General features: G+C 67.5%; 40 protein-coding genes, 1 tRNA gene and 1 pseudogene. 20 read left to right on the top strand and 22 right to left on the bottom strand.

Annotated features, from left to right (window positions below; all coding sequences use genetic code 11):
* Nucleotide 1: 1 nt before the first annotated feature.
* Both ACUXVE_RS09530 and ACUXVE_RS09525 read left to right on the top strand, forming a co-directional pair.
* Nucleotides 2-78: transfer RNA gene (locus ACUXVE_RS09530), tRNA-Asp, on the top strand.
* 184 nt (nucleotides 79-262) lie between these two features.
* A complete protein-coding gene (locus tag ACUXVE_RS09525; protein WP_222390548.1) occupies nucleotides 263-2,218 on the top strand; it encodes a peptidyl-prolyl cis-trans isomerase in 1,956 nt (651 codons plus the stop codon).
* Nucleotides 2,219-2,732: 514 nt separating this feature from the next.
* On the opposite strand, the gene msrA is transcribed toward ACUXVE_RS09525, so the two are convergent.
* Entirely contained in the window at nucleotides 2,733-3,398 is a 666-nt protein-coding gene (gene msrA / locus ACUXVE_RS09520) for a peptide-methionine (S)-S-oxide reductase MsrA (protein WP_177177029.1), read from the bottom strand.
* A gap of 30 nt (nucleotides 3,399-3,428) precedes the next feature.
* On the bottom strand, nucleotides 3,429-3,692 hold the full coding sequence (locus ACUXVE_RS09515; protein ID WP_093818957.1) for a putative signal transducing protein: 264 nt from the start codon (nucleotides 3,690-3,692) through the stop codon (nucleotides 3,429-3,431).
* Between the two features lie 126 nt (nucleotides 3,693-3,818).
* Here ACUXVE_RS09515 and ACUXVE_RS09510 point away from each other — a divergent pair, with 126 nt between their 5' ends.
* From ACUXVE_RS09510 to ACUXVE_RS09490, 5 genes are all read left to right on the top strand, one after another.
* Nucleotides 3,819-5,567, top strand: coding sequence for a glutamine--tRNA ligase/YqeY domain fusion protein (locus ACUXVE_RS09510; protein WP_025877940.1), 1,749 nt, complete (start codon nucleotides 3,819-3,821; stop codon nucleotides 5,565-5,567).
* 177 nt (nucleotides 5,568-5,744) lie between these two features.
* Nucleotides 5,745-6,476 carry a DUF6348 family protein gene (locus ACUXVE_RS09505; RefSeq protein ID WP_445514299.1) on the top strand — a complete coding sequence of 244 codons (732 nt, stop codon included), beginning with the start codon at nucleotides 5,745-5,747 and terminating at the stop codon, nucleotides 6,474-6,476.
* A gap of 96 nt (nucleotides 6,477-6,572) precedes the next feature.
* Complete coding sequence (locus ACUXVE_RS09500; RefSeq protein WP_222390643.1) at nucleotides 6,573-7,133, top strand: nucleoside deaminase; 561 nt, start codon at nucleotides 6,573-6,575, stop codon at nucleotides 7,131-7,133.
* On the top strand, nucleotides 7,117-8,184 hold the full coding sequence (rlmM, locus tag ACUXVE_RS09495) for a 23S rRNA (cytidine(2498)-2'-O)-methyltransferase RlmM (RefSeq protein ID WP_093819004.1): 1,068 nt from the start codon (nucleotides 7,117-7,119) through the stop codon (nucleotides 8,182-8,184). Before ACUXVE_RS09500 ends, rlmM begins: the two co-directional genes overlap by 17 nt.
* Nucleotides 8,184-8,582, top strand: coding sequence for an EF-hand domain-containing protein (locus ACUXVE_RS09490; protein ID WP_222390653.1), 399 nt, complete (start codon nucleotides 8,184-8,186; stop codon nucleotides 8,580-8,582). The genes rlmM and ACUXVE_RS09490 overlap by 1 nt, the downstream gene beginning before the upstream one ends.
* A 108-nt stretch (nucleotides 8,583-8,690) precedes the next feature.
* Here ACUXVE_RS09490 and ACUXVE_RS09485 read toward each other — a convergent pair whose 3' ends face one another.
* Nucleotides 8,691-9,872, bottom strand: a complete 1,182-nt coding sequence (locus ACUXVE_RS09485; RefSeq protein ID WP_445514298.1) for a UbiH/UbiF family hydroxylase — start codon at nucleotides 9,870-9,872, stop codon at nucleotides 8,691-8,693.
* Nucleotides 9,869-11,074, bottom strand: coding sequence for a 2-octaprenyl-6-methoxyphenyl hydroxylase (ubiH, locus tag ACUXVE_RS09480; RefSeq protein ID WP_222390658.1), 1,206 nt, complete (start codon nucleotides 11,072-11,074; stop codon nucleotides 9,869-9,871). Before ubiH ends, ACUXVE_RS09485 begins: the two co-directional genes overlap by 4 nt.
* A 107-nt stretch (nucleotides 11,075-11,181) precedes the next feature.
* Here ubiH and ACUXVE_RS09475 point away from each other — a divergent pair, with 107 nt between their 5' ends.
* The 10 genes from ACUXVE_RS09475 to ACUXVE_RS09430 all read left to right on the top strand — a co-directional run bounded on the left by ACUXVE_RS09475 (nucleotide 11,182) and on the right by ACUXVE_RS09430 (nucleotide 21,052).
* Nucleotides 11,182-11,766, top strand: a complete 585-nt coding sequence (locus ACUXVE_RS09475) for a hypothetical protein (protein WP_140226242.1) — start codon at nucleotides 11,182-11,184, stop codon at nucleotides 11,764-11,766.
* 8 nt (nucleotides 11,767-11,774) lie between these two features.
* On the top strand, nucleotides 11,775-12,329 hold the full coding sequence (locus ACUXVE_RS09470; RefSeq protein ID WP_025877925.1) for a cob(I)yrinic acid a,c-diamide adenosyltransferase: 555 nt from the start codon (nucleotides 11,775-11,777) through the stop codon (nucleotides 12,327-12,329).
* A 5-nt stretch (nucleotides 12,330-12,334) separates the two neighbouring features.
* Nucleotides 12,335-13,273, top strand: a complete 939-nt coding sequence (locus ACUXVE_RS09465) for a histone deacetylase family protein (RefSeq protein WP_445514300.1) — start codon at nucleotides 12,335-12,337, stop codon at nucleotides 13,271-13,273.
* A gap of 89 nt (nucleotides 13,274-13,362) precedes the next feature.
* Nucleotides 13,363-15,864: an LPS-assembly protein LptD gene (gene lptD / locus ACUXVE_RS09460; RefSeq protein ID WP_258954320.1), complete on the top strand. Its 2,502-nt coding sequence runs from the start codon at nucleotides 13,363-13,365 to the stop codon at nucleotides 15,862-15,864.
* Complete coding sequence (locus ACUXVE_RS09455) at nucleotides 15,861-17,204, top strand: peptidylprolyl isomerase (RefSeq protein ID WP_032974943.1); 1,344 nt, start codon at nucleotides 15,861-15,863, stop codon at nucleotides 17,202-17,204. The genes lptD and ACUXVE_RS09455 overlap by 4 nt, the downstream gene beginning before the upstream one ends.
* Nucleotides 17,205-17,207: 3 nt before the next feature.
* Complete coding sequence (pdxA, locus tag ACUXVE_RS09450) at nucleotides 17,208-18,188, top strand: 4-hydroxythreonine-4-phosphate dehydrogenase PdxA (RefSeq protein WP_093818948.1); 981 nt, start codon at nucleotides 17,208-17,210, stop codon at nucleotides 18,186-18,188.
* On the top strand, nucleotides 18,185-18,988 hold the full coding sequence (gene rsmA / locus ACUXVE_RS09445; protein WP_445514297.1) for a 16S rRNA (adenine(1518)-N(6)/adenine(1519)-N(6))-dimethyltransferase RsmA: 804 nt from the start codon (nucleotides 18,185-18,187) through the stop codon (nucleotides 18,986-18,988). Before pdxA ends, rsmA begins: the two co-directional genes overlap by 4 nt.
* 13 nt (nucleotides 18,989-19,001) lie before the next feature.
* Nucleotides 19,002-19,385, top strand: a complete 384-nt coding sequence (gene apaG, locus ACUXVE_RS09440; RefSeq protein WP_025877914.1) for a Co2+/Mg2+ efflux protein ApaG — start codon at nucleotides 19,002-19,004, stop codon at nucleotides 19,383-19,385.
* A gap of 15 nt (nucleotides 19,386-19,400) precedes the next feature.
* Complete coding sequence (locus ACUXVE_RS09435) at nucleotides 19,401-20,411, top strand: symmetrical bis(5'-nucleosyl)-tetraphosphatase (protein ID WP_033830390.1); 1,011 nt, start codon at nucleotides 19,401-19,403, stop codon at nucleotides 20,409-20,411.
* Entirely contained in the window at nucleotides 20,408-21,052 is a 645-nt protein-coding gene (locus tag ACUXVE_RS09430; protein ID WP_301910158.1) for a DUF1287 domain-containing protein, read from the top strand. Before ACUXVE_RS09435 ends, ACUXVE_RS09430 begins: the two co-directional genes overlap by 4 nt.
* A gap of 41 nt (nucleotides 21,053-21,093) precedes the next feature.
* On the opposite strand, the gene ACUXVE_RS09425 is transcribed toward ACUXVE_RS09430, so the two are convergent.
* The 10 genes and pseudogenes from ACUXVE_RS09425 to ACUXVE_RS09380 all read right to left on the bottom strand — a co-directional run bounded on the left by ACUXVE_RS09425 (nucleotide 21,094) and on the right by ACUXVE_RS09380 (nucleotide 28,928).
* Nucleotides 21,094-21,585, bottom strand: coding sequence for a dihydrofolate reductase (locus ACUXVE_RS09425; protein WP_093818945.1), 492 nt, complete (start codon nucleotides 21,583-21,585; stop codon nucleotides 21,094-21,096).
* 12 nt (nucleotides 21,586-21,597) lie between these two features.
* A complete protein-coding gene (locus ACUXVE_RS09420; RefSeq protein WP_093818944.1) occupies nucleotides 21,598-22,161 on the bottom strand; it encodes a hypothetical protein in 564 nt (187 codons plus the stop codon).
* The gene (locus tag ACUXVE_RS09415; RefSeq protein WP_222390672.1) at nucleotides 22,158-22,952 is read right to left on the bottom strand and encodes a thymidylate synthase; all 795 of its coding nucleotides are present in this window, start codon (nucleotides 22,950-22,952) and stop codon (nucleotides 22,158-22,160) included. The genes ACUXVE_RS09420 and ACUXVE_RS09415 overlap by 4 nt, the downstream gene beginning before the upstream one ends.
* Complete coding sequence (lgt, locus tag ACUXVE_RS09410) at nucleotides 22,949-23,836, bottom strand: prolipoprotein diacylglyceryl transferase (RefSeq protein WP_445514296.1); 888 nt, start codon at nucleotides 23,834-23,836, stop codon at nucleotides 22,949-22,951. The genes ACUXVE_RS09415 and lgt overlap by 4 nt, the downstream gene beginning before the upstream one ends.
* Before the next feature lie 84 nt (nucleotides 23,837-23,920).
* A complete protein-coding gene (locus ACUXVE_RS09405) occupies nucleotides 23,921-24,415 on the bottom strand; it encodes a TPM domain-containing protein (RefSeq protein ID WP_222390675.1) in 495 nt (164 codons plus the stop codon).
* Nucleotides 24,416-24,437: 22 nt separating this feature from the next.
* A pseudogene (locus tag ACUXVE_RS09400) lies at nucleotides 24,438-25,160 on the bottom strand (TPM domain-containing protein); the annotation flags it as partial.
* A gap of 3 nt (nucleotides 25,161-25,163) precedes the next feature.
* Entirely contained in the window at nucleotides 25,164-25,784 is a 621-nt protein-coding gene (locus ACUXVE_RS09395) for a LemA family protein (protein WP_025877902.1), read from the bottom strand.
* A gap of 550 nt (nucleotides 25,785-26,334) precedes the next feature.
* Nucleotides 26,335-27,495, bottom strand: coding sequence for an MFS transporter (locus ACUXVE_RS09390; RefSeq protein WP_445514295.1), 1,161 nt, complete (start codon nucleotides 27,493-27,495; stop codon nucleotides 26,335-26,337).
* Nucleotides 27,496-27,750: 255 nt separating this feature from the next.
* Nucleotides 27,751-28,500: a TerC family protein gene (locus ACUXVE_RS09385; RefSeq protein ID WP_059066043.1), complete on the bottom strand. Its 750-nt coding sequence runs from the start codon at nucleotides 28,498-28,500 to the stop codon at nucleotides 27,751-27,753.
* A 32-nt stretch (nucleotides 28,501-28,532) separates the two neighbouring features.
* Nucleotides 28,533-28,928, bottom strand: coding sequence for a diacylglycerol kinase (locus tag ACUXVE_RS09380; protein WP_025877898.1), 396 nt, complete (start codon nucleotides 28,926-28,928; stop codon nucleotides 28,533-28,535).
* 235 nt (nucleotides 28,929-29,163) lie between these two features.
* On the opposite strand from ACUXVE_RS09380, the gene ACUXVE_RS09375 reads away from it, so the two are divergent.
* Nucleotides 29,164-29,862 carry an SGNH/GDSL hydrolase family protein gene (locus ACUXVE_RS09375; RefSeq protein ID WP_445514294.1) on the top strand — a complete coding sequence of 233 codons (699 nt, stop codon included), beginning with the start codon at nucleotides 29,164-29,166 and terminating at the stop codon, nucleotides 29,860-29,862.
* Nucleotides 29,863-30,013: 151 nt separating this feature from the next.
* Here ACUXVE_RS09375 and ACUXVE_RS09370 read toward each other — a convergent pair whose 3' ends face one another.
* The 3 genes from ACUXVE_RS09370 to ACUXVE_RS09360 all read right to left on the bottom strand — a co-directional run bounded on the left by ACUXVE_RS09370 (nucleotide 30,014) and on the right by ACUXVE_RS09360 (nucleotide 32,887).
* A complete protein-coding gene (locus ACUXVE_RS09370; protein WP_032974932.1) occupies nucleotides 30,014-31,285 on the bottom strand; it encodes a sensor histidine kinase in 1,272 nt (423 codons plus the stop codon).
* 150 nt (nucleotides 31,286-31,435) lie between these two features.
* Nucleotides 31,436-32,149, bottom strand: coding sequence for a response regulator transcription factor (locus ACUXVE_RS09365; RefSeq protein ID WP_002811889.1), 714 nt, complete (start codon nucleotides 32,147-32,149; stop codon nucleotides 31,436-31,438).
* Nucleotides 32,150-32,239: 90 nt separating this feature from the next.
* The gene (locus ACUXVE_RS09360; protein ID WP_445514293.1) at nucleotides 32,240-32,887 is read right to left on the bottom strand and encodes an arylesterase; all 648 of its coding nucleotides are present in this window, start codon (nucleotides 32,885-32,887) and stop codon (nucleotides 32,240-32,242) included.
* A gap of 75 nt (nucleotides 32,888-32,962) precedes the next feature.
* Between ACUXVE_RS09360 and ACUXVE_RS09355 the strand changes: the two genes are divergently transcribed.
* Together ACUXVE_RS09355 and ACUXVE_RS09350 are read left to right on the top strand one after the other, a co-directional pair.
* Complete coding sequence (locus tag ACUXVE_RS09355) at nucleotides 32,963-33,610, top strand: ABC transporter ATP-binding protein (protein ID WP_059066070.1); 648 nt, start codon at nucleotides 32,963-32,965, stop codon at nucleotides 33,608-33,610.
* The gene (locus ACUXVE_RS09350; RefSeq protein WP_445514292.1) at nucleotides 33,607-36,120 is read left to right on the top strand and encodes an ABC transporter permease; all 2,514 of its coding nucleotides are present in this window, start codon (nucleotides 33,607-33,609) and stop codon (nucleotides 36,118-36,120) included. The genes ACUXVE_RS09355 and ACUXVE_RS09350 overlap by 4 nt, the downstream gene beginning before the upstream one ends.
* A 260-nt stretch (nucleotides 36,121-36,380) precedes the next feature.
* Here the strand turns inward: ACUXVE_RS09350 and ACUXVE_RS09345 are convergent, their stop codons facing one another.
* The 5 genes from ACUXVE_RS09345 to ACUXVE_RS09325 all read right to left on the bottom strand — a co-directional run bounded on the left by ACUXVE_RS09345 (nucleotide 36,381) and on the right by ACUXVE_RS09325 (nucleotide 41,698).
* Entirely contained in the window at nucleotides 36,381-37,316 is a 936-nt protein-coding gene (locus ACUXVE_RS09345; RefSeq protein ID WP_445514291.1) for a DUF6607 family protein, read from the bottom strand.
* 72 nt (nucleotides 37,317-37,388) lie between these two features.
* The gene (locus ACUXVE_RS09340) at nucleotides 37,389-37,991 is read right to left on the bottom strand and encodes a Hemin transport protein (protein WP_445514290.1); all 603 of its coding nucleotides are present in this window, start codon (nucleotides 37,989-37,991) and stop codon (nucleotides 37,389-37,391) included.
* A 4-nt stretch (nucleotides 37,992-37,995) separates the two neighbouring features.
* On the bottom strand, nucleotides 37,996-40,182 hold the full coding sequence (locus ACUXVE_RS09335; RefSeq protein WP_445514289.1) for a TonB-dependent hemoglobin/transferrin/lactoferrin family receptor: 2,187 nt from the start codon (nucleotides 40,180-40,182) through the stop codon (nucleotides 37,996-37,998).
* 152 nt (nucleotides 40,183-40,334) lie between these two features.
* Nucleotides 40,335-40,529, bottom strand: coding sequence for a hemin uptake protein HemP (hemP, locus tag ACUXVE_RS09330; protein WP_005412278.1), 195 nt, complete (start codon nucleotides 40,527-40,529; stop codon nucleotides 40,335-40,337).
* A 197-nt stretch (nucleotides 40,530-40,726) separates the two neighbouring features.
* Nucleotides 40,727-41,698 carry an aldo/keto reductase gene (locus tag ACUXVE_RS09325; protein ID WP_140226230.1) on the bottom strand — a complete coding sequence of 324 codons (972 nt, stop codon included), beginning with the start codon at nucleotides 41,696-41,698 and terminating at the stop codon, nucleotides 40,727-40,729.
* Nucleotides 41,699-41,777 lie beyond the last annotated feature (79 nt).

Genomic DNA, 41,777 nt, shown 5'->3' with positions numbered 1-41,777 from the left:
CGGAGCGGTAGTTCAGCTGGTTAGAATGCTGGCCTGTCACGCCGGAGGTCGCGGGTTCGAGTCCCGTCCGCTCCGCCAACTCTAAGAGCCCTCGACGCAAGTCGGGGGCTTTTTCTTTGTGCCGTTTCCATCATTCGATGCGCGCGAACCTGTAGATCGCCTGGGCGGGATGGCGCCAGGCCCTGCTGCCACTGCTTTTGGTCCACGCCGCGAAGCGGGTTACACTGCCGGGCTCGCCAATCAAGCCTTGTGATTCCTCACCATGCTGCAGAAACTCCGCGACAAGACCTCAGGCTGGATCGTCACCGTGATCCTGGGGCTGCTGATGATTCCGTTCCTGTTCGTGATCGACAACAGCTACCTCGGTGGCGTCGGCGCACAGAACGTCGCCAAGGTTTCGGCACCGCCGACCTGGTGGCGCTCGGCACCGTCCTGGTGGCCGGTGCGCATGATGTGGCAGCACCATGAGATCAGTGCACAGGACTTCCGCACCCGTTTCGAGCAGGAACGCATGCGCGAACGCCAGCAGCAGGGCGAGAACTTCGACCCGCGCGCGTTCGAAAGCACCGAGAACAAGCTGGCCGTGCTCGACCAGTTGATCGACGAGCAGGTCGTGCGCCTGGTTGGTGAGCAGGCCGGTGTCGTGATTGGCGACGGCGCTGTACGTGAATACATCACCACCATCCCGGGCTTCCTGGGCGCCGACGGCAAGTTCAGTGAAAGCAATTACCGTCTGGCCCTGGCCGGTGGCAATCCGCCGCGCACGCCGACCCAGTTCCAGGAACTGGTGCGTGAGAGCCTGCAGCAGTCGGTGATCCCGTCGGGCCTGCAGAATTCCGGCTTTGTCACCCAGGCCGAGACCGAGCGTCTGTTGAAGCTGCTGGGCGAAACCCGCGATGTGGAACTGGCCGCACTGCCGGAAGTTCCGGTGGATACCGCGCCGGTGACCGACGCGCAGATCAAGCAGTGGTACGACAGCCATGGCAAGGATTTCCGCCAGGCCGAATCGGTGTCGCTGGAATATGTCGAGCTCAATGGTGCCAACCTGCCGGCGCCGACCGCAGCTGACGAAGCGACGCTGCGCAAGCGCTATGAAGACGAGAAGGCCAAGTTCACCACGCCGGAACAGCGCCAGGCGGCGCACATCCTGATCACCGGCGACGGTGCGGAAGCCAAGGCCGCCAAGCTGGCTGTCGAAGCCAAGGCGGCAGGCGCCGACTTTGCCGCGCTGGCCAAGGCGAACTCGGAAGATCCCGGCTCCAAGGCACAGGGCGGTGACCTGGGCTGGGTGGAACGGGGTGCGATGGTCAAGCCGTTCGAAGACGCACTGTTTGGTGCCAAGGCGGGTGAGGTGATCGGCCCGGTCAAGACCGACTTCGGCTACCACATCATCAAGGTAGCTGCGGTTCGTGGCGGCGAGGGCAAGTCGTTTGAAGAAGTACGCGACACCTTGGCTGCCGAGCAGCTGAAGGCCGATGGCGAGCGCGGCTTCAACGATCTGGCAGGCCGCCTGGTCGATGCCATCAACAAGAGCCCGAGCGACCTGGCTGCAGCCGCCAAGGCGGTCGGCCTGTCGATGCAGACGCTGGGCCCGATCACGCGCACGACCGCCACCGGTATTGCCGCTGATCCGGCCGTGCTGCGTGCCGCCTTCTCCGACGTCCTGGTGCAGGACGGTACCGCCAGCGATCCGATCGCCCTGGGTGGCAGCAGCAACCACAGCGTGGTGATCCGTGTTGCCGCGCATACCCCGGAGCAGGCGCTGCCGCTGGACAAGGCGCGTGAGCAGGTGATCGCCGCGATCCGTGCCGACCGTCAGCGCCAGGCCGGTGACAAGGCCGCCGATGCCCTGCTGGCCAAGCTGAAGGCAGGCGCGACCCTGCAGTCGCTGGCTGCCAGCGAGAAGCTGCAGCTGAGCCCGATGCCGGGTCTGCCGCGCAGCCAGCCGGTGCCGACCCCGGAGATCAACCGTGCGATCTTCAGTGCGCCGCTGCCTGCCGAAGGCAAGCCGAGCTACGGCAAGGTCGACGTCAACGGCCATGCGCTGGTCTTCGCGGTGAACAAGGTCAACCCGGGCGACATCAAGGAAGTGACCGCCGAGCAGCAGAAGCAGCTGAAGGACCAGCTGAGCCAGATCGACGGCATGGCCGCTGCCAAGGCCTACATCGAGGCGATGCGCAAGAAGTTCTTGATCCAGACCACCGAAGCGAACCTGTAAGCCCTCTGGCGAGCAGGAACGAAAAGGCCCGGCATTGCCGGGCCTTTTTTGTTGTCGCAACCTGATCGATCCGTGACCTGCGCGATGAGTACCGACCAAGGTCGGCCCCTACCAGAAGCGAAACGACCTGCTCCTGCTCTTCATCCTTCAATCGGTGGGTGCCACCCGAATTTGCCCGCGGCCGGGCAGATGGGCTGTGCAGGGGCGTGAGCCGCATGGGCCCGAGGCATGCCTCGGGCGGGTTGGGCAGGACGCCCAACCCCGGTCTTGCCGTGTGCGCAGGACAGCGCACACGAGCAAGGCGCCATCGAGCCCCCAGGGGTGAGGGCGCTTTGCTTGCGAAGCACTGCTTCGCAAGCGCCCGAACGCACAGCCGCCAGCGGCTGGGCCGGACCCCGGAGGGGGGTTCACGGCGTGTCCTGCCAACCCACACCGCCCCGCCCAACCCACAGAAACCCAGAGCCGCTTTGGCTTTGGCTTTGGCTTCTGCCCGCCGCAGGCGGACCACCGCGCGTCAGCGCGGCACCTCCACATCCAACCCGATCGGGCAGCTCACGCCGGTACCGCCAATGCCGCAGTAGCCGTTCGGGTTCTTGGCCAGGTACTGCTGGTGATAGTCCTCGGCGTAGTAGTACGCAGGTGCCGGATACACGATCTCGGTGGTGATCGGGCCATAACCCGCTGCAGCCAGCTGCGCCTGGTAGGCCTCGCCACTGGCCAGCGCCGCGGCGTACTGGGCCTCGTCGGTGGCGTGGATCGCCGAACGGTACTGGGTGCCGGTGTCGTTGCCCTGGCGCATGCCCTGGGTCGGGTCATGGCTTTCCCAGAACAGCTGCAGCAGCCGCTCCAGGCTGACAACCGCCGGGTCGAACACCACCTGCACCACTTCGGTGTGGCCGGTCAGGCCCGAGCAGACCTCTTCATAGGTGGGGTTCGGGGTGATTCCACCGGCATAGCCCACCGAGGTGCTGTACACCCCCGGCTCGCTCCAGAACTTGCGCTCGGCACCCCAGAAGCAGCCCAGCGCGAAGCGGATCTGCTGCAGGCCGGCGAAACGGTCCTTCAGCGGATGGCTGTTCACGAAGTGCTGGTTGCTGTGCAGCGGCAGTGGCTGGTCGCGGCCCGGCAAAGCCTCTTCCGGGCGCGGCAGGCGCTGCTTGAAGGCCCCGATGCCGAGGATGCCCTGTCCGATTCCCAACATGATGCGCTCCTACGCCGGAAGCCCGGCAATGTCGTCGGCGTCTGAAATGGGGGCGTCCGCGGCGTGGCCCAAGTCCAGCGCCGCCACGATGTCTTCGGCCTGTGGCCGCGCGGCGTCGGGGATACCGACCCGCAGCACGCCGAACAGCGGCAGCTCGCCCATGCCGCCCAGCAGCGACTCGCCGAACACGAACGCCGGGATGCCGGCGTCTTCCAGCGCGTGCTTGACCAGGTGGGCGTCGAACAGATTGTCGGCCTTGTACACGATGTGCATGCGGCAGCTCCGTGGGACAGGATTCCAGCATACGCCCGGGGGCTGAATGGTGCCGCTGCGCTCGCCGGGCAGCCCTTCCCGGTAAGCGGTAGACTGGCAATCTTTCTGCCTTTCTTTCGCCGACTCATGTCAGAGCACACCCCCGCCAGCCCCGAGACCCCCGCCGACAGCCACGAGAAGCGCGATTTCATCCGCCAGATCGTGCGCGAGGACCTGGCCAGCGGTAAGCACCAGGCGATCAAGACCCGCTTCCCGCCCGAGCCGAACGGCTACCTGCACATCGGTCACGCCAAGTCGATCTGCCTGAACTTCGGCGTCGCCGGCGAGTTCGGCGGCGTCTGCAACCTGCGTTTCGACGACACCAACCCGGCCAAGGAAGACCCCGAGTACGTGGCCGCGATCCAGGACGACGTGCGCTGGCTGGGCTTTGAGTGGAACGAGCTGCGCCATGCGTCGGATTACTTCGACGCCTATTACCTGGCCGCCGAGAAGCTGATCGCCGACGGCAAGGCCTACGTCTGTGACCTGTCGGCCGAGGAAGTGCGCGCCTACCGCGGCACCCTGACCGAACCGGGCCGGCCCTCGCCGTGGCGCGACCGCAGCGTCGAGGAAAACCTGGACCTGTTCCGCCGCATGCGCGCCGGTGAATTCCCCGATGGCGCGCGCACCGTGCGCGCCAAGATCGACATGGCCAGCGGCAACATCAACCTGCGTGATCCGGCCCTGTACCGCATCAAGCACGTCGAACACCAGAACACCGGCAACGCCTGGCCGATCTACCCGATGTACGACTTCGCCCATGCACTGGGCGATTCGATCGAAGGCATCACCCACTCGCTGTGCACGCTGGAGTTCGAAGACCACCGCCCGCTGTACGACTGGTGCGTGGACAACGTCGACTTCGCCCACGATGACGCGCTGACCCAGCCGCTGGTCGACGCCGGCCTGCCGCGCGAAGCGGCCAAGCCGCGCCAGATCGAGTTCTCGCGCTTGAACATCAACTACACGGTGATGAGCAAGCGCAAGCTGATGGCCCTGGTCACCGAGCAGCTGGTGGACGGCTGGGAAGACCCGCGCATGCCGACCCTGCAGGGCCTGCGTCGCCGCGGCTACACGCCGGCGGCAATGCGCCTGTTCGCCGAGCGCGTGGGCATCAGCAAGCAGAATTCGCTGATCGATTTCAGCGTGCTGGAAGGCGCGCTGCGCGAAGACCTGGACAGCGCCGCGCCGCGCCGCATGGCCGTGGTCGACCCGGTCAAGCTGGTGCTGACCAACCTGGCCGACGGCCACGAAGAGCAGCTGACCTTCAGCAACCACCCGAAGGACGAAAGCTTCGGTACCCGCGAAGTGCCGTTCGCACGTGAAGTGTGGATCGACCGCGAGGACTTTGCCGAAGTGCCGCCGAAGGGCTGGAAGCGCCTGGTTCCCGGTGGCGAAGTGCGCCTGCGCGGCGCCGGCATCATCCGCTGCGATGAAGTGATCAAGGATGCCGACGGCACCATCACCGAACTGCGCGGCTGGCTGGATCCGGAGTCGCGCCCGGGCATGGAAGGCGCCAACCGCAAGGTCAAGGGCACCATCCACTGGGTCAGCGCGGTGCACGGCGTGCCGGCCGAGATCCGCCTGTATGACCGCCTGTTCTCGGTGCCGAACCCGGACGATGAATCGGAAGGCAAGACCTACCGCGATTACCTCAATCCGGAATCACGTCGCACCGTCATCGGCTATGTCGAGCCGGCAGCTGCCACCGCGGCGCCGGAACAGTCGTTCCAGTTCGAGCGCACCGGCTACTTCGTTGCCGACCGCCGCGACCACACCGCAGCCAAGCCGGTGTTCAACCGCAGCGTGACCCTGCGCGACACCTGGTCGGCCTGAGCACCTGCGCGGGCGCCGCACAGGCGCCCGCGTCATCCCGGCGAATGCCCCATCCCGTTAAGCCGCATCGCCGACCAGCGGACGCGGCCCGGCCGTGCTGCGCACGTGGCACGCACTGCCGCTGTGCAGCGGATACCGCCATCATCGTCCGTTCTTTCCTACCCATCAGGCCCTGCCATGTCCGCTGCCCCGAGTGCACTTCTGCCGCTGCTGCAACAGGTCCTGCTGGGCCGTGACATCGCCTGCACCGTCGAGGACGACGGACTGCTGCTCGACAGTGGCCTGCACCTGACACCGCACGGTGTCGCCAGCAACGAACGCGACAACGGCGGCTGGCAGACCTCCACCGTCATCGAGACCCGTCACGCGGGCTTGTTCGCCGATGGCCTGTTCGAATACCAGCACGCCAATGGCGCAACCGAACAGGAATCCCTGCTGTCCGGCTTCGAGACCTGGGTGCGGGTGGATCTGGCGACCCTGCAGGCCGCCATCGGCGCTGAAGACGCACCGGATCTGCCGATGATGGGCCTGACCTACCCGACCAACGAAGACGGCCGGGAACACGAGCGCACCGTGGTGCTGGGACCGCTGGCCCATTACCGCGCCCGCGAACTGGACGACGCTGCTGCATGCAGCGAAGACGACCACGGCTCCTGCCCCTGCTGCCTGTTCACCAGGAGCATCGACGCCTTCGACGACCTGCTGAAGGCCAATCACTTCCTGGCCATCCGCCTGTTCGCGTCGCGCGACGAGCAGGGCCAGTGCGAAGCCGACTGCCGGGTCAACGGCCATGACTTCGCCCCTGCCCTGCCGCTGCTGCGCGCCTATGCCGCGCGCTGGCCGCAGGCGGGGCTGGAGTTCCGCAAGCAGTACGTGGTGATCCGCACCGGCTCACCCTCAGCGGCCTGAATCCAGCGCGCACGCCCGGTACATGCCACTGCCGCTACACTGCGCGCCGACATCTGTTGCACCTGTTCCTTTAACTCCCAACGAGGCACCCCCGCGATGCTGTACGCGCAAGTCCACCTGACCCTTCCCGCCTGGATCCACGACCAGATCGACCTGGATCGTCGATATCCGGGCGACGAGGCCAAGGTCGCGCTGGCGATCGAGCTGTCGCGGCTGAACGTAGACCACGCCAGTGGCGGCCCGTTCGGCGCCGTGGTGTTCGGGCCGGATGACAAGGTGATCGCTGCCGGCGTGAACCGGGTGATGCCGCACTCGACCTCGCTGGCGCACGCCGAAAACATGGCCTACATGCTCGCCCAGCAGCGCCTGCAGACCCCGCGCCTGAACGCGGTGCTGTCGCCGATCACCCTGGCCACCAGCTCGCAGCCGTGCTGCCAGTGCTACGGCGCCACCGTGTGGGCCGGCATCGACCGCCTGCTGATCGGCGCCAGTTCGACCGACGTGGAAGAACTGACCCCGTTCGATGAAGGCCCGCTGCCAGCCGACTGGGTGGGCGAGCTCAACAAGCGCGGCATCGACGTGGTGCAGGGCTTGAACCGCGATGCGGCGCGCAGCGTGCTGCGTGCCTATGGGGAAAGCGATGGCGCCCGTTACTGAGGCCGGCATCGGCCTGCTGTGCCTGTGCCGGCAGGGCTTCGAGCCCGAGCTGGCCGGCGAACTGCAGTTCCGCGCAGGCGCCGCCGGTTTTGCCGGTTACGCCCGTACCCAGCGCAATGATGGCTACGTGCTCTTCATGTGCGACGAAGCCGCGGCGCTTGCACCGCAACTGCCGTGGCGCGAGCTGATCTTCGCCCGCCAGAAGCTGGTGGTGCTGGCCGAGCTGCCGCAGCTGGACCCGGCCGACCGCATCACGCCGATGCTGGACGTGCTGGCCGATGCGCCGCGTTTCGGTGATCTGTGGGTGGAGCATCCCGATTCGGACGCCGGCAAACCGCTGTCCGGGCTCGCGCGTGCCTTCGGCAATGCCCTGCGCCCGGCGCTGCGCAAGGCCGGCAAACTCAGCGACAAACCCAACGCACGCCTGCCGCGCCTGCACGTGGTGTTTGTCGATGGCACCCACGCCTTCATCTGCGTGGCCAACCCGGACGACAGCGCACCCTGGGCGTTGGGCATTCCCCGCTTGAAGCTGCTGCCCGACGCACCCTCGCGCTCGGCATTGAAGCTGGACGAGGCACTGCTGACCCTGCTTGCCCCGGAAGAGCGCGAAGCGCTGGTTCGCCCGGGCATGCGCGCGGCCGATCTGGGCGCGGCACCCGGCGGCTGGACGTGGGTACTGACCCGCCAGCACATGCATGTGCTGAGCATCGACAACGGCCCGCTGCGCCAGCACGTGCTGGACACCGGCCTGGTCGAACACCTGCGCGCCGATGGTTTCCATTGGCATCCGGAGCAGCCGCTGGACTGGATGGTCTGCGATATGGTCGAGCAGCCGCGTCGCGTCGCCGAACGCATGGCCACCTGGTTCCGCGAGGGCTGGTGCAGGCACGCGATCTTCAACCTGAAGCTGCCGATGAAGAAGCGCTGGGACGAGACGCGCCTGTGCCTGGACCTGTTCCAGGAGCAAGCCGGCAAGCCGCTGGTGGTACGTGCCAAGCAGCTGTACCACGACCGTGAGGAAATCACGGTGCTGGCGTCGCCGCTGCGCTGATGAACACCCTGCGCATATCCCTGCTGCTGTGTACCGCGGTGCTGGCATCGCCGGCACTGGCACAGCCGGCGCGCCCGCAACCGGCACAGAGCGCTCCGCTGCGCGATGACAGTGGCGTGGTCCGCCAGCAGTCACTGTCGGCCGGGCGCGTGACCGGCAGCGTCGACATCGTGGTACCGCTGGGCGAAACCCCGGTAACGGTGCGTTCGCTGGCGCCGGCCAGCGTGGTCGGCCAGTACCGCATCCATTTCGCCGAGCTGGACGTGAACGCTGATGGTTTCATCAGCCGTGACGAAGCACTGGCCAATCCGGCGCTTTCCGATGAGTTCAACGCCTTGGACAGCAAGCGCCGCAGCAAGCTGGACCGCGCTGACCTTGCCGGCTGGCTGATCGATTGACCCGATTCCGGTAGCGCCGGGCCATACCCGGTGGGATCGGTGAACCGCGCTGCGCGCTCGCCGGGCATGGCCCGGCGCTACCGGCGGATGACCGCGCGGCGCCGTCGGTCACACCCCTGCGGCGCGCTTCCAGAAGGCCTGCACCAGCGGCGGCCACTTGCCTGCGCAGCCCAGCGCGCGGCCACGCGCCAGGGTCAGGTGCATCTCGTCGTTGGAGAACAGCCGGTTGATCGCGTCGAAGCTGTAGGCGGCGATCTGGTTGTCGCTGCGACGCTCACGCGCCCAGCGCTGCACGCGCTGCGGCGACAACCGGGGTTGCCCACGCCGTTCGGCCGATGGCGCCAGCCAGTGCTGCAGGGCGGCGACATCGCGCAGACCAAGGTTGACGCCCTGCCCGGCCAGCGGATGCACCACGTGGGCGGCATCGCCCAGCGCCAGCACGCGACCGGCCACGTAGTGGCGGGCCAGCTGCCGGCGCAGCGGGAACGCCGCGCGCGGCGAGGCCAGCCTCAGCTCACCCAGACGCGCGGCGAAAGCGCGGGTCAGTTCACGATTGAATGCGTCTTCGTCCAGGGCCAGTACGCGTGCGGCCTCGTCGTCAGGCAACGTCCAGACGATGGAACTGCGGCGCTCGGCCACCGGCAGCAGCGCCAGCGGACCGGTCGGCAGGAAGCGCTGCCAGGCCGTGGCCTGGTTGGGCAGCTCGCTGTCCACATAGGCGACTACACCGCGCTGCTGGTAATCGTGGCGCTCGACCTCGATCCCGGCCAGTCCGCGCAGGGTCGATTCAGCGCCATCGGCAGCCACCGCCAGTGCGGCTTCGATACGACGACCATCATCCAGGCGCAGGCGCACAGCGTGCTCGTCCTGTTCAAGCGCTTCCACGCGCGCCGGGCAATGCAGCTCCACGCCAGCTGCCGGCAGCGCCGCCCACAGGCGATCCTGCAGCAAGCCGTTCTCGACGATGAAACCCAGCTCGCGACGGCCGAAGCGATCGGCGTCGAACAGCAGGTCGTCGCCACCGGCCGCGTCCCACACCCGCATGCGCCGGTATGCCCAGGCGCGTGCCTGCACGATCGTCGGCCACACACCGAGACGCTCAAGCAACTGCACGTTGTCGGCGGCGAAGGCGAACACCCGCAGATCCGGCTGTGCGGCCTGCCATGGTGCCGGTTCACGCCCTTCCACCAGCGTTACGGCAAGGCCGGCATCGGCCAGCGCCAGCGCACAGGCGGCGCCGACCACACCGCCGCCGACGATGGCCACGTCCAGGCGTGCGCGCCGGTTCATGCGGCTTCTCCACGGCACAGGCGCGGCACATCGCCACGGAAGCCCATCGCACCACCAACCAGCATCGACTGCACCGAGGCGCGCTGTGCGGCCATCAGGCCCAGGCTGCGCAGGGGGCGCAGCAGCGGCGCCGGATTGCTGGTCAGCCGGGCAAGGCCGCCGGAGAACGCCACCGTCTGCCGTCGATCTTCTTCGCGGCGGTCCACGTAGGATCGCAGCAGTGCATCGCTGCCGGCATCGCCCTCCACTTCCAGCAGCTCGGCCAACGTCAATGCATCACGCAGGCCGAGGTTGAAACCCTGCGCACCCAGCGGGTGGATGGTCTGCGCGGCGTTGCCCAGCAGCACCGTGCGCTCCCCCACCAGCGCGCGCGCCAGCACCTGGATCAGCGGATAGGCACTGCGCGGGCCGGAGTCGAGCAGGCGGCCGGCACGCCAGCCGATGGCCTGCTGCAGGCGCTGCAGCCAGGCGGTGTCGTCCAGCGCCATCACCGCCTCGGCCTGGTGACGGGCGACGCCGTGCACGGTGCCGAAATGACGGTCGCCACGGGGCAGCAACGCCGTCGGGCCGGTATCGGTGAAACGCTCCCAGGCGGTGCCATCGGGCGCGCGCTGGCTGCGCACGCGGGCCACGAACAGCGTCTGCTGGAAGTCGTGGCGATCAACGTCGATGCCCAACGCATCGCGCACGCCGCTGCTGGTGCCGTCGGCACCGACCACCAGCCGCGCCAGCAGCACCCGCTCGCCACTGTCATCGGCCACCCGCACCTGGCGGTAGCCGTCAATCACTTCGCCCAGGCCAAGGAAACGCATCGGCCGGTAGCGGCGCAGTCGCGACAACTCCTGCAGCCGGCTTTCCAGCGCCTGGCCGAAATCACGCGCCACCACCACCTGGCCGAACCAGGGCCGGTCGTACGCTGCGGCATCGAGCTGCACACGGCCGAAATCGCCGGCGCGGCTGACATGGATGCGGCGGATGGGGCCCGGGGCCATCGTCAGCTTCTGCATGACCCCCAGCGCGGTCAGCGCGTTGATCGTGGCTGCGGCAAAACTGAGGTTGCGCTGGTCGAACACCGCCGGCAGTTCCCCGGCCGGGCTGGCTTCGAGCAGGCCCACGTCGCGGCCCAGGCGGTCCAGGGCGATGGCCAGGCTGGCACCCACCAGACCGCCACCGACGATCAGCACGTCATGTCGTTCACTCATGGGCGCATGATACGCGCTCGCCGCGCCGGCATGCCCCACGCCGCCCCGCCTGCGCCAAGCGCCGCGCCGGGCTAGAATGAAACCTGAATCCGCTCCGGCCCGCCGCCATGTCCGACTCCGCCCCCCGCGCCTTCGTCCTGTCAGTGCTCGTGCTGTTGCTGGCGGCGACGCGCGTCAATCACTTCGCGGCAATCCCGGATGCCTCCTGGGCGGTGTTCTTCATCGGCGGCTTCTACCTCGCCCGCTGGACCCGCTGGGCGTTCCCGCTGCTGATGGTGTTCGCGGTGCTGGTCGACTGGATCGTGATCCGCAGCAGCGGCCTCGATTTCTGGCAACACTACTGCGTGTCGCCGGGCTACTGGCTGCTGTTGCCGGCCTACTTCGCGATGTGGGCCGGCGGCATGCTGCTGGGCCGCAACTACCGCAGCGCGCACTGGTCGGTGCTGGGCAAGGGTGCCTTGCTGCTGGTGGCGTCGGTGGCGCTGTGCCATCTGCTGGCGCAGGGCGGTTTCTACTGGACCAGCCAGAACGTGGCCGAGCCGACCGTGGCCGGCTGGGCACAGAACTACGCCCAGTGGTTCGGCCCCTACCTGCGCACCACCGCGATCTACGTGGCCCTGGCCGCCGCACTGCAGCTGGCCGTGGAGCAGGTGCTCAAGCTCCTGCAGGCCCGCCGCGACATCCACCACTGAGCCACGCCATGGGTCATCGCCTCTCGCGCATCTACACCCGCACCGGCGACGACGGCAGCACCGGCCTGGGTGACGGCAGCCGGGTCGGCAAGGATGACCTGCGTGTTGCGTCCTATGGCACCGTCGATGAAGCCAACGCCACGCTCGGCCTGTTGTTGGCCGTGCCGCTGCCGGAGGACGTCCGCGCACTGGTGGTGCACCTGCAGCACCAGCTGTTCGATCTGGGCGCCGAACTGTGCATTCCCGGCCATGCCGCCATCCACGCCGCTGATGTGTCGGCGCTGGAACAGCAGCTGGACCACTACAACGCCGACCTGCCGATGCTGAAGGAGTTCATCCTGCCGGCCGGTGGCGAGGCCGCCGCGCGCTGCCACCTCGCGCGCACCGTCGTCCGCCGCGCCGAGCGCGACACGGTCGCCCTGGCCCGCGTGGAACCGGTTCGCAGCGAGGCGCTGCAGTACCTCAACCGGCTGTCAGACCTGCTGTTCGTGCTGGCCCGGGTGCTGGCACGAGCCGATGGCCACGGCGAAGCGCTGTGGCAGCCACAGCATCGCCAGCGCTGAGCATCATGCTGGTCTTCACCCATCCCGCCTGCCTGCTGCACGACCCGGGCCCCGGCCATCCTGAATGCCCGCAACGCCTGCAGGTGGTGCTCGACGCGCTGCACCAGGCCTTCCCCGGGCAGCTGGACTGGCGCGAAGCGCCGCCGGCCAAGTTCGGTGACCTGACCCGGGTCCACGACAGCGCGCTGCTCGACCTGGTGCTGCAACCGCAGACCGCACCGCTGCGCCAGCTGGACATGGACACCTGGACCTCGCCGGGCTCGGCCAGCGCCGCGGTGCACGCCGCCGGCGCAGGCGTGGCAGCCGTCGATGCGGTGATGCTGGGTGAGGATCCGCTGGCTTTCTGCGCGGTGCGCCCGCCGGGCCACCATGCCACCAGCAGCACCGCGATGGGCTTCTGCCTGCTCAACAACATCGCCATCGCCGCTGCCCACGCCCGCGACCGGCACGGCCTGGAACGGATCGCGGTGGTCGACTTCGACGTACACCACGGCAACGGCACCCAGGACATCTTCCAGCACGACGCGCGTGTGTCCTACTACAGCACCCACCAGGCCGGGCTGTTCCCCGAGTCCGGCCTGCGCCGTGACCGCGGTGCCGGCAACCTGATGAACATCCTGCTGCCGCCCGGCAGTGGCGGCTTCCGCTTCCGCAACGTCTGGGCCGACGAGATGCTGCCGGCGATCGACGACTTCCGCCCCCAGCTGCTGCTGATCTCGGCAGGCTTCGACGCGCACCTGCGCGACCCGCAGGCCGACCTGATGCTGGAGACCGACGATTTCGCCTGGATCACCCGCGAACTGCACGCGCTGGCGCGCCGCCATGCCGCTGGCCGGGTCGTGTCGATGCTGGAGGGAGGATACGACCTGCAGGCCCTGGCCGAGTGCAGCGTGGCCCACCTGCAGGCACTGATGGCGACGCCTTCCGGCGGTGGGCCTGGATGAACCCGAACCGGCAGTCCGGGGAGGCCTTCATTGCCCCTATGCAAGGGATGGGGCAAGCTACCGTCCGTTTTCGCCCGAATCCGAACCGCGTGCGCCGAGCCCTCCGCCTGCTTCCCCTGCCCCTGAGCATCGCCGTCTGCCTTCCGGCATGGGCTGATGACAAGCCGCTCAACTGGGGCCTTTGCCCGGCCACCGACGTGATCCCTGCGTTCACCGACGCGCCGACCCCGGTGCCCGGCCAGGACAAGGCTGCCGCCACCGCTGCGCGCGAACAGCAGCCCACCGACATCGAGGGTGACCAGCTGCTGGGCACCACCACCGTGCCGCAGTACCAGGGCAACGTGGCGCTGCGCCGGGGCGACCAGTTCGTAGGCACCGACAAGCTCAGCTTCGATACCGAAAGCGGCAACTATGTCGCCGACGGCAACGTGCGCTACCAGGATGCCTCGATCCGGATGGTCGCCAAGCGCGCCGAGGGCAACCAGGAAAGCGACACCCACAAGATCACCGACATCCAGTACCAGCTGGTGTCCCGCCGCGGCAACGGTGAAGCCGAATCGGTCGACCTGCAGGGCGCGGTCGGGCAGATGCACCGCTCCACCTACACCACCTGCGACCCGTCGCAGCCGGTGTGGAAACTGACCGCCCCGGAAATCGAAGTCGACAACGACGAAGGCTTCGGCACCGCCCGCAACGCGGTGCTGCGGATCGGCAAGGTGCCGGTGCTGTGGGCGCCCTACTTCAAGTTCCCGATCGATGACCGGCGCAAGACCGGCCTGCTGTTCCCGCAGCTGGGCATGTCCGGCCGCAACGGTTTCGATTACGCACAGCCAATCTACTTCAACCTGGCGCCGAACTACGACGACACGTTGACCCCGCGTTACATGAGCCAACGCGGCCTGATGCTCGACAACGAGTTCCGCTACCTCTACAACGGCGGCCGCGGCGAACTGCTGACCGCGTTCATGCCCAACGACAAACTGCGCGACCGCGACCGCGGCCGGGTGATGTTCGGCGGCTACCACAACCTCGACGACCACTGGCAGGCCCGCGCCAACCTGGCCTGGGTCAGCGACGAGCGCTACGTGGAAGACTTCGCCAACCGCCTGGTGGGGGTCACCGCGTCGAACCTGCAGAGCACCATCGGCCTGTACGGCACCGGCAAGAACTGGACGGCCGGCATCATGGCCGACCGCTGGCAGCTGACCGACTACACGCTCGACGAGCGCGCGCTGGCCTACAACCGCCAGCCGCGCCTGTACTTCAACTGGGACAAGCCGCTGCTGCCGTGGCTGGAGACCGGTGTCTACGCCGAGGCCGTGCGCTTCACCCACGACGACGTCAACTTCAAGTACGACGCCAGCGCCGGTGAAGACCTGCAGTACACCCGCAACGGCAGCCGGCAGACCCAGGGCATCGGCGTCAGCGGCGGCTCGCGACTGGACCTGAAACCGTACGTGTCGTTCCCGATCAGCGGCGCGGCCTGGTATGTCACGCCCACGCTGGCTTACCGCTATACCGGTTACCAGTTGGACCGCGGTCTGGTCGACGGCGTGAACGGCATCCAGGCTCAGATCCTGCGCTCGCAGGGCATCGACCCGGCCACCGCCACCCCCGAGCAGCTGCGCGGCAACACCTCGCCCAGCCGCAGCCTGCCGATCGCCAGTCTCGATGCCGGCCTGTTCTTCGATCGCGAGACGAAGATCGGTGGCAAGTCGTTCCTGCAGACCCTGGAGCCGCGCCTGTTCTACCTGCGCACGCCCTACCGCGACCAGGACGAGCTGCCGATCTTCGATACCCGCGACTTCACCTTCAGCTGGGGCCAGCTGTTCCGCGATTCGCGCTATACCGGCGCCGATCGCCAGAACGACGCCAACCAGCTGACCGTGGCCCTGAGCACCCGCTTCATCGACCAGACCACCGGCAAGGAACGCTTCTCGGCCTCCATCGGCCAGATCCAGTACTTCGACGAGTCGCGGGTGAGCGTGGTCCCCGGTGGCGCGCCGGTGGAAAAGGGCAAGTCGGCGTGGATCGCCGACGGCAACTACATGATCAACGACCGCTGGACCCTGGGTGCCACCTATCAGTGGGATCCCAAGTACAAGCGCGAGGATCTGGCCAGCGTGCGTGCCCGCTACCTGATGTCCAACGACGGCGTGGTCAACCTGACCTACCGTTACCGCATCAATTCCGGCGCCCCGGCCACCGCCAACAAGCATGACCGCACCCTGCTGGAACAGGCCGACCTGTCGTTCCTGTACCCGCTGAACGAGCGCTGGAGCCTGGTTGGTCGCTATTACTACTCGCTGCAGGACAAGGAACCGCTGGAGATCATCGGTGGCGTACAGTGGGACAGCTGCTGCCTGGCCGTGCGCGCCGTGGCCCGCCGCTACGTACGCAACCGCGAAGGCGAAATGAACAACTCCATCCAGCTCGAGTTCGTGCTCAAGGGCTTGAGCTCCCTCGGCCAGGACACGGACCGCACTTTGCGCCGTGCTATCCTCGGCTACAACCGCGACGACCTCTATCTCGTGCCGCCCAGCAACACCGGAGCGACCCGCGATGACTACGATCCGAATCAGATCCCATGACCAAGAGCTTCCCCGTTCTCCTCGCATCGCTTCTGGCGGTGTCCAGCGTGTCCGCCCCCCTGCAGGTACTTGCGCAGGAGGCCCAGCCGTTGGACCGCATCGCTGCTGTCGTCGATGAGGACGTGATCCTGCAGAGCGAGCTCCAGCGTGCGATCGCCAACATCAAGGCGCAGTACGCCGGCCGCGAGGCCCAGCTGCCGCCCGATGACGTGCTCAGCCGCCAGGTGCTCGAGCGCCTGGTGCTGGTCAAGCTGCAGGTGGCCCGTGCCCAGGGCAGCGGCATCCGTGTCAGCGACCAGGAACTGACCCAGGCGATGAATGCCATCGCCCAGCAGAATGGCTCGACCCTGGATGCCCTGCGCCAGCGCCTGGCCAGTGACGGTATCGATTTCAACGATTTCCGCGCCTCGGTGCGTGACGAGATCACCGTGCAGCGCCTGCGCCAGAGCTTCGCGCAGAGCCGCATCAGCGTCAGCGAAGGCGAGGTCGATGCTGCCCTGAAGCAGCAGGCCGATGCCGGCAACCAGTTCCACCTCGCACACATCCTGGTCGCCCTGCCCGACGGTGCCAGCGCCGAGCAGATCGCCACCGGCCAGAAGAAGGCTGATGGCGTGAAAGCCCTGCTGGACAAGGGCGAACTGGACTTCAACGCGGCGGCCGTGCGCTATTCCGACAGCCCCAATGCACTGGAAGGCGGCGACCTCGGCTGGCGCACCCTGGATGAAATCCCGGCCGCGTTCGCACAGACGATGCAGCAGATGAAGCCCGGCGAAGTGGTCGGCCCGATCCGTGGCCCGAGTGGCTTCCAGCTGCTGAAACTGGTGGAAGTGCGTGACGCCAGCGCGGCGGCAGGCACCCACACGGTCACCGAGTACCACGGCCGCCATATCCTGGTGCGCGTGGACGATGCCCAGTCCGACGCGGCGGCCAAGGCCAAGATCGATACCCTGCGTGCGCGTATTGCCGGCGGTGCCGACTTCCAGCAGGTGGCCAAGGAATCGTCCGAGGACACCAACAGCAAGGGCCAGGGCGGCGATCTGGGCTGGTTCCCGGCCGACGCGTTCGGCCCGGCCTTCGGCCAGCAGGTGGCAGGCATCCAGGACGGCGGCGTAAGCCAGCCGTTCCGCACCGATGCGGGCTGGCACATCGTGCAGCGCGTGGGCACCCGCCAGACCGACGTCGGCAGTGACAACCAGCGCGCCCAGGTCCGCGAGACCATCGGTCGCCGCAAGCTGGAAGACGAGTACAACCGCTTCCTGCAGGAGCTGCGTGGCGAAGCCTACGTCAGCTTCCGCAGCGGTGACCGGGCGGAAAATACCGCCACGCCTCCGCAGTCCTGAGCCATGCTCCCCGAGCTCGCTCTGGTACCGGGCGAGCCCGCCGGGATCGGCCCGGAACTGTGTGTCCGACTGGTCCAGCAGCCGCGCGATGATTGCCGGCTGCTGGCATTCGCCGATCCGGACACCCTGCGCGCGGCCGCAGCCGCGCTGGATCTCCCCCTGCAACTGCTGCCCGAGGACGCACACGCACGCGTCCCTGGCGATCTGCGCCTGCGCGCCGTCGCCAACAGCGTCCCCAGCCATTTCGGCCACACCGACCCTGCCAACGCAGGTGCGGTGATCGGCGCCCTGCTCGGTGCGGGCCAGGCCTGCCTGTCCGGTGAACTGCACGGCGTGGTGACCGGCCCGGTGCACAAGGCGGTGATCAACCAGGGCGGCATCGCCTACAGCGGCACCACCGAACTGCTGGCCGACCAGGCCGGGGTGAAGGTGGTGATGATGCTGGCCAACGACATCGTCCGCGTTGCCCTGGCCACGACCCACCTGCCGCTGCGTGAGGTTGCCGATGCGATCACCGCGCCCGGCCTGGAACACACCCTACGCACCGTGCATGCCGCGCTGCGCCGCGAGTTCGGCCTGGCCGCACCGCGCATCGCCGTGCTTGGCCTGAACCCGCATGCCGGCGAAGACGGCCACCTCGGCCGCGAGGAACTGGACCTGGTCATCCCGCTGCTGCAGCGCCTGCGCAGCGAGGGCATGGACCTGATCGGTCCGCTGCCGGCCGATACCGCGTTCCTGCCGGCCAAGCTGGCCGGCTTCGACACCGTGCTGGCCATGTACCACGACCAGGGCCTGCCGGTGCTGAAGTACTCCGGCTTCGAGCAGGCGGTGAACCTGACCCTGGGCCTGCCCTATCCGCGCGTGGCGGTCGACCACGGCACCGCGCTGGATCTTGCCGGCCGCGGCATTGCCGATCCTTCCAGCCTGCAGGCCGCCACAACGCTGTGTGCGCGGCTGGCGCGGCAACGTACACTGAGCACATGACTTCCCCGCATTCCCCCTCCGGCCCGGTGTTTTCCGCCCCGGCCAAGAAGCAGCTCGGCCAGCACTTCCTTGCCGACCGCTACTACATCGACAAGATCGTGATGGCGGTCAATCCCAAGGACGGCGACCGCCTGGTCGAGATCGGCCCGGGCCAGGGTGCGATCACCCTGCCGCTGCTGCGCGTACACCCGATGATGACGGTGATCGAGTTCGACCGCGACCTGATCGCGCCGTTGACCGCCGCCGCCGAGCCGCTGGGTGAACTGACCATCGTCAACCGCGACGTGCTGCGGGTCGATTTCACCGAGCTGGCCGACGGCCAGCCGATCCGCCTGGTCGGCAACCTGCCCTACAACATCTCCTCGCCCATCCTGTTCCATGCACTGGAACATGCTGCGGTGGTCTCGGACATGCACTTCATGCTGCAGAAGGAAGTGGTCGACCGCATGGCTGCCGGTCCCGGCAGCAAGGTGTTCGGCCGCCTCAGCGTGATGCTGCAGGCCTACTGCGAGGTGACCTCGCTGTTCGTGGTGCCGCCGGGTGCGTTCAGGCCGCCGCCGAAGGTCGATTCGGCCGTGGTGCGCCTGGTGCCGCGCGACCCGGCCAGCATCGACATCAAGGACCACAAGCGCTTCGCCGAGGTGGTCAAGGCCGCCTTCGGCCAACGCCGCAAGACCCTGCGCAATGCCCTGAACAACGTGGTCAGCGCCGAGCAGTTCGTGGCCGCCGGCGTGCGCCCCGATGCCCGCGCCGAACAGCTGGACGTGGCTGAATTCATCGCTTTGGCCAATGCCACCTGATTACACTGCCGGTATGGAAGACGCTGACGTTTATGCCATCTCCGTCGAAGTCGCCCCGCGCTTCCTCGACGACCAATCCGCGCCGGAAGACGGTCGTTATGCGTTCGCCTATACGATCCGCATCCACAACCAGGGCCGGGTTGCCGCGCGCCTGGTCGCACGCCATTGGCGCATCACCGATGCCAATGGCCGCGTCGAGCATGTCGATGGCGATGGCGTGATCGGCGAACAGCCGCGACTGCGTCCGGGTGAAGACTTCCATTACACCTCGGGTGTCATGCTCGGCACCGAGCACGGCACGATGCAGGGCCATTACGACATGGTGGCCGACGACGGCACCGAATTCGCCGCGCCGGTCGCACCCTTCGTGCTGGCCATCCCGCGCACCCTGCACTGACACGGAGGCCGAACGATGAGTGTATGGGCGATCGGCGACCTGCAAGGCTGCTATGACGTAACCCAGCGCCTGCTGGAGAAGATCCGGTTCGATCCGGCGCAGGACACCCTGTGGTTCTGCGGCGACCTGGTCAACCGCGGTGGACAGTCACTGGAAACGCTGCGGCTGGTGCATTCGCTGCGCGAACACAGCGTGGTGGTGCTCGGCAACCACGACCTTTCCCTGCTGGCCGTCGGTGCGCGCACCGAGGAAGAACAGCGCAAGGTCAACCCGGACCTGCTGCGCATCGTCCAGGCCGAAGACCGCGACGTGCTGCTGGACTGGCTGCGCCTGCAGAAGCTGGTGCACGTGGACCGTGAGCTTGGCTGGATGATGGTGCATGCCGGCCTTGCGCCGAAGTGGACCACGCAGATGGCCGAGAAGCATGCGGCCGAAGTGGAAGTGCAGCTGCACGGCGCCGGCTACCGCAAGCTGTTCCGCAACATGTACGGCGACAAGCCCAGCTGGGCGCCGAACCTGACCGGCTACGAGCGCTCGCGGGCGATCATCAACGTGCTCACGCGCATGCGCTACTGCACCTCACGCGGCCGCATCGGCATCGAGGACAAGGGCACGCCGGGCACCCAGGAACAGGGGCTGTATCCCTGGTTCGAAGTGCCGGGCCGGGTCGAGCGCGACCTGAAGGTGGTCTGCGGCCACTGGTCCGCGCTCGGCCTGACCATCACCCAGGGCATCCACGCGATCGACACCGGTGCCGTGTGGGGTGGCAAGCTCACCGCGATCCAGCTCGACACCGATGAGCTGCGCGTGGTGCAGGTACCGGGACGCGACGTGCCGGCACCGGTCGCCAACGCGCGGCCGCCCGCGCGACCGGCACACGAGCGCACGGCAGGCAAGGACAACAGCCAGGGCAACGGCAACGCTGCAACGGCTGGCGCCCCGGGCAACCGTGGTCCGCGCCGGCGCCGCCGCCGTGGTGGTGGTGGCGGTGGTGGCAACAACAACGGAACGCCTCCTTCGGCATGACGCCCGGCAACCGCGCACCATGGACGGTGCTGCTGCTGACGCTGGCCCTGGCCAGCGGCTGCCAGCCCTCATCGTCGCCCGCGACCGTCGGCGCCGACGCTACCGCCGCCCCTGCATCAGCTCCTGCACCTTCGCCGCCGCTGGTCGCTGCCGCGCGCGCACAGGTCGGCGTCACCACCCGCTACGACCCTGCCTATCAGGTACTGGCCTACCCCGGTGGCGACGTGCCCGCTGATCGCGGCGTATGCACCGACGTGGTGGTCCGCGCCCTGCGTACGCAGGGGCTGGACCTGCAGGTCCGCGTGAACGAAGACATGCGCGCTGATTTCAGCGCCTATCCGCCCCTCTGGGGCCTGTCCCGACCGGATCGGAACATCGACCACCGGCGCGTGCCCAACCTGATGCGCTGGTTCGACCGCCACGGCTGGCAGCAACCGATCAGTGCCCGCGCCAGCGACTTCGCTGCCGGCGACATCGTGGCCTGGAAGCTCAACGGCAACGGCCTGCTGCACGTAGGCATCGTTTCCGACCGGCGCCTGGCCGACGGCACGCCGCTGGTACTGCACAACATCGCGCGCGGTACGCGGGAAGAGAACCTGCTGTTCCAGCACACCATCATCGGCCACTACCGGATGCCGTAAAACGATCCTGTAGAGCCGGGCACGGCCCGGCTTTCCACGCCTCAGCGGCGGACGTAATGCACGAAGCGGAACGCGTAGGCGTGACGCTCATCGGCCGGGTGCGGTTCACTGGCCACCTCCTGCCAGAGGCGCTCATCCACCTCCGGGAAGTGGGTATCGGCCGGTACTTCGGCGTCCACCCAGGTCAGGTACAGATCACTGGCCTGGTCCAGCAGCTGGCCGAAGATCTCGCCGCCACCAATGATGCACAGCTCGCTGGCGCCCTCGCCCTCTGCAATCGCTTTCGCCTCGTCCAGCGAGGCCACCGCGCGCATGCCCTCGAACGGCACCTGGCCGCTGCGGGTCAGCACCAGGTTCGTTCGACCGGGCAGCACGCGGCCAATCGATTCGGCGGTCCTGCGCCCCATCAGGATCGGCTTGCCCAGGGTCAACGCCTTGAAGTGCCTGAAGTCGTCCGGCAGGTGCCAGGGCATGGCATTGCCCTGGCCGATGCCACGATTGCGATCCAGTGCCACGATCATCGAAAGTTTCAAGGTGTGGCCTCCTCAGCCGGCGTCGATCTGCAGGCGTGTACAGGCCTCGTTGGCGGCACTGGCCGCGCGCAGCGCTGCAGCCAGCGCCGGGTTCGACGTGGAATTCTCGTCCAGGCCTTCAAGGATCCTCTGCATCTGCGCGTCCTCGATCTCCTTCAGGCCCGGTCCCGACAGGATGTCCCTGGACAGCGTGGCAACGTCGGTGCTGCCGCTGCGCGCCAGGAATCCCTGCAGTTCCTTGCTGGAATAGACCACCGCCAGGCGCTGCTCGAGCTCATGCTGGTAGGCGGTCTCTTCGATGCCAGCCTTCAGGTGTTCGGCCATCGCCGCGTACATGCCGGTCACCGCCTCGCGCACCTGTGCCTGGCAGCCGGCTGGCATGTCGCTGGGCAGTGGCGCGCTGCCATCGAGCGTCCGGACGAAGCTCTGCAATTCCCCGCGCATGTGCTTGTGCACGATCTGCTCGTTGACCTGCCGGGCCAATGCGAGGGTGTCTGCAGGCGCCGCCTGCACCAGGCTCAGCGGCGCCAGGCCAGCCAACGCCAGCAGTGCCGCAACGCGTGGGCGCGCGCTCATACCGCCACCGGCGCCTTGATCGCCGGATGCGGATCGTAGCCATCAATGCGGATGTCATCGAACTGGAAGCCGAACAGATCGCTCACCTCCGGGTTCAACCACAGCGTGGGCAGCGCGCGCGGTTCACGCGACAGCTGCTCGCGGGCCTGCTCGAAGTGGTTCGAATACAGGTGCGCGTCGCCCAGCGTGTGCACGAAATCGCCGACGCCCAGGCCGGTGGCCTGCGCCACCATGTGGGTCAGCAATGCGTAGCTGGCGATGTTGAACGGTACGCCGAGGAAGATGTCGCCACTGCGCTGGTACAGCTGGCAGCTGAGCTTGCCGTCGACCACGTAGAACTGGAACAGGTTGTGGCACGGCATCAACGCCATCTGCGAGAGCTCGCCCACGTTCCAGGCACTGACCACCAGCCGCCGCGAATCCGGATTGCGCTTGATCTCCTCCACCAGCCACTGCATCTGGTCGATCTGGCCGCCGTCGGCCGTGGCCCAGCTGCGCCACTGCTTGCCGTACACCGGGCCGAGGTCGCCGTTCGCATCGGCCCACTCGTCCCAGATGCGCACCTGGTTGTCCTTGAGGTAACCGATGTTGGTATCGCCCTTCAGGAACCACAGCAGCTCGTGGATGATCGAGCGCAGGTGCAGCTTCTTGGTGGTGACCAGCGGGAAGCCGTCGTTGAGGTTGAAGCGCATCTGCCAGCCGAACACGCTGCGGGTGCCGGTACCGGTGCGGTCGCTCTTCTCCGCGCCGTGTTCGAGCACGTGCGAGAGCAGGTCCAGGTAGGCCTTCATGCCTTGCCCTCTGCCGTCACCAGCGGCTGCGGCTGCAGCACCGGCGCGCGGCGCGACATCACCAGCAGCACCAGGCCGAAGGCGATCAGCGGCACGCACAGGATCTGCCCCTTGGTCAGCCAGCCGAAGGCCACGTAGACGCCGTTGTCGGGCATGCGCACGAACTCCACGGCGAAGCGGAAGATGCCATACAGCAGCGCGAACAGGCCGCCGACGAGATAGCGATGGCGCGGCTTGGCCGACACTGTCCACAACACCGCGAACATCACCAGCCCTTCCAGCAGCGCTTCATACAGCTGCGACGGATGGCGCGCGAACTGGTTGAGCGCACCGCTGGCGAACTGCGACTGCAGGGTGGCGTGGTCGAGCTGGTTCAACGGTGCCGGCAGGCCGGACGGGAACACCACGCCCCAGCTGCCGTCGGTGTACTTGCCCCACAGCTCGGCGCCGATGAAGTTGCCGATGCGGCCAAAGCCCAGGCCCAGCGGCACCAGCGGCGCCATGAAATCCATGGTGTCGAAGAAGTGCAGCGCATGCTTGCGCGACCACCACCAGCAGGCCGCGATGACGCCGAGCAGGCCGCCGTGGAAGCTCATGCCGCCATCCCATACCTTGAACAGCAGCAGCGGGTTGTGCAGGAAATCGCCCAGCGCGTAGAACAGCATGTAGCCGATGCGCCCGCCCAGCACTACGCCGAGCATGGCGTAGAACAGCAGGTCGGAGAAGCCGTTGGCGTCGACGCCCGGCAGGCGCCCGTCGGCGATCCGCTTGCGCCCCAGCAGCCAGGCGGCGGTGAAGCCAAGCAGGTACATGATGCCGTACCAGTGCACCTTGATCGGTCCCAACGAGAGGGCGATGGGGTCGATGTCGTGGAAATAGATCATGAAGGGCGCCTTGCAGGGATGCCGATATTCTAGCGCCGCCCGGGAGCGGCCTCGTGGTGGCCGCCGTCGCCCGATTGCCGGGCTTCAGCCCAGGATCTGCGGCGTGTCCGGCAGGCCGTCCTGATCGGACCGCGCCGAGGCCGGAAAGTGCCCTTCCACCAGGGAGGAAACCTCGTCGATGGCATCGCGCAGCGCCGCCACCGGCTGCGAGCCGCGCAGGCCTTCGCGCAGATGCGTGCAGACCCGCTGCCACTGCTCGGGCGCGACCCGCCCGTGCAGGCCACGGTCGGCCACGATCTCGATGGCGTGGTCGGCCAGCAGCAGGTAGATCAGCACGCCGTTGTTGTGCGCGGTATCCCAGGTGCGCAGGTGCGCGAAGGCATGCTCGGCCGCCTGCCGCGGGGTGACCTTGTGCCACAGCGCATGCAGCGGCAGGTCGGCCTCCACGGCAAACATCACCTGGCCGCCATGGCGCTGCTCGCCCGCGGCGATCGCTTCGGTGATCGCCTGCAGCGTGGCCGGCGGGAACGCCCGCCTTACTGACGGCGAAAACAGATGCCTGCACAGACGTTGGATCATCACCAGCCTCCCGACGCGCCGCCGCCGCCGGAACGGCCACCACGCCGGCCAGGCCACTGGCCAGCAAGGTGGAAGTGAACAGGAAGGCGGCTACCGCCGCACCAGCACCACCCAGCAGGCCACGCAGCGGACGCGGTACCCGCGAGAACACGCCGCGCAGGATGCTGCCGGCGAACACGCCGATGAACAACGCCAGGATCCAGGTATCACCGTCCCCGTCCGGGGCGCGTCCCTGCTGGCTGCTGATCGGCGCCGGCAGGGCTTCGCCGTCGATGATCCTCACCAGCACCGCCGTGGCCTCGGTGATGCCACCGGCATAGTCATTGGCGCGGAAGCGTGGCACCAGGTACTCCTGGATCACCCGGTTGGCGATCGCGTCGGGAATCGCGCCTTCCAGGCCATAGCCCGGTTCGATGCGCACCCGCCGATCGTCCTTGGCCACCACCAGCAGCACGCCGTCATCCACGCCCTTGCGACCGATCTGCCACTGGTCGAACACCCGGGTGGTGTACTGGGCGATGTCTTCCGGCTGCGTGGTCGGCACCACCAGCACCTGCATCTGGCTGCCCTTGCGCTGCTGCAGGTCCAGCGCCTGCTGCACCAGCGCCTGCTTCTGCGCCGCATCCAGGGTGCCGGTGGTGTCGACCACCGGCGAATCCAGCGCCGGAATCGGCGCCAGCGTCTGCGCCTGCACGGTCAACGGCAACCACAGCAGCAGGGCCAGCAGTGTGGCGGCCAGGCGCATCGGTCAGTGGCCCGGAGCCGGAGCCGGCTGCTGCTGCGGCGCGTTGCCGAAATCAACCGCCGGCGCGTTGGAGATCTGCGCTTCGTTTTCCACGGTGAAGTTCGGCTTGGGCTGGTAGCCGAAGATCTTGGCGGTGATCAGCTGCGGGAACGAGCGGATGTAGGTGTTGTAGTCCTGCACCTGCTGGATGTAGCGGCCACGGGCAACGGTGATGCGGTTCTCGGTGCCTTCCAGCTGCGCCTGCAGGTCGCGGAAGTTCTGGTCGGACTTCAGCACCGGGTAGTTCTCGGTAACCACCAGCAGGCGCGACAGCGCACTGCCCAGTTCGCCCTGGGCCTGCTGGAACTGCTTGAGCGAGGCTTCATCGTCGGCGTTGACGTTGATCTGGCCAACGCGCGAACGGGCGTTGGTGACTTCGGTCAGCACGCGTTCTTCCTGGCTGGCGAAACCTTTCACGGTCTGCACCAGGTTGGGCACCAGGTCGGCGCGGCGCTTGTACTGGTTGAGCACTTCGGACCAGCTGGCCTTCACCGCTTCGTCCTTCTGCTGGATGGCGTTGTAGCCGCAGCCGGACAGCAGGGAGGCCAGCAACAGCAACGGGATGAGGCGGGTCAGCAGGCGCATGGCCAAGGCTCCGGGTGGACTGAGCGCCGAGCATGCCATGGTCGGTGTTAACGGACGTGTGGAGAGTGCCGGCCATCGGGCGCCGCCCCCTCCGCGGTGTGGTCCAGCCAGCTCGGGTGGGCCGGGAGGGTGGGTTGGCTGGGGGACGCTGCAAGTACGTCCATGTAAGCTCGGTCGCCGCATCCATGCGGCTCACGCCCCCAGCCAACCCACCCTCCCGGCCACGGACGGTTTCCTGCACACCGCGGGAAGATCAAAAAAGAGCAAAAGCGAAAGCCGATGCTCCAGGCATTCGTACCGACCAAGGTCGGCACCCACCATCAGCAGCAGGTTCCAACAGATCGCAGGAACCTGTCGAAGGCGGGGTGGGTCCGGTTGAGGGGGCGTGAGCGCCATGGATGGCGCGACCGAGGCTACATGGACGTATTTACGCCGTCCCCCTCAACCGGACCCACCCCGCCAACCCACAGGAAACCCGCTTTTCGACGTTGCTCTGGCTGTCGCTGTGGCCTCTGCGGGTGCAGGGCGCAGCCCTGCCGGAACACGTCCCTCAGCAAGCCTCAGCCACCGGCGCGCGTGCCCGCCCCAGCCACGCCAGCAGCAGCGCCGACGCCGCCAGCAGGCCACCGGCCACCGGAATCGCCGCGTACCCCAGCCCCAGGCTGATCACCGCACCACCCAGCGCCGCGCCCAGTGCATTGCCGAGGTTGAATGCACCGACGTTGATCGACGACGCCAGGCCCGGCGCCTCGCTGGCCGCCTGCATCACCCGGATCTGCAACGGCGGCACGATGGCGAAGGTCGCCGCACCGAACAGCAGTACACCCAGCGCCGCAGTCGCGTGGCTCATGAAGGCCAGCGGCAGCACGAACATCAGCACCGCAAGTACCGCCAGCAGGATCCGGGTGGCGCCGTCCAGCGACCAGTCGGCCAGGCGCCCGCCGATGCCGTTGCCGAAGGTGAAACCGATGCCGATCAATGCCAGCGACAGCGCGATGAAGGCATTCGACGCACCGGTCAGTTCAGTCAGCACCGGCGCCACGTAGGTGTAGAGGGTGAACATCGCACCTGCACCCAGCACCGTGGTGGCCATCGCCAGCAGCACCTGCGGCTGCATGATCGATTTCAGTTCACGCCGCACATCCGGGCGCGCGCCCGCGGCTGACGGCGGCAGTGCCATGGCCAACGCGGTGATCGCAACCACACCGAGTATGGCGGTGCCGGCAAAGGCCAGGCGCCAGCCCAGCTGCTGGCCGACCCAGGTCGCCAGCGGCACGCCACCGATGTTGGCGATGGTCAGGCCCATGAACATCGTCGCCACCGCCGCGGCCTGCTTCTCCTTCGGCACCAGGCTGGCGGCGACCACCGCGCCGATGCCGAAGAACGCACCGTGATTGAGACTGGTCACCAGCCGTGACAGCAGCAGCAGGCCGTAGTTCGGGGCCAGCGCCGACAGCAGGTTGCCGATGACGAAGATCGACATCAGCAGCATCAGCGCGGTGCGCTTGCCGAAGCGTCCCATCAGCAGGGTCATCACCGGAGCGCCCAGCATCACGCCCACCGCATAGGCGGTGATCAGCATGCCGGCGGTGGGGATGCTGACGCCCACTCCGTTGGCGATGACCGGCAGCAGGCCCATCGGCGTGAACTCGGTGGTGCCAATGGCGAAGGCGCCGACGGCGAGGACCAGCAATGCGGCTCTGGAATTCATGGGGATTGCCTGCGTGGGGGCAGGCCCTGTGGAAAATGAGCGCGTAGCCTGCGCGCTTTGCCGGCCGGGAGTAAGCCACTACGCGGGAAAACAGTGTTGATCCCGATTCACAAGTGGAAGCTGCAAGCCGGCATTGCGGGAAGAAGCCCCGCCGGTCATGGCCCACGCTTCGGTAGCGCCGGGCCATGCCCGGCGAGCGCAGCGACGCCTGAAACGCAGAACCCCCGGCCGGGCCGGGGGTTCTGTCTCGCTTGCTTACCAGTCGCCGGCGCCCGGCACGTGGTGTTCGCGTGCGCGGCGGCGCATCAGCAGGTTCAGCCACTCCACCAGCACCGAGAAGCCCATCGCCGCGTAGATGTAGGGCTTGGGCACGTGCACGTCCAGGCCGTCCAGGATCAGCACCGCGCCGATCAGCAGGATGAAGGCCAAGGCCAGCATCTTCACGGTCGGGTTGGCATCGATGAAGCGGCCCAGCGGGTTGGCCGCCAGCAGCATCACCGCCACCGACAACAGGATCGCCGCCACCATCACCGGCACGTGGTCGGCGATGCCGACGGCGGTGATCACCGAATCCAGCGAGAACACGATGTCGATGACCGCGATCTGCGCGATCACGTAGCCGAACACGGCCGAGGTCTTGGTGGTGGTCGGGTCCTCGTCCTCGCCACCGGTGATCATCTCCTTGATCTCCATCCAGCCCTTGATGATCAGGAACAGGCCACCGACGATCAGCACCAGGTCGCGGATGGAGATGCCCATGCCGGCCACGGTGAACAGGTTCGCCTGCATGTGCGCCAGATACGCCAGCGAGACCAGCAGGCCGATACGGGTGATGCAGGCCACCGCGATGCCGAGGCGGCGCGCGAACGGGCGGCGGTTTTCCGGCAGCTTGCTGACGGCGATGGAGATGAACACCAGGTTGTCGATGCCGAGCACGATTTCCAGCGCGCTCAAGGTGAACAGGGTCAACCAGACATTCGGATCGGCGAGAAACTCAAGGGACATGGGTAGTCTTCAACAAGGGGGAGGAAGAAGGATCAGCCGACGCTGGCCGGGAACAACCGCGGCACCAGCACCAGGGCCCAGCACAGCAGCACGTTCATCATCAGCACGAACACCGCCGCCGAGCCCATGTCCTTGGCGCGGCCGGCCAGTTCGTGGATTTCCGCGCCATAGCGCTCGATCACCGCCTCGATGGCCGAATTGGCCAGCTCCATCGCCAGCACCAGCAGCATCGAGCCGATCATCAGCGCGCGCTCCACCGGGGTCTGGCCCAGCCAGATCGCCAGCGGGGTCAGCAGCACCAGCAGGTAGACCTCCAGCCGGAACGAGGACTCGTGCAGCCAGGCAGCACGCAGGCCCTGCCAGGACCAGCGGGCCGCCTGGAAGATGCGGCGCGGGCCGCGGGGCATGTGGCCGAACTGATCAGCCACGGGTGATGGATCCAGCAACAGGGGCGCGGCGCAGCGACCGCTCAGACGCACGGCAGGAAATCATGGGTGCACAGGGATAGGCAGACAGCCCCCATTTTGCCACAAGGGCGGCAATGGCACCCCGGACGCCCCGCCGTGAGGCCCTGCGAACGACCCCGCAAACGGCCCAGCACGGCCAAGCGCGGGGCCAGCCCAGCTTCTATGATGGATACCCCCTGCCCTGCCGGAGTGCCCGATGACCCGTCCCCGCACCTGCCTGATCCTGCTCGGCCTGCTGGCCGCGCCGCTGGCCCAGGCCCTGAGCCCGCCGGCGCCGCCGCAGATCCCTGCGCAGGTCTCCAACGTGGCCTGGGCCGCCGACATGAACGCCTTCGCCGCCGCCGACCGCACCAACCCGCCGCCGCGTGGTGGCATCGAGTTCATCGGCAGTTCGTCCTTCCGCATGTGGGACAGCCTGGCCCGGGATTTCCCGGGGCAACCGGTGTTCAACCGCGGCTTCGGGGGTTCGGAAGTACGCGACAGCACCTGGTACGCCGGCCAGGCCATCGTGCCGTACGCGCCGTGCAAGTTGTTCTTCTACGCCGGCGACAACGATCTCAACAGCGGCCGCAGCGCGACCCAGGTACGCGATGACGTGGTGGCCTTCGTGCAGCGCGTGCATCGCGACCTGCCGCAGACGAAGGTGGAATACGTCTCCATCAAGCCCAGCCCATCGCGGGCGCACCTGCTGCCGGCGATCATCGACGCCAACGCGAAGATCAAGGCCGCGTTGGCGAAGCTGCCCAACACCGGCTACACCGACATCTACACACCGATGCTCGGGGCCGACGGCCAGCCCGATGCGTCGTTGTTCCGCGAGGACATGCTGCACATGACCCCGGCCGGCTATGCGATCTGGACCAAGGCGCTGGCGCCGAAGGTCAACTGCAACTGATTGATCCCGAGGTTGCCGGCCAGCGGCCGGCACTACCGCGACAACGCGCGTGCTCCGGTAGTTGCCAACCTTGGTTGGCATGAATGCGTCCACCTGCATCCCAGTGAAAGCGCCGACCAAGGTCGGCAACTACCGAGCTGGCAAGCGGCCCTCAGCGGAAAATCACCGTCGCCTCGGTGCCCTTGCCCAGCTCGCTGGCCAGGCTGACCTTCCAGCCGAAGCGGTCACACAGGCGGCGCACGATCGACAGCCCCAGGCCAGTGCCCTGCGGTCGGCTGGGATCAGCACGATAGAACGGCTCGAACGCACGCGACAGCGCGTCGGCGGACATGCCGATGCCGGTATCGCTCACCACTACCCGGTCGTTGTGCACGTGCACGTCGATGCGGCCTTCGTCGGTATAGCTGCAGGCATTGCGCACCAGGTTGCTGACCACCACCTGCAGCACCCGCGGCGGTGCGTGCAGCTGCACGGCCGCGTCGCTGTGCAGGTGCACCGCCAGCGGCCGGCCCACCAGCAGCTCGTTGGCGTTGTCCACTTCGTAACGGACGATGTCGTTGACGTCGAACAGCTCCACCTGCGGCTCGACGTCGGCCTCACGGGCCAGGATCAGGAAGGCATCGATCACCGCTTCCATGTCCCGCCCTGCACGCTGGATGCGCTGCAGGCTGCGGCGCAGGCGCGGCTCCAGGCTTTCATCGCCCAGCGCCATGTCGCTGGCCACGCGGATGACCGTCAGCGGCGTGCGCAGTTCATGGCTGGCATCACGGGTGAAGTTGCGCTCGCGCGCCACGTGCGCGGTGACCCGGTTGGCCAGCGAATGCAGCGCCGCCGCCAGCTGCCGGGTCTCGCCCTGCATGTCCGCCGGCAGCTTGTTCGGCTCCAGGTCGGCCGCTTCCGGATGGCCGGGATCCCAGCGCGAGACACGACGCGCCAGCCAGTTCACCGGCGATACCAGGCGTTTGGAGGCACGGTAGGTGATCCAGGAGGCGCCATATACCGCCAGCAGGGTCAGCAGCACCGGCACGATGCCGAACCAGAACGCCAGCATCTCCGCGCGCGAGCGCAGGAACACCAGGTACAGGCGCCCCTCTTCGCGGGCGTCGACCAGCACCAGCTGATCGTCGTCGGGCAGTTCGTGGAAACCCGGTTCCAACGTGCGCAAGTTGGCCGGCAGTGACAGGCTGGACTGCCCGCGTTCCAGCAGGTAGCCACGGATGTTCTGGGTGTTGGGCGGCGGCTGCACGGGCGAGGCCTCGTGCAGTGTCCAGTAGTACGCCGCTTCTTCGCGCAGGGCAGCGCCCACCAGGCTGTGCTTGATCACCAGCGAAACCAGCCAGGCACCCAGCAGGATACCCAGGCTGGCCAGCACGGCTTGCAGGATGAAAGCGATACGGATCTTGCGCGGCAGGCCGTGCGGCATTGCGGTGTCCCGGTCAGAGCGCTGCGATTATAGGCAGCGCGCTGTGCCGTGATCGTGCATGGACGATGACGACCCGGTATCCGGAACGTTCACCCCTTCCCTGCCGACCACGGCCGTGCCGGTTCTGCTGCAACACCGGCACGACGTCGATCAGGCCATCGGCTGGGCGATATCGGCGATGCGATAGCCCGCGCTCTGCACGGTGTGCAGCAGCGGCCGATCGAACGGCTTGTCGATGATCTTGCGCAGGTTGTACAGATGGCTGCGCAACGTGTCCGAATCAGGCAGGCCGTTGCCCCAGATCTCGCGTTCGATTTCCTGGCGGGTGACCACACGCGGCGATTCACGCATCAGGATGGTCAGCAGGCGCAGGCCGATCGGCGACAGCTGCAGCTCGGTGCCGGCACGGGTGGCACGCATGCTGACCGGATCGAGCACCAGGTCGGCGACCTTGAGCACTTCCGAACCCACCTGGCGACGTTCGCGGCGGATCAGCGCGCGCAGGCGGGCTTCCAGTTCCTGGATCGCGAACGGCTTGGTCAGGTAATCGTCGGCACCAAAGCCAAGCCCGGTGAGCTTGTCATCCAGCGTGTCGCGCGCGGTCAGCATCAGCACCGGGGTCGACTTGCGCGCATCGTTGCGCAGCCGGCGGCACACTTCGATGCCATCCAGCCGCGGCAGCATGAGGTCCAGCACGACGACGTCGTAGCTGTTCTCGGCAGCCAGACGGTAGCCGTCCAGGCCATCCTGCGCATAGTCGACCTCGAAGCCACGGCCTTCCAGGTATTCACCGATCATCTCGGAGATATTGCGGTTGTCTTCGACCACCAGCACCAAGCCGGAAGTCTCCTTCGTCTGACGCATGAGAATCCCTCTTTCTTCAGCTTTGTGAAACATGCCCGATCGACGGTGCACGCGATGTGAAGTTGCGTCAATGAAAAGAAGATGGCCTGCTCACAGCAGCGGTTTCAGCAGCGGCCAGACGTTGTCCAGCACCTTCGGCTGCGCCTGGGCGGTGGGATGCAGGCCGTCGGCCTGCATCAAGCCGGGCTGCAGAGCCACGCCCTCCAGCAGGAACGGCAGCAACGGCACCTTGTACTGCGTGGCCAGTGCCCGGTACGCCGCAGCCAGGCGCTGGCGGTAGCCTGGCCCATAATTGGGCGGCACATCGATGCCCAGCAGCAGCACCTTGGCACCGGCGTTCTGGCTGGCCTGCACCATCTTTTCCAGGTTGCCCTGCACCTGCGCCGGGGTCAGCCCGCGCAGCGCATCGTTGCCACCGAGGGCGATCACCACCACCGTGGGCTTCTCCCGGCCAAGCAGGCCCGGCAGGCGGGTCAGCGCGCCAGCGGTGGTTTCCCCGCTCATGCTGGCGTTGACGATACGCGGCGGGGTTTTCGACTGCTGCCTGACCCGCTGCTGCAGCAGGCTGACCCAGCCGGCATCGGCCGGGATATTGTGGGCGGCACTGAGGCTGTCACCGAGCACCAGCACGGTACCGCCGCCCGGACCTTTGGCACACGCCAGTGCCGGCAACAGCAGCAACCCTAGCAGCAGCATCATCATTGCGCCGGCTTGCCGGCTCCATTCCGTCTTGTGCATTGGAGTCTCCTCATCGACAGCCTGTCCCCCCGCAGCGCGCCCGTCGCCATCGCCGTCGACCAGGTCGGCAAATCCGTGCATGGCCCGGAGGGTGAAGTCCACATACTGGACAACATCACCCTGACCGTCCATGAAGGCACCAGCGTGGCCATCGTCGGCGCCTCTGGTTCCGGCAAGACCACCCTGCTCGGCCTGCTGGCCGGGCTGGACCTGCCCAGCCGTGGCCGCATCGCGCTGGCGGGCCAGGATCTGACGGCACTGGACGAAGAAGCGCGTGCACAGCTGCGCGCGCGCGACGTCGGCTTCGTCTTCCAGAGCTTCCATCTGCTGCCGGCGCTGACGGCGGCCGAGAACATCGCGCTGCCGCTGGAACTGGCCGGGCGCGAGGACCGCACGCGGGTGGACGAGGTGCTGGCTGCGGTCGGGCTCTCGCATCGCGCCCGCCACTACCCGCGGCAGTTGTCCGGCGGCGAGCAGCAGCGTGTTGCCCTTGCCCGGGCATTCGTCAGCCGCCCGCGCATCCTGTTCGCCGACGAACCCACCGGCTCGCTGGACCAGGCCACCGGCCAGCACATCAGCGATCTGCTGTTCGAACTCAATGCCGGCAGCGGTACCACGCTGGTGCTGGTCACCCACGACCTGCGCCTGGCACAGCGCTGCCAGTACATCCATCGCATCGACAACGGCCGCCTGCAGCCGGTGGAACATGGAGTGGACGCATGAACCTGCTGCGGCATGCGTGGCGCGCGCTGCGCCGCGAGGCCCTGGCAGGTGACCTGCTGACGGTGTTCGCCGCCCTGGTGCTGGGCGTGGCGGTGATGACGGCGGTGGGCACGCTGGTGAACCGGGTCAACCTGGCACTGACCGGCAGCGCAGCGGAAATGCTCGGCGGCGACCTCGGCGTGGCCGGCCGCGATGACCCGCCCGCCGCGTTCGCTGAGGAGGCGCAGCGACGCGGCCTGGCGCATACGCGGCTGGCCGGCTTCGGCAGCGTACTGTTCCAGGGCGATGCCAGCCAGATGGCCAGCATCAAGGCCGTGGAAGCGGGCTACCCCCTGCGCGGCGCGCTGCGCGTGCGTGCCACGCCCGGCGGTGCGCTGATCGCCGATGCCGGAATGCCGGCCAAGGGCCAGGCCTATGCCGACCCACGCCTGCTGCAGGCACTGGGCCTGAAGGCCGGCGACGATCTGGAATTCGGTGCGGGCACGCTGCGCATCGCCGGCATCATCGAATCGGAACCGGATGCCGGTGGCGACCTGCTGACGCTGTCGCCGACCCTGCTGGTCAACCGCGCCGATGTGGAAGGTACCGGCCTGCTCGGCCCCGGCAGCCGCATCAACTACCGGGTGATGTTCGCCGGCCCTGCCGCCGACATCGCGTCATTCCGGCAATGGCTGCTGCCGCAGGTAAAAGGCATGCGCCTGCTCAGCGTGAACGATACCCAGCGCGGTGTGCGCCAGGCCTTCGACCTGGCCGGTCGTTTCCTCGGCCTGAGCGCGCTGCTGGCGGTGCTGCTGGCCGGCGTTGCCACCGCACTGGCGGCCAACCGGTTCGCGCTGCGTCGCATCGACCAGGTGGCGATCCTGCGCTGCCTGGGTGCACGCCAGCGCGACATCCTGGCCGGCCTGGCCCTGCAGCTGCTGATGCTGGCGGTGCCGGCGTGTGCGATCGGCATCGGCCTGGGCATGGCGGCACAGGAAGGACTGGTGCAGGTCCTGGGCAGCCTGGTACCGCAACGCCTGCCGCTGCCCGAAGCCATGCCTGCGCTGACCGGCGCGGGGATCGGCCTGTTGCTGCTGTTCGGCTTCGGACTGCCGCCGCTGCTGCGCCTGCGTGGCGTGCCGCCGATGCGCGTGCTCAACCGTTCGTTCGCTGCCTTGCCGCCGGCCTCGCTGCTGGCCTATGTGGCTGCGCTGGCGGCCAGCCTGGTACTGGCGGTGCAGGTCACCGGCGATCTGAAACTGGCACTGTGGGTGCTGGGTGGCCTGGCCGGGCTGGCGGTGGCCGCGGGCGTGGTCGGGTTCCTGCTGCTGCAGCTGCTGCGTGGCCTGCAGCACCGCCTGCACGGCAACTGGCGGCTGGGCCTGGCGGCGCTGACGCGGCGGCGGATGCTGGCGGTGATGCAGCTGGTGGGGCTGTCACTGTCGCTGTGCGCCCTGCTGTTGCTGGCGGTGATCGGCCCCGGCCTGCTGCAGCAGTGGCGCGAGCGCCTGCCTGCGGACACGCCCAATTATTTCCTGATCAACATCCAGCCCGAGCAGCGCGACAGCGTGCTGGCTGCACTGCAGGGCCTGGGTGCGGATGATGCCAGCATCGAACCGATGGCCACCGGCCGCCTGATTGCAATCAACGGCAAGCCACCGCTGCGGGTCGACCGCACACCAGCCGAGGACACTCGACCGCAGGGCGAAGGCCAGCGCGACGACGATGACGAGAACCGGCCGCTGAACTTCAGTTGGCGCAGCACGTTCCCGCCGGCCAATACGCTGGTCAACGGCACGTTCTGGAAGCCGGACAGCACCGCCGCCGAGGCCTCGGTGGAGATCGGCTGGGCCAAGCGCTACGGCGTGTACCCCGGTGACCGCATCACCATTGCGGTGGGCGAGCAGCAGCGCGAGTTCAGCGTTACCAGCGTGCGCAAGGCGGACTGGAATACCTTCCGCCCGAACTTCTTCGTGTTGTTGAACCCGAACGCGGTGGGCGATACACCGCACAACCTGCTGTCGGCATTCCATCTCCCGGCCGGCCGATCGGCGGGACTGGGTGCCCTGGTGCGTGCGCAGCCCAACCTCTCGCTGCTGGACGTGGATGCGGTGATCTCGCAGGTACGCGATGTGATGGAACGGGTGGCGCAGGCGGTGCAGCTGGTGATGGTGTTCAGCCTGCTGGCCGGCGTGCTGGTGCTGCTGGCGGCACTGCAGGCGACGGCTGGCGAGCGGCGCTATGACAGCGCGGTGCTGCGCACGCTGGGTGCAACGCGGCGCCAGCTGCGTGGCGCGGTACTGGTCGAGTTCGGTGCGCTGGGCGCGTTGGCTGCGCTGCTGGCGGTGGTCGCGGCAGCGGTGATCGGCGTTGCGGTGTCGCAGAAGGTGTTCGAACTGCCGCTGCTGCCGCCGTGGCCGGGCCTGCTGCTGGGTGGCCTGCTCGGCATCGCGCTGAGCCTGCTGGCCGGCTGGCTGGGGACCCGGCAGATCCTGCACACGCCACCGGCATTGGCGCTGCGCGAGGCCTGACGCTGTTCTGTGGCAAAGGCATCCACGCATGGCGTGGATCTACCAGCGAGCCCAGTAGATCCACGCCGCGCAAGCAGGTAGATCCACGCCATGCGTGGATGCAGTGCCGATGGTCCCAGTAGATCCACGCCATGCGTGGATGCAGTGCCGATGGTCCCGGTAGATCCACGCCATGCGTGGATGCAGTGCCGATGGCCCTGGTAGATCCACGCCATGCGTGGATACGGTGCCGGGCAGGGCCGGCACCCGCACTGCGCCGATCAACCTTCCTTCGGCGCCTTTTCCACGTACTTGGCGAAGACTTCGTCGATCTGCGCGTCCTTCACCTTCTTGCCGGCCTGCACGTCCTCGGCCTGGGTGAACAACGGGATGATCATCGCCATGCCGTCGAGCCTGGTCTTCAGGTGCACGCCCGGCGCCTGGGTCAGGAAACCGTCCCAGCGCTGGCGCACCTTGCTCCAGTAACCGGCGGTGGCCTTCCAGTAATCGCGCGCCGGGGTGAAGTCGACCTCGGTGGTCCTGGTGTAGTCGTTGAAGCCGAATTCGCGGGCGATTTCCACCTGGCTGCCATCCGCGTTGCGCTGCACCTTGGTGTTGAACTGCTCGTGGGTCCAGCCGTTCGGGGTCAGGGTGTGGCGGTTGACCACCGCCAGCGCGTTGTAATCGCTGCGCTTGGTGTACTCGCGGCGTGGCAGCGGCCGCCAGCTGATATCGCTGGTCCAGGTCGGCACGTTGTTGAGGTAGGTCCACGTGCCGGTGCCGCAGTAGCGCGGTGCATCGCTGACTTCGTACACGCACTGGGTCCAGGCGCCCTGGTTGGTCGCGGCCGCGATCGTGCGCACCTGCCAGGTCTGGTCGGCGCTGAACTCGAAGCGGTTCGGCGCTTCGTACACCCAGTCCTGCCGCCAGTGCTTGGTCACGTGGCCGCTCTTCTCGTCCAGCAGCAGGTGCTGCAGCACGATGCGCTTCGACGTGTCCTCGACCACGATCACCACTTCGTTGCCACCGCTGCGCATGGCCGGCGCGCGCTCGTAGCCCGGCTTCAGCAGCACGGTCTCATCGAAGGCGAAATCCACCGTGTACTCACCCTGCATGGCGAGGATGCTGTCATGGTCGCGGGCGGTGTCGGAGGGCTGCGCGCTGGCGGCGCCACTGGCGGCGAGCAGCACCATCACGCTGGCTGTCTGGAACTTCATCGGGGCTTCCTTCGGGGTTGCAGGTTTCGTGGAAAGGCCATCCTGGCCGGCAGGCAATCCATCGCAATCAGGTCACAGCCGTACCAGCGGCAGGTCGCCGGGAGCGCGCGCGGCAGGGCGGCGTGCGGCGTCGGCGCAGCAGCAGTCGTCGATCGCCAGTTCGCCTTCGGCGCCTTCCATGCGTGCGATGCGGCGCGCGGTGGCGGCACCGAGCGACGACAGCGTGGACAGGCTGGCGGCCAGGGTCCGGCCCTCGTCGGCGGCGTGCAGGCGCAGCGTGCACAGACGCCAGCGTTGTCCGCCCAGGTGCCCGGCCAGGCGCCGCCACAGGCGCTCACCGACGCTGCCATCGCTATCGTGCGAAGGACCCGGCGGCAGCGTCGCCACCAGCCGGTCCCAGGCCAGGAAATCGCTGTCCGGCAACAGGTACAGGCGCCACACGCAACGGCCACGTGCATCGAGGAAGCACAGGCTTTCGCGCAGGCCCTCGCTGTCCACGCCCTGGCAGGCATGCACCGATACCGCCTGGCGCCAACCACACAGCTCGTTGCCATCGGCGTGATACAGGCACAACACCGTGCCGAGCGCTGCCAGCTGTGCCGGCGCAGGCCAGGCCCGCAGCGACGAACGCGACAGGGAGGACGGCAGGCGACGCGCGGACAGGGCTCGGCTCATGGGATCACCAGGACACGGCAAGGCTGGCCGACAGGGTGCGGCCGGGGCTGGTATAGCGGTCCAGAACGGTACTGGTGGCCGACAGGGTCGAGCCGACGTTGGACCAGTCGATGTAACGCTTGTCACCCAGGTTGAAGACACCGACGTTGAAGGTGGCGCCCGGGGCGAAGTTCCAGTGCGCCATCAGGTCGGCCACGCCATAGCCCGCCGGGCGATAGGTGGTGGTGCTGGCCAGCCGGTCCTTGCGCTTGACGAAGGTGCCTGCCAGTTCAACTCCCCAGGTATCGGTGTCGTACATCAGGCCGACGGTGCCGCGCAGCGGATCGACCGAATCCAGCGGCGTGTCTCCGGTCTTGTTGTCGCCGCGCGACCACGCCACCGCACTGCGCAGCGCCCAGCCCTGCAGTGCGGGACGGATCTGGCCGAAGTCGACGCCGGCCTTCAGTTCGGCGCCGTAGATACGTGCGTCGGCGATGTTGCGCGACTGGAACACCATCAAGCCCTGCGGGTTGGTACCCACCAGCGTCTGCGACTCGATGAAGTCCTTGTAGTCGTTGTAGTAGCCGCTCACGCTCACGTACGCCGCCGGCGACAGGAAGCGCAGGCCCAGTTCAACGCCATCGCTGGTTTCCGGCTTCAGGTCCGGATTGGGAATGGCGGTGTAGCCGAAAGCGAAATTGGTGAAGCCGAGGTTGACGTCGTTGTACGGCGGCGAGCGGAAACCACGCGAGTAACCGGCAAACAGCGACCACTCGTCGGTGAAGCGATAGACCAGGCCGAACTTCGGCGACACGCTGGTCTTCTTCAGCTCCGACACGGCCACGCCGGGGTTGTCCTCGGCGAAGATGCTGTCCACGTCCGGCTTCAGTTCGTAGCGGTCCACGCGCACGCCCGGCACCAGCGACAGCCTGCCATCGGCCAGGCGCATTTCATCCTGCGCGTACAGGCCCAGCTCGGTGGTCTTGCTGATCGGGAAATCGCGCACGGGGAACGCGTCGGGCAGGATCGTCGTGCTGACCACGCCACGATTGCTGACCTGGTAGCCATCGCGCTTCTGGCGGATCTCGGTGCGGGCGCCATCGAAGCCATAGGTCAGCGCGTGTTCGACGCTGCCGGTGCTGAAGGCCTTGTTGAACACCGCCTGCAGGCCATACACGCGCTGGTCGAAACTGAACTGGCGATGGCGGCGGCTGCCGTTGGCGCGCGCCTCATCGGTGCGCTGCGTGGTTTCGCTGTCCTGCGTGTAGACCTGCCAGTGCAGGCTGTCGGCGAAGCCCTTGTCCAGCGCATCCATCTCGTGGGCGAAGGACACGCGGGTGCGGTTCTGCTTGTCGCGCGCCTTCATGCCGGTGGTGGTGGTGCGGTCGATCGAGGACAGCACGTCGGTATCGGTGTTGTCTTCGTTGCCTTCCACGGTCAGGCGGAAACGCTGGTCTTCGCTGGGCGCATAGACCAGCTTGGCCAGGCCGCTGCGACCATCGCGGTCCTGCGGGTTGGCCGCGGTGCGCGTGTTGTCGTTGCTGCGCACATCGCCCTTGTTGTCGGTTTCCTGGCCCTGGCGGTGGTTGATGTTGACCATGCCGCTCCAGTGTTCGCCACCGAAGGCGCTGGTGACGCCGCCGAGCAGGCCCTTCCACTCGCCGTCGTAGCCGAATTTCAGGCCGACGTAGCTGTCCTTGCCATCCTTGAGGTAATCAGCCGGATCCTTGGTGACGAAGGCAACCACGCCGCCAAGTGCGTCCGAGCCGTACAGCGAACTGGCCGGGCCGCGCACGACCTCCACGCGCTTGAGCGTGTCCAGGTCGGTGAAGTTGCGGTTGGCGTTGGAGAACGAGCCGATGTTGAAGCTGGTCGGCATGGCGATGCCATCGGTCTGGATGCGCACGCGATTGCCATCCAGGCCACGGATGCGGATGCTGCCGAGGCCGAAACGGGTGGCACTGCGGCTGACCGACAGGCCCGGCTCGTAGCGGACCAGGTCCTTGATGTCCTGCACCAGCTGCCGGTCCATCTGCTCGCGATCGATCACATCAACGGTGGCGGCGACATCGCTGACCGCACGTTCGGTACGGGTGGCGGTGACCTGCACGCGATCGAACTCGCGCGCGTCGGGCGCGGCATCGGCAGCAGCGTGGGCGGACAGCGGCAGAGCCATCCACAGGGCAATGGAAAGGGCAGTCGGGCGGGTCATCGGCATCGTTCGGTCAGGCAGGGGAACCCCCGGCCACCGCCACGCCAGACAGGCATGAACGGTAGACCGAGGGGGAGAGAGCAGGAGCGGACGGGTCGCCCACCCTGCCGGCGCTGCCGACAGGAGGGAGGGAGGCGGGCGACCAGACCGCGTTACTTGGTCAGGATCAGCTTGTCGTTGCTGGTATGACGCAGACGGTAGAAGCGGTCACCGTGCTGGATCAGGATTTCACGACGGCCCTTGAGCAGGGCTTCGCTGTCGATGACCTCTTCCGGCGGCACGACACGCACCGGGCGGTCGCGGAGGGTCAGCGTTTCGGGGCGCAGCAGTACAGGTTGAGCATTCATGAGCATCTGGACTCGTGCGAGGGACGCCTCAAATGATAATGATTCTCAGTTCACAATCAACAACCATTCTCAACTTCATTGATGGAATTAATGATCGAAATCGGGAATTAGATAGATAAAATCTATTGAAATAGACTCGGCGAGGCTGGGAAGGACGGGCCAAGCGGGGGGCCGCCCTACCGGCTGTCCCCCGGCCTTCAGGCGAAGACGGCTTCCACCTGCGCCCAGCCGGCATCGTCCACCTGCGCCAGCACGTCCAGCGCCTGCAGGTTCTGCAGCAGCTGGCTGACCCGGCTGGCGCCGAGGATCACGCTGGAGACGTTGGGATTGCGCAGGCACCAGGCGATGGCCAGGCTGGCCGGGGCGTGACCCAGCTCGCGGGCCACCGCACTGAAGCGGCGCACCCGGGCCAAACGCTCATCGGCGTTGTCGCCCAGCACCAGGTCCTGCAGCCAGCCCATGCCTTCGCGGCCCAGGCGCGCATCGGCCGGCACGCCATCGTCGTACTTGCCGCTCAGCAGCCCCGAGGCCAGCGGCGAGAAGATCGTGGTGCCCAGTCCGGCGGTGGCATACAGCGGCGCGTACTCCACTTCCACGCGCTGACGGTGCAGCAGGTTGTACTGCGGCTGCTCCATCGACGGCGCCTGCAGGTTGTGGCGCGCGGCGATGTCCACCGCCTCCTGGATCTGGTTGGCCGACCATTCCGACGTGCCCCAGTACAGCACCTTGCCCTGCCGGACCAGGGTGTCCATGGCATGCACCGTCTCAGCGATCGGCGCGTCCGGATCCGGACGATGACAGTAATAAAGGTCCAGGTAGTCCACCCGCAGGCGCTTGAGCGCAGCGTGGCAGGCGTCGGTCACATGCTTGCGCGACAGGCCGCGCTGGGTGGGCCGGGGGTCCTTGGCGCTGCCGAAGAACACCTTGCTGGACACGCAGAAACCATCGCGCGGCAAGCGCAGGTCGGCCATCACATCGCCCATCACCTGCTCGGCGCGGCCGCTGGCATAGCCCTCGGCGTTGTCGAAGAAGTTGATGCCATGGTCCCAGGCCGCCGCCACCAGGTTGCGCGCCTCGTCGCGCGGCACCTGGTCGCCGAAGGTCACCCAGGCGCCGAAGGACAGGGCGGACATCGGCAGGCCGGTGGAGCCAAGGCGACGGTAGAGCATGCGATTCTCCTGCTGCGGGCCCGCATACGGGCCGGGATCAAGCCACCATTCTACCTGTCCCGGCAGGCGCAACCCCTTG

The organism is Stenotrophomonas sp. 3(2025) (assembly GCF_052665395.1).
Note: the sequence above shows the minus strand (reverse complement) of the source record. Positions and strands in the feature narration are given on the sequence as shown.

Bases quoted from the DNA above. Each gene is read 5' to 3' on its own strand.
- ACUXVE_RS09525 (WP_222390548.1), top strand. From the start codon at position 263: ATGCTGCAGAAACTCCGCGACAAGACCTCAGGCTGGATCGTCACCGTG.
- ACUXVE_RS09515 (WP_093818957.1), bottom strand. From the start codon at position 3,692: ATGCACATCGTGTACAAGGCCGACAATCTGTTCGACGCCCACCTGGTC.
- ACUXVE_RS09510 (WP_025877940.1), top strand. From the start codon at position 3,819: ATGTCAGAGCACACCCCCGCCAGCCCCGAGACCCCCGCCGACAGCCAC.
- ACUXVE_RS09505 (WP_445514299.1), top strand. From the start codon at position 5,745: ATGTCCGCTGCCCCGAGTGCACTTCTGCCGCTGCTGCAACAGGTCCTG.
- ACUXVE_RS09500 (WP_222390643.1), top strand. From the start codon at position 6,573: ATGCTGTACGCGCAAGTCCACCTGACCCTTCCCGCCTGGATCCACGAC.
- rlmM (WP_093819004.1), top strand. From the start codon at position 7,117: ATGGCGCCCGTTACTGAGGCCGGCATCGGCCTGCTGTGCCTGTGCCGG.
- ACUXVE_RS09490 (WP_222390653.1), top strand. From the start codon at position 8,184: ATGAACACCCTGCGCATATCCCTGCTGCTGTGTACCGCGGTGCTGGCA.
- ACUXVE_RS09485 (WP_445514298.1), bottom strand. From the start codon at position 9,872: ATGAACCGGCGCGCACGCCTGGACGTGGCCATCGTCGGCGGCGGTGTG.
- ubiH (WP_222390658.1), bottom strand. From the start codon at position 11,074: ATGAGTGAACGACATGACGTGCTGATCGTCGGTGGCGGTCTGGTGGGT.
- ACUXVE_RS09475 (WP_140226242.1), top strand. From the start codon at position 11,182: ATGTCCGACTCCGCCCCCCGCGCCTTCGTCCTGTCAGTGCTCGTGCTG.
- ACUXVE_RS09470 (WP_025877925.1), top strand. From the start codon at position 11,775: ATGGGTCATCGCCTCTCGCGCATCTACACCCGCACCGGCGACGACGGC.
- ACUXVE_RS09465 (WP_445514300.1), top strand. From the start codon at position 12,335: ATGCTGGTCTTCACCCATCCCGCCTGCCTGCTGCACGACCCGGGCCCC.
- ACUXVE_RS09455 (WP_032974943.1), top strand. From the start codon at position 15,861: ATGACCAAGAGCTTCCCCGTTCTCCTCGCATCGCTTCTGGCGGTGTCC.
- pdxA (WP_093818948.1), top strand. From the start codon at position 17,208: ATGCTCCCCGAGCTCGCTCTGGTACCGGGCGAGCCCGCCGGGATCGGC.
- rsmA (WP_445514297.1), top strand. From the start codon at position 18,185: ATGACTTCCCCGCATTCCCCCTCCGGCCCGGTGTTTTCCGCCCCGGCC.
- apaG (WP_025877914.1), top strand. From the start codon at position 19,002: ATGGAAGACGCTGACGTTTATGCCATCTCCGTCGAAGTCGCCCCGCGC.
- ACUXVE_RS09435 (WP_033830390.1), top strand. From the start codon at position 19,401: ATGAGTGTATGGGCGATCGGCGACCTGCAAGGCTGCTATGACGTAACC.
- ACUXVE_RS09430 (WP_301910158.1), top strand. From the start codon at position 20,408: ATGACGCCCGGCAACCGCGCACCATGGACGGTGCTGCTGCTGACGCTG.
- ACUXVE_RS09420 (WP_093818944.1), bottom strand. From the start codon at position 22,161: ATGAGCGCGCGCCCACGCGTTGCGGCACTGCTGGCGTTGGCTGGCCTG.
- ACUXVE_RS09415 (WP_222390672.1), bottom strand. From the start codon at position 22,952: ATGAAGGCCTACCTGGACCTGCTCTCGCACGTGCTCGAACACGGCGCG.
- lgt (WP_445514296.1), bottom strand. From the start codon at position 23,836: ATGATCTATTTCCACGACATCGACCCCATCGCCCTCTCGTTGGGACCG.
- ACUXVE_RS09405 (WP_222390675.1), bottom strand. From the start codon at position 24,415: ATGATCCAACGTCTGTGCAGGCATCTGTTTTCGCCGTCAGTAAGGCGG.
- ACUXVE_RS09395 (WP_025877902.1), bottom strand. From the start codon at position 25,784: ATGCGCCTGCTGACCCGCCTCATCCCGTTGCTGTTGCTGGCCTCCCTG.
- ACUXVE_RS09390 (WP_445514295.1), bottom strand. From the start codon at position 27,495: ATGAATTCCAGAGCCGCATTGCTGGTCCTCGCCGTCGGCGCCTTCGCC.
- ACUXVE_RS09385 (WP_059066043.1), bottom strand. From the start codon at position 28,500: ATGTCCCTTGAGTTTCTCGCCGATCCGAATGTCTGGTTGACCCTGTTC.
- ACUXVE_RS09375 (WP_445514294.1), top strand. From the start codon at position 29,164: ATGACCCGTCCCCGCACCTGCCTGATCCTGCTCGGCCTGCTGGCCGCG.
- ACUXVE_RS09370 (WP_032974932.1), bottom strand. From the start codon at position 31,285: ATGCCGCACGGCCTGCCGCGCAAGATCCGTATCGCTTTCATCCTGCAA.
- ACUXVE_RS09365 (WP_002811889.1), bottom strand. From the start codon at position 32,149: ATGCGTCAGACGAAGGAGACTTCCGGCTTGGTGCTGGTGGTCGAAGAC.
- ACUXVE_RS09360 (WP_445514293.1), bottom strand. From the start codon at position 32,887: ATGCACAAGACGGAATGGAGCCGGCAAGCCGGCGCAATGATGATGCTG.
- ACUXVE_RS09350 (WP_445514292.1), top strand. From the start codon at position 33,607: ATGAACCTGCTGCGGCATGCGTGGCGCGCGCTGCGCCGCGAGGCCCTG.
- ACUXVE_RS09345 (WP_445514291.1), bottom strand. From the start codon at position 37,316: ATGAAGTTCCAGACAGCCAGCGTGATGGTGCTGCTCGCCGCCAGTGGC.
- ACUXVE_RS09340 (WP_445514290.1), bottom strand. From the start codon at position 37,991: ATGAGCCGAGCCCTGTCCGCGCGTCGCCTGCCGTCCTCCCTGTCGCGT.
- ACUXVE_RS09335 (WP_445514289.1), bottom strand. From the start codon at position 40,182: ATGACCCGCCCGACTGCCCTTTCCATTGCCCTGTGGATGGCTCTGCCG.
- hemP (WP_005412278.1), bottom strand. From the start codon at position 40,529: ATGAATGCTCAACCTGTACTGCTGCGCCCCGAAACGCTGACCCTCCGC.
- ACUXVE_RS09325 (WP_140226230.1), bottom strand. From the start codon at position 41,698: ATGCTCTACCGTCGCCTTGGCTCCACCGGCCTGCCGATGTCCGCCCTG.